General features: G+C 74.8%; 55 protein-coding genes (2 of these 55 running past the window's edge). 17 read left to right on the top strand and 38 right to left on the bottom strand.

The window, feature by feature from the left end; translation table 11 throughout:
• The 4 genes from C229_RS0121960 to mraZ form a co-directional block, all read right to left on the bottom strand.
• Nucleotides 1-1,560 carry the 5' portion of a peptidoglycan D,D-transpeptidase FtsI family protein gene (locus C229_RS0121960; protein ID WP_476692100.1) on the bottom strand. 135 nt of this gene lie to the left of the window's left edge, so 1,560 of the gene's 1,695 nt are visible here — the first part of the coding sequence; it begins with the start codon at nt 1,558-1,560; the stop codon falls past the left edge of the window.
• Between the two features lie 406 nt (nt 1,561-1,966).
• A complete protein-coding gene (gene ftsL, locus C229_RS33095; protein WP_018657265.1) occupies nt 1,967-2,791 on the bottom strand; it encodes a cell division protein FtsL in 825 nt (274 codons plus the stop codon).
• A complete protein-coding gene (rsmH, locus tag C229_RS0121970) occupies nt 2,788-3,780 on the bottom strand; it encodes a 16S rRNA (cytosine(1402)-N(4))-methyltransferase RsmH (RefSeq protein WP_018657266.1) in 993 nt (330 codons plus the stop codon). Before rsmH ends, ftsL begins: the two co-directional genes overlap by 4 nt.
• 244 nt (nt 3,781-4,024) lie before the next feature.
• Nucleotides 4,025-4,456, bottom strand: a complete 432-nt coding sequence (mraZ, locus tag C229_RS0121975) for a division/cell wall cluster transcriptional repressor MraZ (protein WP_018657267.1) — start codon at nt 4,454-4,456, stop codon at nt 4,025-4,027.
• Nucleotides 4,457-4,884: 428 nt separating this feature from the next.
• Between mraZ and C229_RS0121980 the strand changes: the two genes are divergently transcribed.
• The 3 genes from C229_RS0121980 to C229_RS31410 are packed head-to-tail and all read left to right on the top strand — an operon-like array spanning nt 4,885 to nt 9,599.
• Nucleotides 4,885-5,892 carry an AAA family ATPase gene (locus C229_RS0121980; protein ID WP_081639986.1) on the top strand — a complete coding sequence of 336 codons (1,008 nt, stop codon included), beginning with the start codon at nt 4,885-4,887 and terminating at the stop codon, nt 5,890-5,892.
• Between the two features lie 10 nt (nt 5,893-5,902).
• Nucleotides 5,903-7,120: a DUF58 domain-containing protein gene (locus C229_RS0121985; RefSeq protein ID WP_018657269.1), complete on the top strand. Its 1,218-nt coding sequence runs from the start codon at nt 5,903-5,905 to the stop codon at nt 7,118-7,120.
• Nucleotides 7,121-7,136: 16 nt separating this feature from the next.
• Nucleotides 7,137-9,599, top strand: coding sequence for a transglutaminase TgpA family protein (locus C229_RS31410; protein WP_155884973.1), 2,463 nt, complete (start codon nt 7,137-7,139; stop codon nt 9,597-9,599).
• Nucleotides 9,600-9,783: 184 nt separating this feature from the next.
• Here the strand turns inward: C229_RS31410 and C229_RS0121995 are convergent, their stop codons facing one another.
• The 9 genes from C229_RS0121995 to C229_RS0122035 all read right to left on the bottom strand — a co-directional run bounded on the left by C229_RS0121995 (nt 9,784) and on the right by C229_RS0122035 (nt 16,953).
• Nucleotides 9,784-10,197: a DUF3040 domain-containing protein gene (locus tag C229_RS0121995; protein ID WP_033424679.1), complete on the bottom strand. Its 414-nt coding sequence runs from the start codon at nt 10,195-10,197 to the stop codon at nt 9,784-9,786.
• A 159-nt stretch (nt 10,198-10,356) separates the two neighbouring features.
• A complete protein-coding gene (locus C229_RS0122000; protein WP_018657272.1) occupies nt 10,357-11,622 on the bottom strand; it encodes a DNA polymerase IV in 1,266 nt (421 codons plus the stop codon).
• Nucleotides 11,619-12,392: a methyltransferase domain-containing protein gene (locus C229_RS0122005; RefSeq protein WP_155884974.1), complete on the bottom strand. Its 774-nt coding sequence runs from the start codon at nt 12,390-12,392 to the stop codon at nt 11,619-11,621. Before C229_RS0122005 ends, C229_RS0122000 begins: the two co-directional genes overlap by 4 nt.
• 57 nt (nt 12,393-12,449) lie before the next feature.
• A complete protein-coding gene (nusB, locus tag C229_RS0122010; protein WP_018657274.1) occupies nt 12,450-12,866 on the bottom strand; it encodes a transcription antitermination factor NusB in 417 nt (138 codons plus the stop codon).
• A gap of 124 nt (nt 12,867-12,990) precedes the next feature.
• Nucleotides 12,991-13,548, bottom strand: a complete 558-nt coding sequence (efp, locus tag C229_RS0122015) for an elongation factor P (RefSeq protein WP_018657275.1) — start codon at nt 13,546-13,548, stop codon at nt 12,991-12,993.
• A gap of 34 nt (nt 13,549-13,582) precedes the next feature.
• Entirely contained in the window at nt 13,583-14,656 is a 1,074-nt protein-coding gene (locus tag C229_RS0122020; protein WP_018657276.1) for a M24 family metallopeptidase, read from the bottom strand.
• Between the two features lie 52 nt (nt 14,657-14,708).
• On the bottom strand, nt 14,709-15,755 hold the full coding sequence (locus C229_RS0122025; protein ID WP_018657277.1) for an LLM class F420-dependent oxidoreductase: 1,047 nt from the start codon (nt 15,753-15,755) through the stop codon (nt 14,709-14,711).
• Between the two features lie 56 nt (nt 15,756-15,811).
• The gene (locus C229_RS0122030; RefSeq protein WP_018657278.1) at nt 15,812-16,477 is read right to left on the bottom strand and encodes an enoyl-CoA hydratase-related protein; all 666 of its coding nucleotides are present in this window, start codon (nt 16,475-16,477) and stop codon (nt 15,812-15,814) included.
• Between the two features lie 35 nt (nt 16,478-16,512).
• Complete coding sequence (locus C229_RS0122035) at nt 16,513-16,953, bottom strand: PaaI family thioesterase (RefSeq protein WP_018657279.1); 441 nt, start codon at nt 16,951-16,953, stop codon at nt 16,513-16,515.
• Between the two features lie 99 nt (nt 16,954-17,052).
• On the opposite strand from C229_RS0122035, the gene C229_RS0122040 reads away from it, so the two are divergent.
• Complete coding sequence (locus C229_RS0122040) at nt 17,053-17,619, top strand: TetR/AcrR family transcriptional regulator (RefSeq protein WP_018657280.1); 567 nt, start codon at nt 17,053-17,055, stop codon at nt 17,617-17,619.
• 39 nt (nt 17,620-17,658) lie between these two features.
• Entirely contained in the window at nt 17,659-18,540 is an 882-nt protein-coding gene (locus C229_RS0122045) for an NmrA family NAD(P)-binding protein (RefSeq protein ID WP_026314046.1), read from the top strand.
• An 87-nt stretch (nt 18,541-18,627) separates the two neighbouring features.
• Here C229_RS0122045 and aroQ read toward each other — a convergent pair whose 3' ends face one another.
• From aroQ to C229_RS31420, 15 genes are all read right to left on the bottom strand, one after another.
• Nucleotides 18,628-19,095 (bottom strand): type II 3-dehydroquinate dehydratase, encoded by a 468-nt coding sequence (aroQ, locus tag C229_RS0122050; RefSeq protein WP_205624531.1) that lies wholly within the window; start codon nt 19,093-19,095, stop codon nt 18,628-18,630.
• A 111-nt stretch (nt 19,096-19,206) separates the two neighbouring features.
• Nucleotides 19,207-20,277, bottom strand: coding sequence for a 3-dehydroquinate synthase (gene aroB, locus C229_RS0122055; protein WP_026314047.1), 1,071 nt, complete (start codon nt 20,275-20,277; stop codon nt 19,207-19,209).
• Nucleotides 20,278-20,596: 319 nt separating this feature from the next.
• Nucleotides 20,597-21,106, bottom strand: a complete 510-nt coding sequence (locus C229_RS0122060) for a shikimate kinase (protein WP_026314048.1) — start codon at nt 21,104-21,106, stop codon at nt 20,597-20,599.
• Nucleotides 21,107-21,117: 11 nt separating this feature from the next.
• Complete coding sequence (gene aroC, locus C229_RS0122065; RefSeq protein WP_018657285.1) at nt 21,118-22,296, bottom strand: chorismate synthase; 1,179 nt, start codon at nt 22,294-22,296, stop codon at nt 21,118-21,120.
• Between the two features lie 71 nt (nt 22,297-22,367).
• Nucleotides 22,368-22,730: a monovalent cation/H(+) antiporter subunit G gene (mnhG, locus tag C229_RS0122070; RefSeq protein ID WP_018657286.1), complete on the bottom strand. Its 363-nt coding sequence runs from the start codon at nt 22,728-22,730 to the stop codon at nt 22,368-22,370.
• The gene (locus C229_RS0122075) at nt 22,727-23,005 is read right to left on the bottom strand and encodes an MrpF/PhaF family protein (protein ID WP_018657287.1); all 279 of its coding nucleotides are present in this window, start codon (nt 23,003-23,005) and stop codon (nt 22,727-22,729) included. Before C229_RS0122075 ends, mnhG begins: the two co-directional genes overlap by 4 nt.
• Nucleotides 23,002-23,565 carry a Na+/H+ antiporter subunit E gene (locus tag C229_RS0122080; RefSeq protein WP_033424641.1) on the bottom strand — a complete coding sequence of 188 codons (564 nt, stop codon included), beginning with the start codon at nt 23,563-23,565 and terminating at the stop codon, nt 23,002-23,004. The genes C229_RS0122075 and C229_RS0122080 overlap by 4 nt, the downstream gene beginning before the upstream one ends.
• Nucleotides 23,565-25,136, bottom strand: a complete 1,572-nt coding sequence (locus C229_RS0122085; RefSeq protein WP_018657289.1) for a Na+/H+ antiporter subunit D — start codon at nt 25,134-25,136, stop codon at nt 23,565-23,567. The genes C229_RS0122080 and C229_RS0122085 overlap by 1 nt, the downstream gene beginning before the upstream one ends.
• Nucleotides 25,133-26,314, bottom strand: coding sequence for a Na(+)/H(+) antiporter subunit C (locus C229_RS35845; RefSeq protein WP_051109043.1), 1,182 nt, complete (start codon nt 26,312-26,314; stop codon nt 25,133-25,135). Before C229_RS35845 ends, C229_RS0122085 begins: the two co-directional genes overlap by 4 nt.
• Complete coding sequence (locus C229_RS0122095; protein WP_018657290.1) at nt 26,311-29,160, bottom strand: Na+/H+ antiporter subunit A; 2,850 nt, start codon at nt 29,158-29,160, stop codon at nt 26,311-26,313. Before C229_RS0122095 ends, C229_RS35845 begins: the two co-directional genes overlap by 4 nt.
• 109 nt (nt 29,161-29,269) lie before the next feature.
• A complete protein-coding gene (locus C229_RS0122100) occupies nt 29,270-29,830 on the bottom strand; it encodes a prepilin peptidase (protein ID WP_018657291.1) in 561 nt (186 codons plus the stop codon).
• Nucleotides 29,831-29,840: 10 nt separating this feature from the next.
• Nucleotides 29,841-30,536, bottom strand: a complete 696-nt coding sequence (locus C229_RS0122105) for an SseB family protein (RefSeq protein WP_018657292.1) — start codon at nt 30,534-30,536, stop codon at nt 29,841-29,843.
• A gap of 46 nt (nt 30,537-30,582) precedes the next feature.
• Nucleotides 30,583-31,746 (bottom strand): pyridoxal phosphate-dependent aminotransferase, encoded by a 1,164-nt coding sequence (locus C229_RS0122110; protein ID WP_026314049.1) that lies wholly within the window; start codon nt 31,744-31,746, stop codon nt 30,583-30,585.
• Between the two features lie 31 nt (nt 31,747-31,777).
• Nucleotides 31,778-32,383: a response regulator transcription factor gene (locus tag C229_RS0122115; protein ID WP_018657294.1), complete on the bottom strand. Its 606-nt coding sequence runs from the start codon at nt 32,381-32,383 to the stop codon at nt 31,778-31,780.
• Nucleotides 32,380-33,567 carry a sensor histidine kinase gene (locus C229_RS31420; RefSeq protein WP_018657295.1) on the bottom strand — a complete coding sequence of 396 codons (1,188 nt, stop codon included), beginning with the start codon at nt 33,565-33,567 and terminating at the stop codon, nt 32,380-32,382. Before C229_RS31420 ends, C229_RS0122115 begins: the two co-directional genes overlap by 4 nt.
• Nucleotides 33,568-33,777: 210 nt before the next feature.
• Here C229_RS31420 and C229_RS0122125 point away from each other — a divergent pair, with 210 nt between their 5' ends.
• Nucleotides 33,778-34,131 carry a hypothetical protein gene (locus C229_RS0122125; RefSeq protein WP_033424642.1) on the top strand — a complete coding sequence of 118 codons (354 nt, stop codon included), beginning with the start codon at nt 33,778-33,780 and terminating at the stop codon, nt 34,129-34,131.
• A gap of 4 nt (nt 34,132-34,135) precedes the next feature.
• On the opposite strand, the gene C229_RS0122130 is transcribed toward C229_RS0122125, so the two are convergent.
• The 4 genes from C229_RS0122130 to C229_RS0122145 all read right to left on the bottom strand — a co-directional run bounded on the left by C229_RS0122130 (nt 34,136) and on the right by C229_RS0122145 (nt 39,299).
• Nucleotides 34,136-35,392, bottom strand: coding sequence for a WD40 repeat domain-containing protein (locus C229_RS0122130; protein WP_018657297.1), 1,257 nt, complete (start codon nt 35,390-35,392; stop codon nt 34,136-34,138).
• Between the two features lie 47 nt (nt 35,393-35,439).
• On the bottom strand, nt 35,440-36,681 hold the full coding sequence (locus C229_RS0122135) for a WD40 repeat domain-containing protein (protein ID WP_018657298.1): 1,242 nt from the start codon (nt 36,679-36,681) through the stop codon (nt 35,440-35,442).
• A 10-nt stretch (nt 36,682-36,691) separates the two neighbouring features.
• Nucleotides 36,692-38,074 carry an AMP-binding protein gene (locus tag C229_RS0122140; RefSeq protein ID WP_018657299.1) on the bottom strand — a complete coding sequence of 461 codons (1,383 nt, stop codon included), beginning with the start codon at nt 38,072-38,074 and terminating at the stop codon, nt 36,692-36,694.
• An 82-nt stretch (nt 38,075-38,156) separates the two neighbouring features.
• Nucleotides 38,157-39,299 (bottom strand): CaiB/BaiF CoA transferase family protein, encoded by a 1,143-nt coding sequence (locus tag C229_RS0122145; RefSeq protein ID WP_018657300.1) that lies wholly within the window; start codon nt 39,297-39,299, stop codon nt 38,157-38,159.
• A gap of 43 nt (nt 39,300-39,342) precedes the next feature.
• Between C229_RS0122145 and C229_RS0122150 the strand changes: the two genes are divergently transcribed.
• From C229_RS0122150 to C229_RS0122170, 5 genes are all read left to right on the top strand, one after another.
• Nucleotides 39,343-39,921, top strand: a complete 579-nt coding sequence (locus C229_RS0122150; protein WP_018657301.1) for a uridine kinase family protein — start codon at nt 39,343-39,345, stop codon at nt 39,919-39,921.
• A gap of 91 nt (nt 39,922-40,012) precedes the next feature.
• Nucleotides 40,013-41,074 (top strand): beta propeller repeat protein, encoded by a 1,062-nt coding sequence (locus C229_RS0122155; protein ID WP_018657302.1) that lies wholly within the window; start codon nt 40,013-40,015, stop codon nt 41,072-41,074.
• Between the two features lie 102 nt (nt 41,075-41,176).
• Nucleotides 41,177-41,551 carry an FKBP-type peptidyl-prolyl cis-trans isomerase gene (locus C229_RS0122160; protein ID WP_018657303.1) on the top strand — a complete coding sequence of 125 codons (375 nt, stop codon included), beginning with the start codon at nt 41,177-41,179 and terminating at the stop codon, nt 41,549-41,551.
• A 96-nt stretch (nt 41,552-41,647) separates the two neighbouring features.
• Nucleotides 41,648-42,637, top strand: coding sequence for an ATP-binding cassette domain-containing protein (locus tag C229_RS0122165; RefSeq protein ID WP_018657304.1), 990 nt, complete (start codon nt 41,648-41,650; stop codon nt 42,635-42,637).
• Complete coding sequence (locus C229_RS0122170) at nt 42,634-43,467, top strand: ABC transporter permease (protein ID WP_018657305.1); 834 nt, start codon at nt 42,634-42,636, stop codon at nt 43,465-43,467. The genes C229_RS0122165 and C229_RS0122170 overlap by 4 nt, the downstream gene beginning before the upstream one ends.
• Before the next feature lie 2 nt (nt 43,468-43,469).
• On the opposite strand, the gene C229_RS0122175 is transcribed toward C229_RS0122170, so the two are convergent.
• The 3 genes from C229_RS0122175 to C229_RS0122185 form a co-directional block, all read right to left on the bottom strand.
• Nucleotides 43,470-44,303 (bottom strand): polysaccharide deacetylase family protein, encoded by an 834-nt coding sequence (locus tag C229_RS0122175; RefSeq protein WP_240487370.1) that lies wholly within the window; start codon nt 44,301-44,303, stop codon nt 43,470-43,472.
• A 177-nt stretch (nt 44,304-44,480) separates the two neighbouring features.
• Entirely contained in the window at nt 44,481-45,959 is a 1,479-nt protein-coding gene (locus C229_RS0122180; protein WP_018657307.1) for a uracil-xanthine permease family protein, read from the bottom strand.
• A gap of 142 nt (nt 45,960-46,101) precedes the next feature.
• Nucleotides 46,102-47,766, bottom strand: coding sequence for a PucR family transcriptional regulator (locus C229_RS0122185; protein ID WP_033424643.1), 1,665 nt, complete (start codon nt 47,764-47,766; stop codon nt 46,102-46,104).
• 183 nt (nt 47,767-47,949) lie between these two features.
• Here C229_RS0122185 and C229_RS0122190 point away from each other — a divergent pair, with 183 nt between their 5' ends.
• Together C229_RS0122190 and C229_RS0122195 are read left to right on the top strand one after the other, a co-directional pair.
• Nucleotides 47,950-48,855, top strand: coding sequence for an oxamate carbamoyltransferase subunit AllH family protein (locus tag C229_RS0122190; RefSeq protein ID WP_018657309.1), 906 nt, complete (start codon nt 47,950-47,952; stop codon nt 48,853-48,855).
• Between the two features lie 63 nt (nt 48,856-48,918).
• The gene (locus tag C229_RS0122195) at nt 48,919-50,127 is read left to right on the top strand and encodes a DUF6986 family protein (protein WP_018657310.1); all 1,209 of its coding nucleotides are present in this window, start codon (nt 48,919-48,921) and stop codon (nt 50,125-50,127) included.
• 6 nt (nt 50,128-50,133) lie between these two features.
• On the opposite strand, the gene C229_RS0122200 is transcribed toward C229_RS0122195, so the two are convergent.
• The 3 genes from C229_RS0122200 to C229_RS0122210 all read right to left on the bottom strand — a co-directional run bounded on the left by C229_RS0122200 (nt 50,134) and on the right by C229_RS0122210 (nt 52,751).
• Nucleotides 50,134-50,610 carry a nitroreductase family deazaflavin-dependent oxidoreductase gene (locus tag C229_RS0122200; RefSeq protein WP_018657311.1) on the bottom strand — a complete coding sequence of 159 codons (477 nt, stop codon included), beginning with the start codon at nt 50,608-50,610 and terminating at the stop codon, nt 50,134-50,136.
• 411 nt (nt 50,611-51,021) lie between these two features.
• Nucleotides 51,022-51,633: a nucleotidyltransferase family protein gene (locus C229_RS31425; RefSeq protein ID WP_051109055.1), complete on the bottom strand. Its 612-nt coding sequence runs from the start codon at nt 51,631-51,633 to the stop codon at nt 51,022-51,024.
• Nucleotides 51,630-52,751 carry an XdhC family protein gene (locus tag C229_RS0122210; RefSeq protein ID WP_018657313.1) on the bottom strand — a complete coding sequence of 374 codons (1,122 nt, stop codon included), beginning with the start codon at nt 52,749-52,751 and terminating at the stop codon, nt 51,630-51,632. Before C229_RS0122210 ends, C229_RS31425 begins: the two co-directional genes overlap by 4 nt.
• A 121-nt stretch (nt 52,752-52,872) precedes the next feature.
• Between C229_RS0122210 and C229_RS0122215 the strand changes: the two genes are divergently transcribed.
• The 4 genes in view from C229_RS0122215 to C229_RS0122230 are tightly spaced (at most 40 nt apart) and all read left to right on the top strand, a layout consistent with a single transcriptional unit that may run on beyond the window.
• Entirely contained in the window at nt 52,873-54,096 is a 1,224-nt protein-coding gene (locus C229_RS0122215; RefSeq protein ID WP_018657314.1) for a sulfite oxidase, read from the top strand.
• 14 nt (nt 54,097-54,110) lie between these two features.
• On the top strand, nt 54,111-55,514 hold the full coding sequence (locus tag C229_RS0122220) for a selenium-binding protein SBP56-related protein (protein WP_018657315.1): 1,404 nt from the start codon (nt 54,111-54,113) through the stop codon (nt 55,512-55,514).
• Nucleotides 55,511-56,146 carry a hypothetical protein gene (locus C229_RS0122225; protein WP_018657316.1) on the top strand — a complete coding sequence of 212 codons (636 nt, stop codon included), beginning with the start codon at nt 55,511-55,513 and terminating at the stop codon, nt 56,144-56,146. The genes C229_RS0122220 and C229_RS0122225 overlap by 4 nt, the downstream gene beginning before the upstream one ends.
• 40 nt (nt 56,147-56,186) lie before the next feature.
• Nucleotides 56,187-56,440, top strand: the start of a protein-coding gene (locus C229_RS0122230; protein ID WP_026314056.1) for a D-alanyl-D-alanine carboxypeptidase family protein. The gene runs 661 nt beyond the window's last position; only the first 254 of its 915 coding nucleotides appear in the window; the start codon lies at nt 56,187-56,189; its stop codon lies beyond the right edge, outside the window.

Below are 56,440 nucleotides of genomic sequence, written 5' to 3' on the forward strand. Positions count from 1 at the left end.
CGGCTTCTGGAGCACGACCTGCACGACGAGCTGTGGATCGTCGGCGGGCGCGAACCCCGCGAACGACGCGGTGAAGCCGCCGCCCTTGTACCGGCCCGTGCGCGGGTTGACGATCTCGGCGGTGCCGGTCTTGCCCGCGACCCGGTAGTTCGGGATCTGGGCGAGCGGCGCCGTGCCCTCCTTCGTCGTGACGCCCTCCAGCATGTCACGGATCTGCCGGGCGGTCTCGGCACTGATCACCTGGCGTTTGGCGGGCGCCTTGGCGGCGGTGAAGGCGCCGTTCTCGTCGACGCTGCCCGCGACGAGGTTCGGCGCGACGCGGACGCCGCCGTTGGCGATCGTCGCGTAGACGCTGGCCATCTGGACGGCGTTGACCGACATCGTCTGGCCGAACGAGATCGGGTACCGGTCGGTGCCGCTCCACTTGGACGGCGGCGCCAGCACGCCCGCCGTCTCGGCGGGCAGGCCGATGCCGGTGGTGGCGCCGAAGCCGAAGTCGCGCATGGTGTCGTAGAGCTGCTGGGACGAGATGCGCTCGCTGGCCCGGATCGTGCCGACGTTGCTGGACTTGGCGAGCACGCCCGCGAAAGTGAGGTCCCACGGCTCGTGCGGATGGGAGTCGCCGAACGTGACCCCGTACCGCTTGATCCGGTCCGGGACGCGCAGGAACGGCGTCTCGGGCGTGACGCCGCCCTTCTCCATCACCGCCGCCGCCGTGACGACCTTGCCGGTGCTGCCCGGTTCGTACGCCTCCTGCACGATCGGCGTCCCCCACGACTTGGACTTGCCGTAGTCGTTGGGGTTGTAGCCGGGCGCGGACGCCAGCGCGAGCAGCGCGCCGCTGCGCGGGTCCATCACGATGACGCTGCCGCTGCGGGCGCCGGACTTCTTCACCTGCTGCTCGATGGCCTGCTGCGCCTTGAACTGGATGTCGCGCAGCAGCGTCAGCCGCACCCCCTTGCCGGGGACCGACGGCTTGCGCTGCGACTCGCCCATCGGGATGTGCTGGCCCTTGGTGCTGATCTCGACGCGCTGCCAGCCGTCCCGCCCGGCCAGCTCGCCGTTCATGGAGCTCTCCAGCCCGGCGGCGCCCTTCCCCTCGGCGTTCACGAAACCTATGACGCCGGCGGCGAGCGAGTCGTTCGGGTACTCGCGGCGGTACTCGGGGCTCATGCCGATGCCGACGAGCTTCATGCCCATGATGAGGCGGGCCTGGTCGGGCCGGACACCGCGCGCCAGGACCTCGTACCGGCTGCCCGGCCTGCTGATCCGCTCCTGGACGAAGCGCGGGTCGAGGCCGAGCATCGGCGACAGCGCGCGGACGATCGCGTCCCGCTTCTCCGGCTTGATGATCTTGGGGTCGGCGTAGATGGCGCGGGCCTCGACCGTCATGGCCAGGGGGTTGTCGTTCGCGTCGGTGATGTCGCCGCGCACGGCGGGCAGCTTGATCTCCTGGAGCCGCTGGTCGCGGGCCTTGGCCGTGTACTGCTGCGACTCGATCGTCTGGAGCTGCACGAGACGCCCGGCGAACAGCGACAGCACGAACGCGATGACGAGCAGCGTGCCGTTGAGCCGCTTGAGCGGGTCGCGGCGGTGGAACGCGACCTTCGGCCGGGGCGGACGCGGCGGACGGCGCGGCGGGCCGCCGCCGCGCGCGGGGTCGCGGCGCGGCGGGGCGCCCTGGCCGGTGCGTCCGGCCGCGCCGCGCGGTGCGGCGGAGCCGGGCGCGGGCCGGGACGGCCGGGGGGTGCCGGTGCGCTGCTGCGGGACCGGGCGTCCGGGACGGCGCGGCGCGCCGCCGCCCGGCGCGCGGTTCGGGGTGCCGCGTCCGGGGACGCGGGCCGGGCCGCCGTCGCCGCCCGCCGGGCCGCGGGAACGGCCGGGCCGCCCGCGTCCTCCGGCGGGGGGCCCGCCCGGCCGCCGGCTCACGCGACGTCTCCGGCCGCTGCCCGGGTGACGTCCGTCGTCACGGGTTCCCGGCCTCCGTCCCCGCGCCGCCGGGCGCCGTGGGGACGCCGCCGCCGGGCACGACCGCGCCGGGGACGCCGAGCACGGCCGCCGCGGCGGCGCTCGCCGCCGCGGCGTTGGCCACGGGACGGGCGGTGCCGCCGACCCGCGCGCCGGTCAGGTTGTCGAGGTAGGGGATGACCGGGGGCCGCTCCATGCCGAGCGCCTCGGCCTTGCGGGCCAGCGACGCGGGCGACTCCTCGCGCGCGATCTCCTCCTGGAGGCCCTGCTTCTGCTGGGCGAGGATCTTGTTGCTCTGCTGGAGGCGCGTCAGCGTGAAGGCGTCCTCGGCGAGGACGGTGTTGAGCAGCAGCAGGCTGACCAGCGCGCCGCTGAGCAGCCCGACGATGAGCAGCACGAACGGCGCGCGCGGCGGCGTGGCCGTCCGGACGGCGGCGCCGCTCGACGGGCGCGCGGTGCCGCGCGCGCGGGCGGGGCGCGCGGGCCGGGTGCGGACCGAGCCGGGCGCGCCCGAACGCGGCTTGGGCGGCGCCTTGGGCTGCGTGGGCTTGGCGGGCTGCGGCGCGCGCCCGGCCTTGGCGGGCTTGCCCTGCTTGGTGGTCTTGGTGGTCATGGTCGTCCGCATGCCCTTGACCGGCTTGGCCGCCTTGCCGCGCCGCGCCGCCGAACCCGGCTCGGCCGCCGGTTCGGGCCGCCGGGCGGGCGTCCGCCCGGCGGCGGCCGCGGCGCGCCGGGCCGCGCGGGCGCGTTCGGCGCGGTCGGCGCGGTTGCGCTCGGCACGGGGCCGCTCGCCCGGCGGACCGGGGACGCGTGTGGTGGTCATGGAGCCTCCCGGACCCGCTCGGCGGCGCGCAAGCGCACCGACCCCGCACGCGGGTTGGTCGTGGTCTCGGCTTCGGTCGGCAGCTCGGCCCCGCGCGTCAGCAGCCGGAAGCGCGGCTGGTGCCCGGGCAGCGGGACGGGCAGCCCCGGCGGTGTCGTGTCGGCCGCCTGCGCGGCCAGGACCCGCTTGGTGATGCGGTCTTCGAGGGAGTGGTAGCTGAGCACGACGACGCGTCCGCCGACGGGCAGCGCGCCGAGCGCGGCGGGCAGCGCGGCCCGCCACGTCTCCAGCTCGCCGTTCACCTCGATGCGCAGCGCCTGGAACGTGCGCTTGGCCGGATTGCCGCCGGTGCGGCGCGTCGCGGCCGGGATCGCGGTGCGGACGAGGTCGGCGAGGACCGCCGTCGACTCCAGCGGGGCGCGCTCGCGCTCGCGGACGATCGCGGCGGCGACGCGCTGGGCGAACCGCTCCTCGCCGTACTCGCGCAGGATGCGCGCCAGCTCGGCGGGCGGATAGGTGTTGACGACGTCGGCGGCGGTGGCGCCCCGGGTACGGTCCATCCGCATGTCGAGCGGCGCGTCGTAGGAGTAGGCGAAGCCGCGGTCGGCCTCGTCGAGCTGCGGGGACGACACACCGAGGTCGAACAGGACGCTGTCGGCGCCGGGCAGTCCGAGCCGGCCGAGAACGTCGGGGATCTCGTCGTAGACGGCGTGCACGAGCGTGACGCGGTCGCCGAAGGGGGCGAGCCGGGCGGCGGAGCGCTCCAGCGCGACGGTGTCGCGGTCGAGGCCGATCAGCCGCAGCGTGGGGTGCGCGGTGAGCATGGCCTCCGCGTGGCCGCCCATGCCGAGGGTGGCGTCGATGTGCACCGGCGCGCGGCCGGTGACGCGCTCGACGGCGGGCGCGGCGAGTTCCAGGACGCGGCCGAGCAGGACCGGTACGTGACCGGGCTCTGCCGCGTGGTCGCCGTCGTGGTCGCCCACGGTCATGTTCCCACCCCCTCGTGCTGCCACTTCGCTCGCGGACTGTGTGGCATCGCCGGTTCCGCGCACCCCCGGGGGCGGACCGGCGGCCTCGCCCGGCCAGGTCCCCATCCGCTGCCCGCTGAGGAAGTCGCCGCCGAGGCGGCTGTCGTCTTCTGGCGCCGGGGAAGCTGCGCCAGAGGACGCGGAGAGCGGCTGGAGACCTGGCCGAACGTCGGCCTGCGCCGGTCTCAGCGGACCGGCGGTCTCGTCAGAGGATCCCGGGCAGCACCTCCTCCGACACGTCGGCGAACGCCTGCTCCTCGGCTTCCAGGTAGGTCTCCCAGGCCGAGGTGTCCCAGATCTCCAGGCGCGTGTTGGCACCGATGACGGTGCACTCGCGGGTCAGGCCCGCGTACGCGCGCAGCGGAGGGGGGATGGTGACGCGTCCCTGCTTGTCGGGGACCTCGTCGGAGGCACTGGCGAAGAAGACGCGGCTGTAGGCGCGCACGGCGCGCTCGGTGACCGGCGCGGTGCGCAGAGCCTCGGTGATGCGCTGGAACTCCGCCACGGGGAAGACGTACAGGCAGCGCTCCTGGCCCTTCGTGATCACCAATCCCCCCGACAGCTCCTCGCGGTACTTCGCCGGCAGGAACAGCCTTCCCTTGTCGTCGAGGCGCGGAGTGTGGGTGCCGAGGAACATCGGCCCACCTCCCGCGCCATGTGGGTCGCAAAGATGCGCTTGTGCTCCCCACGGCGCCCCACTCTACTCCACTCTTCCCCACCGTCAACCAGGAAAACACGGCGGGCGCGACAAGATCGTCGAGAAAGACGCAGGTCAGGCGGGGTGGTGCGCGGTGGGGCGGCGCGGCGCCCGGCGCCCGGCCCGGCGGCGGTCACGTCGCCGCGACGTCCGGGGGCGGCATCTAGAAAGCCCCGAAACGGTGCCACGTGGAGCAAAGTGGGGCACTCGAACGGGCATGCTGGACGTTTCGGTAGAGCAGAATGGGCACCGGTTCCAACGGGACGACACGGCGCCCCGCTCCACGACGTACTGTTCGGGGCGGACGAGACGGTGCCGCACCGGCGCGCGGCGGGCGGACCGCGCGGCTCGGCGAGGGAGGGTTGCCAGTGGCAGTAGGGACGCACGGCGGCGAGGCGTTCATGGAGACCGGACCGGTGGCGTCCGCCGGGCTCGACGGCCTCACCGAGGTCGCCGGGCGCATCCGCGGCGCGATCGAGTCCGTCGTGGAGGGCAAGGGCGCGGCGGTGCGCCTCGCGCTCACCGTGCTGCTGGCCGAAGGGCACCTCCTCATCGAGGACGTCCCGGGCGTCGGCAAGACGATGCTGGCCAAGGCGCTCGCCCGCTCGGTCGACTGCTCGGTGCGGCGCGTCCAGTTCACGCCCGACCTGCTGCCCAGCGACATCACCGGCGTCAGCGCCTACAACCAGGAGCTGCGCGAGTTCGAGTTCAAGCCCGGCCCGGTGTTCGCGAACATCGTCGTCGGCGACGAGATCAACCGCGCCTCCCCCAAGACGCAGTCGGCGCTGCTGGAGTGCATGGAGGAGCACCAGGTCACGGTGGACGGCGTGACCTACGCGCTGGAGTCGCCCTTCATGGTCATCGCCACGCAGAACCCCGTGGAGATGGAGGGGACCTACCCGCTGCCCGAGGCGCAGCGCGACCGGTTCACCGCCCGCGTCTCGATGGGCTACCCCGACCCGGCCGCCGAGCTGGAGATGCTCGACGTGCACGGGCAGCGCTCCCCGCTCGACAAGCTCGCCCCGGTCGCCACCGCCGCCGACGTGCGGCGCCTCGTCGAGGTCGTCCGGATGCAGCACGTGGCGCCCGCCGTCCGGCAGTACGCGATCGACCTGGTCACCGCGACCCGCGAGCACCCCGACCTGCGGCTCGGCGCCTCCCCCCGCGCCACGCTGCACCTCGTCCGCGCCGCCCGCGCCTACGCCGCGCTGGACGGCCGCGACTACGTGCTGCCCGACGACCTCCAGGACCTCGCCGTCCCGGTCCTCGCGCACCGGCTGCTGCCGACCGCCGAGGCGCAGGTGGAGCGCCGCCGCCCCGAGCAGGTCGTCGCGGACCTGGTCGCGCGGCTGTCGGTCCCCGCGCCGAGGAAGTGACGCGCCCGACGTGAGAAGAGCGCTGGCCGGGCTGACGACCCGCGGACGGTCCTTCGTGGCGGCCGGGGCCACCGCGATCGTGTGCGCGTTCGTGCTCGGGGAACGCGACCTGCTGCGGGCGGGCGTCCTGGTCCTGGTGCTCCCCCTGCTGTCCACGCTCGCGGTGTCGCGGACGCGGTACCGGCTGGCGTGCGCGCGGCGGCTGCGGCCCGCCCGGCTGCCCGCCGGGCAGGAGTCCCGCGTCGACCTGCGGCTGGAGAACGTGTCCCGGCTGCCCAGCGGGCTGCTCATGGTCGAGGACCAGGTCCCCTACGCGCTCGGCGGTCAGGCGCGCTTCGTGCTCGACCGCATCGAGCCGCGCGGCCACCGGCGGCTCAGCTACCGCCTCCGCTCCGACGTGCGCGGCCGGTACCGGGTCGGGCCGCTGGTGGTGCGGCTGACCGACCCGTTCGGCATGGTGGAGCTGGTCCGCTCGTTCAGCCTGTCCGACACGCTGACCGTGACGCCGGTCGTCGTGCCGCTGCCGCCGGGACGGCCGGTGGGCGGGCGCGCCGGGGAGGGCGAGACGGTCGCGCGGACGCTGGCGATGGCCGGCGACGACGACGTCGCGCCGCGCGAGTACCGGCACGGCGACGACCTGCGCCGCGTCCACTGGCGCTCGACGGCGCGGCGCGGCGAGCTGATGGTGCGGCGCGAGGAGCAGCACACCCGCGACTCGGCGGCCGTCTTCCTGGACACGCGCCGGTCGGCGTACTGGGGCGACGGCGCCGCGTCCTCGTTCGAGCAGGCGGTGTCGGCGGCGGCGTCGGCGGGCGTGCACCTGGCCCGGTCCGGGATGCCGGTGTCGCTGGTGACCGACGCCGGTGAGCGCGTCCCGGCGACCGCGTCCGGCGGCACGTTCGAGGGCCTGCTGCTGGAGGCCCTGGCCGTGGTGACCCGCTCGGACGAGCGGTCGCTGACGCCGGGCCTGGCGGCGCTGCGCACGGGCGGCGGCACCGTCGTCGGGGTGTTCGGCGAGCTGACCGAGGCCGACGTGCGGTCGATGCCGGCGGTCCGGCGCGGCGACGGCGCCCACGTCGCGGTCGTCGTGGCCCGGCCGGACCGCCGCTCCCCCGCCGTCCGCGCGCTGCGCGCGGCGGGCTGGCAGGTCCTGCCGATCACGACGGCCGCCGACCTCACCGCCGCGTGGGGCGCGGTCGCGGGCCTCCAGGCGGGTTACGGCGCATGACGGACGGGAGCGGCGGATGAGACCCCAGATGACGATCATGGCGGTGCTGGCGACGCTCGCCGGGACCGCCGGGCTGTATCCGCTGTTCACGTCGCGGTCGTGGTTCTGGTACGGCCTCGGCGCGGTGCTGTGCGTGGCCGCCGGGAGCGCGGCCGTCCGGTACTTCCGGCTGCCCGCCGTCGTCGGCGTCGCGGGCGGGCTCGGCGCGCTGCTGCTGTACCTGACCGTGCTGTTCACGCCGGGGCAGGCGCTGCTCGGCGTCGTCCCGACGCCCGGCTCGCTGCGGGCGCTCGGGGCGGTGGCCAACGCCGGATGGCAGGGCGTCAACCAGTACGCGGCGCCGGTGCCGCCGGTCAAGGGCATCCTCATGCTGACGGCGGCGGGCGTCGGGCTCGTCGCGGTCCTGGTCGACCTGCTGGCGGTGTGGCTGCGGCGCGCGGCTCCGGCGGGGCTGCCGCTGCTGGCGATGTACAGCGTCCCGGCGGCCGTCCGCGACGACAGCGTGAGCTGGCTGGCGTTCGGCGTCGGCGCGCTCGGCTACCTGATGCTGCTCACCTCCGACGCGCGCGAGCAGGTCGGCGGCTGGGGACGGGCCGTCGAACCGGCGCGCCGCACCGAGGACGTGCCCTACGCGGGCGAGACCGCCGACGCGGCGCCGCGCGTGCGGTCGGCGGCGCTGGCCGCGAGCGGGCGGCGGATCGGCGCGGGCGCCGTCGCGGTCGCGCTCGTCGTGCCGCTCGTCGTCCCCGGGCTGCGGCCCGGCGGCTGGTTCGGCCTCGGCGACGGCGACGGCAACGGCGGGTCGCGGACGGTGACGACGCCCGACCCGCTCGTCAGCCTCAAGCGGGAGCTGACCCGGCAGGACGACTCGGTCGTCCTCACCTACCGGACCCGCGAGGAGGACCCCGACTACCTGCGCCTGTACGCGCTGGACCGCTTCGACGGCGACCGCTGGACCTACAACGCGCTGGAGAGCACCGGCCGCGACCGGCTCACGTCGGGACGGCTGCCCGCGCCGCCGGGCCTGGCGGACGGGGTGCCGACGCGCGACGTCCGCACCGTCGTGGACGTGCGGCCCGAGGTGCGCCGGATGACGTTCCTGCCCGTGCCGTACGCGCCGACACGGGTGTCGGTGAAGGGCGAGTGGCGGGTGCATCCGCCGTCGCTGATGGTGTACTCGCTGCGCGACTCGGCGGGCGGCCGCTCCTACACGGTGGACAGCCGCCGGGCGCTTCCGACGGCCCGGGACCTGGCCGGCGGCGGGTCGTCGCCGCCCGACGTCGTCGCGCACTACACGTCCTACCCGCGCAGCGTGCCGCCCGCCGTCCGGCGGCTGGCCGACCAGGTGACGCGGGGCGCCACGTCGGCGTACGCGCAGGCGGTGGCGCTGCAACGCTGGTTCACCGAGACGGGCGGGTTCGTCTACGACCTGAGCGCGCCGTCGCCGCAGCACGGCAGCGACCTGGTGGCGTTCCTGCTCAACAGCAAGCGCGGCTACTGCGAGCAGTTCGCGGCGTCGATGGCGCTGATGGCCCGCATCCTCGGCATCCCGGCGCGCGTCGCGATGGGGTACACGGCGGGAACGCGCACCACCGGCGACCGGTGGACGGTCCGGTCCCGCGACGCGCACGCCTGGCCGGAGCTGTACTTCCCCGGCACCGGCTGGGTGCGGTTCGAGCCGACGCCCGCCGGCGCGACCGGGCAGGGCACGGCGGTGACGCCGCCGTACTCGACGCAGGCCCAGGCCCAGGCGCCCGAGACGCCCGAGACGCGGGGCGGCGAGGACGACCCGGCCGCGGAGGAGGAGGCGGAGGCGTCCCCCTCGGCGGCACCGGCGCAGCGCGACGACCTGCCCGGCGACACGTCCGCGCCCGAGACGCGGGAGGACGGCGCCCCCTACGGCTGGATGCTCGCCGGGGCGCTGGTGGTGCTGCTGCTGGCCGCGCCGATGGTCGCGCGGGCGCTGCTGCGCCGCCGCCGCTGGGCGGCCGTGGACCCGTCGTCGTCCGGCTCGGGCGGCCCGCGTTCCCGGAGGACGGCGGCGGAGCCCGTCCCGGCGGACGCCGCGCACGCGGCCTGGCGCGAGATGCGCGCCGACGCCCTCGACCACGGGCTGGCCTGGCCGTCCAGCGACACGCCCCGCGCCGCCGCGCGACGCCTCACCGAGTCCCTGCACTTGGACGAGGCGTCCGCGCAGGCGCTCGGCCGCATCGCGATGGCCGAGGAACGCGCCCGCTACGCGCGCGCCGCCGTCCGCGTGCCGCCGTCGGTGCTGCGCGGCGACGTGCACACCGTCCGCGCGGCGTTCTCGCAGAACGTCACCCGCCGCGCCCGCTGGCGGGCGCGGCTGCTCCCGCCGACGACCGTCACGGCCACCACGTCCGCCGCCCGCGCCTACGGCGACCGCGCCGCCGACGCGGCGGCCCGCGCCCGCGAGGCGATCACCGCCCGAGTCACCGCACTCCGCGACCGCGACTGAGCCTCGCGGCGCACCGGACGGTGACGCGCGTCGCAGGCGCGGATATTCGCCCCGCGCTCGCGGACGGCGCCGGGAAGTGAGAGAGCGGCCCGCCTCCCCGGGGAGGCGGGCCGCTCTCTCAACGTGCGAGGCCGGATGTGGACACGCCGGGGTCAGGTGGGGCGGTGGCCGCCGGGTGCGGGGGTCACTGCTCTTCGTTGCGGCGGCGCCAGCGCTCTTCCATGCGGTCCATGAAGCCGGAGCGGGAGCGCTTGGGCTGGGAGCCGCGCGCGGGCGGCCCGGAGCCCTCCTGCGCGCCGCCGGACGTGTTGCCCACGCCCGTCATGCGCTTCCAGCTCGTCAGGGCCCAGACGCAGCAGACGACCATCAGCACGAAGCCGGTGACGCTGATGGCGATCGTGACGGTGCCGGCGTTCACCACCAGGCCCGCCATCAGGGCGCAGACGCCGACGACGAACCCCAGCGCGGCCTTGACGATGCGGCGCTTGAAGTGCGCCTGCGGCGTCGTGCGGACCGTCTGGGCGAACTTCGGATCCTCGGCGTACAACGCCTGCTCGATCTGGTCGAGCATGCGCTGCTCGTGATCAGAGAGCGGCACGGCGCCTCCCATCGACAGCCCCGCGGCGGGGAATCCGGTGCAGGACGTTGGCCTCAACGGTGATATGCCCAGAATACGAGCCCGGACCAGTGTATGAAAGCAAACGGCCGACCACGGACCCTGTGCCGGGCATCTCACCTACTCCAAGCTTCATTACGGTCATTCTCCAGTGTCCCCCGTGTCGCGTGCGGAACGCGAGGTGTCCCTGCGGACGAGCGCCGCGGGCCGCACCGCGCCGCGCCCGAACCGGTGCGCGACCTGGTCGACCGCGCGTTCGGCCGCGTGCCAGCCGTCCTCGGACTCGCCGAGGGCGAGCTGGCGGGGAGCCGTACCGGCCGGGACCAGGTTCTCCACCCGAACCCCGACCAAGCGGAGACGTACCCCTTCCAGGCCCGACCCCTCATACAGTTCCGACGCTGTGACATAGATCACACGAGCGAGGTCGGTGGGGTCACCGAGCGTGCGCGAACGGGTGATCGTGGAGAAGTCGGCGCGGCGCAGCTTCACGCTCACCGTCCGGCCCTCGTGGCCGCCGTCGCGCAGCCGCGCCCCGACCTTCTCGGCGAGCCGCAGCAGCTCCCGCCGGATCACCTCGGGGTCGTCCACGTCGGTCGCGAACGTCTCCTCGGCGCCGATGCTCTTGTCGCGCGCGTCCGGCACGACGGACCGCTCGTCGCGCCCCCACGCCAGAGCGTGCAGGTGCGCGCCGTGCGCCCGGCCCAGCTCGCGCTGGAGCAGCGCGAGGTCGGTGCGGGCGATCTGCCCCACGGTGCGCAGCCCGAGGCGGAGCAGGTTCTGCTCGGTCCGCTCCCCCACGCCCCACAGCGCCGCGACGGGCAGCGCGTGCAGGAACTCCAGCACGCCGTCCGCCGGGACGACGAGCAGCCCGTCCGGCTTGCACCGCGTCGAGGCGAGCTTGGCGACGAACTTGGTGTTCGCGACGCCCACCGAGCACGTCAGGCCCTGCTGTTCAGCGACCTGCGCCCGGATCGCGGCGGCGATGGCGGCGGGCCGCCCGATCCGGCGCAGCGCCCCGGCGACGTCGAGGAACGCCTCGTCCAGCGACAGCGGCTCCACCAGCGGCGTCACCGACCGGAAGATCTCGAACACGGCCGCCGACGCCGCCGCGTACTTGGCGTGCCGGGGCGGCAGCACGACCGCCTGCGGGCACAGCCGCCGCGCCCGCGTCATCGGCATGGCCGAGTGGACCCCGAACCGGCGCGCCTCGTAGGACGCGGCCGACACGACGCCGCGCCCGCCGACCCCGCCGACGATCACGGGGCGGCCGCGCAGCTCGGGCCGTTCCAGCAGCTCCACGCTCACGAAGAACGCGTCCATGTCGACGTGCAGGATCGAGCACCCGGTGTCGTCGGCGGGCGGTCCCGGCGGCGGCCCGGGCCGGTGGAGCTGCTGCTTGCGGCTCACCGGCGGTCGGCGACCAGGTGAAGCTGGGAGGCCAGTTCGCGCAGCACGGGGTGGACGGCCGCCGCCGACTCCAGCGCGATCAGCGCCTCGGCGGTGTCGGCGTCCTCCAGGGCGGCGCCGGGCAGCAGGTCGGCGAAGATGCGCACGCCGTGCAGTTCGCCGACGCTCAGCCCGGTGGCGGCGACCAGGTCGGTGAGGGACGCCCGGGTGAAGCGGCGCGGCAGCCGGTCCTGCGGGCCGTAGCGCCCGGCGGGGTCGGCCAGGACGTGCCGCGCGTCGTCGAAGTGCCCGGCCAGCGCCCGCTGCACGACCGCGCCGACCTGGCCGGTGACCAGGACGCTCAGCGACCCGCCGGGCCGCAGCGTGCCGGTGAGGGCCGTCATGGTGGCGGCGGGGTCGTCCACGTACTCCAGGACGTTGTGGCACAGGACGAGGTCGGCGCTCTGCGCGCCGAGCAGGTCGGGCACGTCGGCGGCGTCGCCCTGCACGCCCCGGACGGTGACGCCCGCCTCGGCGGCGCGCCGCTCCAGCGCGGCGAGCGCGTCGGGGCTGGCGTCGACGACGGTGACGCGGTGCCCGAGGCCGGCGAGCGGCACGGCGAATCCGCCGGTGCCGCCGCCGACGTCGAGCACGTCGCTGGGCCCCTGCGGGGCGATGCGGTCCAGGACGGTGCGCAGCGCGTCCCACAGAACGGCGCTGCGCACGCCTCCGCCCCCGCGGACGCGTCGGTTCTGCTGGGCGGCCACGGCCATCCCCCTCGTCTCAGCCATCGCTCAACCTTAGCCGGAGCGGCGGGGACGGACGCCGTCAGTGCGGGGGCCGGTGGATCAGAGGGACAGCGACGGCTTGAGCTGCTGGAGGCGGGACAGCAGGCCGTTGACGAACCGGGGGGACTCGTCGGTGGACAGCTCGGTGGCGAGGGCGACGGCCTGGCTGACGGCGACGCCGTCGGGCACGTCGTCGACCCAGAGCAGCTCGTAGGCGCCCATCCGCAGGATGTTGCGGTCGACGGCGGGCATCCGCTCCAGCGTCCAGCCGGTCGCGTAGGTGGCGATCAGCTCGTCGATGCGCTCGCCGTTCTCCTCCACGCCCCGGATCAGCCGGACGGAGTGGTCGTACTCGGCCAGTTCGTCCTGGTTGGGCCGCCCGCGCTGCGCGAGGACCGCCGAGGGCGCCTCCTCGCGCAGCTCGGCGGCGAACAGGATGTCCAGCGCCAGTTTGCGAGCCTTGGTCCTAGCGCTCATTGCCTCGCCTCCGCTCGGCGGCTCGCAGCCCTTGTCCGTACCGGCTTCCCTCGTCGCGTGCTCACTCCTTCGTCGCTCCGCGCGCTCCTCAGTCCAGCCGGCACGGGGCTGATCGCGGCGGCCATCAGCCGCGGCCGAGGTACTCGCCGGAGCGGGTGTCGACCTTGACCTTCTCGCCGGTGGTGATGAACAGCGGCACCTGGACCTGGGCGCCGGTCTCCAGCGTGGCGGGCTTGCTGCCGCCGGTGGAGCGGTCGCCCTGGAGGCCGGGCTCGGTCTCGGTGATCTCCAGCACGACGGCGGCGGGCAGCTCGACGTACAGCGGGTTCTCGTTGTTGAAGGCGATCACCGCGGTCTGCTCGGGGAGCAGGTAGTTCGCGGCGGAGCCGACGACGGCCTCGGGGATGTTGGGCTGGTCGTAGGTCTCGGTGTCCATGAAGACGAACGAGTCGCCCTCGCGGTAGAGGAACTGCATGTCGCGCTTGTCGACGGTCGCGATCTCGACCTTGGTGCCGGCGTTGAACGTCTTGTCGACGACCTTGCCCGACAGCACGTTCTTGAGCTTGGTGCGGACGAAGGCGCCGCCCTTGCCGGGCTTGACGTGCTGGAACTCAAGGACGGTCCAGAGCTGACCTTCCATGTTCAGCGTCATGCCGTTCTTCAGGTCGTTGGTGGTCGCCACTAGCGTCCTTCTCCTCGTGAAGGGGCCGCCCGCATCAGAGCACGAGCAGATCCTTGGTGGTCTGGGTGAGCACCTCCGGCCCGGCGTCGCGGGCGACGAGCGTGTCCTCGATGCGGACGCCGCCCCGCCCGGCCAGGTACACGCCCGGCTCGGCCGTGACCGGAACTCGATCCATCAGCTTACCGGTCTTGTCGTAGCCGAGGAGCGGCGCCTCGTGGACCTCCAGGCCGATGCCGTGGCCGAGCCCGTGCGGGAAGTCGTCGCCGTGGCCCGCCTCGTTGATCAGGTCGCGGGCGGCGGCGTCGACGTCGCTGGTCTCGGCGCCGGGGACGGCCGCGCGGACGGCGGCGGCCTGCGCCCGCCGCACCAGTTCGTACACCTCGCGCTGCCAGGCGGCGGGCTCACCGATGGCGACGGTGCGCGTCATGTCGGCGTTGTAGCCGCGGTACATCGCGCCGAAGTCCATGGTGACGAGGTCTCCGGCGGCCAGCGGCCGGGCGCCGGGGTGGTGGTGCGGGACGGCGCCGTTGGGCCCGGACGCGACGATCGACGGGAACGCGATCCCGTCCGCGCCGAGGTCGATCATGTGCCGTTCGAGGTCGATCGCGACGTCGCGTTCGGTGATGCCGGGCCGCAGCAGCGGCAGCACCCGCTCGAACGCCTGGTCGGTGAGGGCGCAGGCGTGGGCGATCAGCGCGATCTCGCCCTCGTCCTTGACGTAGCGCAGTTCCTCGACGGTGTGCCCGAGCGGGACGAACGCGATCCCGGCGTCGAGCGCGGCGAGTTCGGCGTGCTTCTCGACGGTGAGCGCGTGCGGCTCGAACCCGAGCCGCGGCGTCCGGGCGTCGGCGGCGAGCGTCACCAGCGCCTCGGCGGCGCGGCGCTCGACGATCGTCTCCAGCCCGATGTCGCCCGTCATCCCGGCGTACCGGGCGTCGGTGGCCAGCACCGCCGGGCCGGACGCGCGGACGAGCAGCGCGGCGTTGGAGCTGTCCAGGCCGGTCAGGTACCGGACGTTGACCAGGCGCGTGACCAGCAGCGCGTCGGCGTCGCGGGCGGCGACGAGGTCGGCCAGCCGGGCGAGCCGCGACGTGTGTTCATCCCCCATGGACGCGACATTACGGCATGCCCGCGCCCCGGCCGGGGCGCGGGCGGGGCGCTCACACCTCGGCGGCCATCGCCTTGACCTTCTCGATCAGCGCGAGACGGCTCTTGTGGTCGCCGGCGACCGGCGTCACGTTGAGGGTGGTGATGCCGGACTCCTTCATCGCGGCCAGGCGCTCGCGGACGTGCCCCTCCGGGCCGATGAGCGACATCTTCTCCAGCAGCTCGTGCGGGACCTTGGCGGCCGCCTCGTCCTTCTTCCCGGCGAGGTAGAGGTCCTGGATCTCCTCGGCCTCCTTCTCCCAGCCGTAGCGGCGGCAGAGGTTGTTGTAGAAGTTCTTGCCCTTGGCGCCCATGCCGCCGATGTAGAGGGCGGCCATCGGGCGGCCGAACTCCAGGAAGCCGTCGACGTCGTCGCCGATGGCCAGGGCGGCCTGGCCGACGACGTCCAGTTCACCGAGCGCCGGGTCGCGCTTGGCCCTGCCCGCCGCCAGTGACGCGCCCCAGACGTCGGCGGCCTTCTCGGGCAGGTAGAAGATCGGCTCCCAGCCGTTGGCGATCTCGGCGGTCAGCTCGACGTTCTTCGGCCCGATCGCGGCGACGAGGACGGGGATGTCCTGCCGGACGGGGTGGTTGATGAGCTTGAGCGGCTTGCCGAGGCCGGTGCCCTCGCCCTCGGGGAGCGGCATCGCGTAGTACTTGCCCTCGTGCTGGAGGCGTTCGCGCCGCCACACCTTGCGGCAGATCTCGATGACCTCGCGGGTGCGGCCGAGCGGCGCGGTGTAGGGGACGCCGTGGAAGCCCTCGATGACCTGCGGGCCGGACGCGCCGATGCCGAGCGTGAACCGTCCCTCGGAGACGAAGTCGAGCCCGGCGGCGGTCATCGCGAGCAGCGTGGGGGTCCGCGAGTAGATCGGCAGGATGCCGGACGCGATCTCCAGCCGCTCGGTCTTGGCCGCGATGTAGCCGAGCTGGCTGACGGCGTCGAAGCTGTACGCCTCGGCGACGTAGACGATGTCGAGGCCGGCCTTCTCGTAGTCGGCCAGTTCCGCGACGGTCTCCTTGAAGCCGCCCGCGTAGTTGAGTGCCATCCCGATGCGCATCCGGGGCATCCCCTCTCGAAAACCGAATTGGATTCAGTACTAACGTACCGCTGACGTCAGGACAGCACCGGGCCGCGCAGGGCCTCCAGCACCGGCCGGTACAGATCACCGCGGATCTTGCCGACGACCCGGCCGTCCTTGCCGGCCAGCGACGCGGCCAGCTCGATCGCCGCGGGCAGCACCTCGGCCTCGGGCGCCGTGCGGTGCACGATCGCGGCGTCCAGCGCCTGCTGCGCGGTGTACCGGCGTCCCGTCAGCATCGCCTCGTGCGCGACCGCCGGGGCCAGCCGGCCGTGGATCAGCGCGTTCATCCCGGGCGTGAAGCTCATGCCCAGGTCGACCTCGGGCAGGCAGAAGTAGCCGCGGTCCTCGCGCATCACCGCGAAGTCGTGGCACAGCGCGAGCATCCCGCCGCCCGCGAACGCGTGCCCGTTGACGGCCGCCACCGTCGGCGCCGACAGCTCCAGCAGCCGCGCGTAGACCAGGTGGACCTCGCGCAGGTAGTCCTCGAACTTCTCCCGGTTGGCGCCGAGCCAGTCCAGGTCGAGGCCGTTGGAGTAGAACTTGCCGGTGCCGGTGGTGACGAGCGCGGCCGCGCCGTCGTACTTCTCGATCTCGTCCAGCGCCACCCCGATGCGGTCGAGGTTGTCGGGGTGGAAGCGGTTCTCGCCCTCGTCCATGTGCAGGACGAACACGTCGCCCTCGCGGCGCAGGTCGATCATCTCGGGTGCTCCTTCGTCCGGTTTTCTACCGAACCCTAGCCAGCGGGCGGAAAGACCATGCAGGTGGTCGTGCCGTGCGCGACGAGCTTGCCGTCGGCGTTCACGACGTGTCCCTCGCCGGTGGCGACGCGGCGGCCGAGGTGGAGCACGGTGCCCTCGCAGCGCAGCGTGCCGCCGTCCAGCGGGACGGGCCGGACGAAGTTCACCTTCAGCTCCAGCGTCGTGTAGGCCGCGCCCTCGGGCAGCGAGGTGTGCACGGCGCAGCCCATGGCCGAGTCGAGCAGCGTGGACAGGATGCCGCCGTGCACGGTGCCGAGGGGGTTGGAGAACTTCGGGCTCGGGTCGAGCACGAAGACGACGCGGCCGGGTTCGAGGGTCTCCGCGGTCATGCCGAGCAGGCTGCCGATGCCGATGCCCTCGGCGGTGCCCCGGTTGATCGCGTCCTTGAGCTGGTGCAGCCCCGCCGTGTCCCCCACTGTGCCCCTCTCCCTTATGACGACCGTCATATGCCAGGGTCGCTATGACGATCGTCATGGTCAAGCCGGGCACCCTATGATGAATGTCATAATCGAGGCATGGTGACCGACAGCCGTGAACGCATGGTGCGCAGCGCCGCCTATCTGTTCCGCGAGCGCGGGTACTCCGGGACGGGGTTCCGCGACGTCATCGCGCACAGCGGCGCGCCGCGCGGGTCGATCTACCACCACTTCCCCGGCGGCAAGGCCGAGCTGGCCGAGGAGGCCGTCCGCTACGCCGGGGAGTTCCTGAACGCGGGCATCCAGGCGGCGGTGGAGGCCGGGGACGCGACGGCGGCCGTGGAGGCGTTCGTCGGCTGGTGGCGGCACGTGCTGGTGCGCAGCGAGTTCCGCGCGGGCTGCCCCGTCACCGCCGTCACCGTCGAGGCCCACGACGACGCGCCGCAGCTCGCGTCGGCCGCCGCCCGCGCCTTCGACCTCTGGGAGGACACCCTCGCCACCGGGCTCGGCAACGCCGGGGTGGCCGACGACCGGGCCGCGCGGCTCGCGCGGCTGATCGTCGCCGCCGTTGAGGGCGCGACGATCCTGTGCCGGGCGCACCGGGACGTGCGCCCGCTCGATGAGGTGGTCGCGGAACTGAAAAGTCTTGTCGCGGCGTCCGTGTGAGGACGTTCGCCGACCTGATGGCTGCCTAGCGTGCTCGGCATGAGCATCGTCGTCACCACACCCACCGGACATGTCGGCTCGCGCGTCACGGAACTTCTCGTGCAGGCGGGGGCGAAGCCCCGCGTGCTCGTCCGCGACGCCGGGCGGCTCGACGCGGGGATCGCCCCGCTCGTCGACGCCCGCGAGGGCGACATGACCGACAACGCCTACGTGCGGGCCGCGCTCGCCGGAACCGGCACCGTGTTCTGGCTCGACCCCACCCCGCACACCCACCCCGACCCGATCGAGACGTCGCTGCGCACCGCCGACGGCCTGATCGGCGCGATCGAGGCGGGCGACGTGGACCGCGTGGTCTTCCTCAGCTCGATGGGCGCGGAGGTCCGTAAGGGCGTCGGGCACATCGACGCGCTCGGCGCCATCGAGGAGCGCCTGAACGCGACCGGCGCGGACGTCACGATCCTGCGCTGCGGCAACTTCTTCACCAACCTGCTGGGTTCCCTGGACGACCTGCGCTCCGGCGTGCTCACCACGTCGGGCGTCCCGGACAAGCCGATCCCGTGGGTCGCGCCCCGCGACATCGGCGAGGTCGCGGCGGCCCGGCTGCTGAACCCGTCGTGGACGGGCAGGCACGTGCAGGGCGTCCACGGCCCCGAGGACCTGACCTGGGAGCAGGTCGCCGCGATCTCCGGCGAGGCCATCGGCCGCGACGTGCGCCTCCAGGTCGTGACGGACGACGACGTCCGCGCCTCCCTCCGCGCGGCGGGCCTCCCCGAGGGCGCGGTCGAGGGCATCGTCGGCATGACCGCAGGCACCCGCACGATCACCTTCGACCCACCCCGCACCACCCTCTCCACCACCCCGACCCCCCTCACAGCCTGGGCCCGGTCACACCTGCGCCCGGCGGTCGCGGACGGCGCCTGACACTCCCGGTCCAGGTCACGGGAGGACCGCACGTGCGGGCCGAGGGCCGTGACGCACCCGCGCGGCCGTCTGACGGGGCGTGTTCGGTCAGGGGGTGGCGTGGGTGCGGTTCTGGACGGTGAGCATTTCGGCCACCGCCTGGATGGCGAGGACGTAGGACATCAGGCCGAAGCCCGCGATGGTGCCCGTGGCGACGGACGCGACGACCGACGTGTGGCGGAACTCCTCGCGGGCGGCCGGGTTGGAGATGTGCACCTCGACCAGGGGGGCCGTGCGCTGGGCGAGGGCGTCGCGCAGCGCGTAGGAGTAGTGCGTGAACGCCGCCGGGTTCAGGACGATGGGAAGCTGCTCGTCGGCCGCCTCGTGGACCCAGCGGACGAGTTCGGCCTCGTCGTCGGTCTGGCGGACCTCGGCCGTGAGGTCGAGGCGGCGGGCCGTGTCGCGGCACAGCGCCTCCAGATCGTCGAAGGTCGCGGCGCCGTAGACGTCCGGCTCCCGCGTGCCCAGCCGCCGCAGGTTCGGTCCGTTCAGCACCAGCAGTCGTCGCGCGCTCACCCTGTCACCCTTCCGTTCTCGCGGCCCGCCCGCTGCGGCGGCCCGCTCGTCGCTCCCATCGTGGCCCGCCTACCCGGCGATGCCTCGTCCTCACACCGGAATCGTCGGCGATCAGTGGGTGATCTGGTCGTACGCGGCGCGCAGCAGCTCCTCGGGGGGCCCCTCCAGGCGGCCTGGGGACGCGACGGCGTCCAGGACGACGAAGCGCAGCGTCGCCCCCCGGGACTTCTTGTCGATCGTCATCGCGTCGCGCAGGACGGGCCACGCCTCGGCCGTGTACGACGTGGGCAGGCCGACCGAGGTGAGGATGTCGCGGTGGCGCTGCACGGACTTCTCGTCCAGGCGGCCCGCCAGCGACGACAGCTCGGCCGCGTAGACCATGCCGATCGCGACGGCGTGGCCGTGGCGGAAGCGGTACTCCTCGGCCTTCTCGATCGCGTGGGCGAGGGTGTGGCCGTAGTTGAGGATCTCGCGCAGGCCCGCCTCCTTGAGGTCGGACGCGACCACGTCCGCCTTGACCCGGACGGCGCGCTCCACCAGTTCGAGGGTGTGCGGGCCGTCCGGGCGGGCGGCGCCCTCGGGGTCGGACTCGACGCGGTCGAGGATGACCGGGTCGGCGATGAAGCCCGCCTTGACGACCTCGGCGAGGCCGGAGATGTAGTCCTGGCGGGGGACGGTCGTCAGCGTCGCGAGGTCGCACAGGACTCCGGCCGGGGGGTGGAACGCGCCGACCAGGTTCTTGCCCTCGGGGATGTTGACGCCGGTCTTGCCGCCGACGGCCGCGTCGACCATGCCGAGCAGCGTCGTCGGCACCAGCACCGCGCGGACGCCGCGCAGGTAGGACGCCGCGGCGAACCCGGCGAGGTCGGTGGTGGCGCCGCCGCCGACGCCGACGACGACGTCCGTCCGGGTCATCCCGAGCCGCGCGAACGCCGACCACAGGCCCGCGAGGACGGTGGCCTCCTTGGCGGCCTCCCCGTCCGGCACCGGCACCGCGTGCACGACGTGCCCGGCCCGCTCCAGCGCCCCGCACACCGGCCGCGCGATCTCCGGCAGCCCCTCGGCGTGCACGACCGCGACCGTCCGCGCCGCGGCGCCGACGAGCCCCGGCAGCTCGGCGAGCACGCCGGTGCCGATCACGACGTCATAAGGCTCGGCCCCGCCGACGTGTACCCGCTTCACCGCGACCCCTCCACATCCACGCTCGTACTCCGCCGCGCCGGTACGAGCCCTACGGCCCTCCCGCACGCGGCCTTCCCACCCGCGCCGCCCGGCCGCGCCGGGCCGCGACACCGGTCACCACCCGGCGCACGACCCCGGCCAGGCGCCCATCATCCCAGCACGTCCGCATCCCCGCGCCCGCCCGGACCCCGCATCCGCCCCACTCGGCCGCACCGCCTGGGCCCCGGCCCTCACCGACGACCCGGCCGCACGGTCTCGCGGATGCCGCGTCCCGCGCGGAGCCGCACGCCCACGGCGTCCGGCGGTGCGCGAGTGCCGGTCAGCGCAGGGTTTCCGCGATCTCGGCGGCGATGTCGGCCGGAGTGCGGCCGTCGGTGGCGACGTGGTGGGTGCCGAGGCGCTCGTAGATGGGGAGGCGTTCCTCCAGCAGCTTGCGCAGGGTGCTGCGGGGGTTCAGGACGAGCAGCGGGCGCGCCGAGTTGAGGCCGACCCGCTGCACCGCCTCGGCCAGGCCGACCTTGAGGTAGACGACGGTGTGGCCCGCCGCCAGCAGCTCCTGGGTGTCGGCGGCCAGGATCGCGCCGCCGCCGAGCGCCACGACGCCCGGGTGCGTGGTCAGCGCCGACGCGACGGCCTCGCGCTCCAGGGCGCGGAAGGCCTCCTCGCCGTCGTCGACGAAGATCTCGCCGATGGGCTTGCCCGCGGCGGTCTCGGCGTCGGCGTCGGTGTCGCGGAACGCGACGCCGAGCAGTTCGGCGAGCGCCGCGCCGACCGTGGACTTGCCGGAACCGGGCGGGCCGATGAGGACCGCCACGGGCCTGGTCGTCACAGCGGGGCCTTTCACTTGATCGCGAGCGAGGACAGGTAGCCCCGCAGGTTGCGCGCGGTCTCCTCGGCGGTGTCGCCGCCGAACTTCTCCAGCGCGGCGTCGGCCAGCACGAGCGCGACCATCGCCTCGGCGACGACGCCCGCCGCCGGGACGGCCGTGACGTCGCTGCGCTGGTTGATGGCCTTGGCGGGCCCGCCGGTGGCGACGTCGATGGTGTCGAGGCGGCGCGGCACCGTGGAGATCGGCTTCATCGCGGCGCGGACGCGCAGCACCTCGCCGGTCGTCATGCCGCCCTCGACGCCGCCCGCGCGGTTGGTGCGGCGGCGGACGCCGTCGGGGGTGGCGTCGATCTCGTCGTGGGCGCGGGAGCCGGGACGGCGGGCGGTGGTGAAGCCGTCGCCCAGCTCGACGCCCTTGATGGCCTGGATGCCCATGAGGATGCCCGCGAGCCGCGAGTCGAGACGGCGGTCCCAGTGGACGTGGCTGCCGAGCCCCGGCGGGAGCCCGTAGGCGAGCACCTCCACGACGCCGCCGAGGGTGTCGCCGGCCTTCTTCAGCTCGTCCACGTGGGCGACCATGAGCGCGGACGCCTCGGCGTCGAAGCAGCGGACCGGGCTCGCGTCGACGGCGGCGAGGTCGCCGGGGCCGGGCAGCGCGTCCTCGGGGGCCTCGACCTCGCCGAGCGCGATCACGTGGCTGAGCACGTGGACGCCGAGCGCCTGCTCCAGGAACGCCCTGGCGACGGTGCCGAGCGCGACGCGCGCCGCCGTCTCCCGCGCGGACGCCCGCTCCAGCACGGGCCGGGCGTCGTCGAACCCGTACTTCTGCATGCCGACGAGGTCGGCGTGCCCCGGGCGCGGCTGGGTGAGCGGCGCGTTGCGGGCCTGGGCGGCGAGCACGTCGGCGTCGACGGGGTCGGCCGACATGACCGTCTCCCACTTGGGCCACTCGGTGTTGCCGACCTGGATCGCGACGGGCCCGCCCAGCGTCACGCCGTGCCGGACCCCGCCGAGGATCGTCACCTGGTCCTGCTCGAACTTCATGCGGGCGCCCCGCCCATGCCCGAGCCGCCGGCGGCGCAGATCCTCGGCGATGTCCGCCGAGGTCACGCGCACGCCGGCCGGAAGACCCTCAACGATCGCGGTGAGGGCCGGGCCATGGGACTCCCCCGCGGTCAACCAGCGCAGCATGCCCCCGATCCTATTGACTCCGGACCACCCCCCGGACCGGGCGTCCACGGGCTGAGAAGGCGGCGGGCGGGTCAGTCGTCGTAGACGCGGGTGGCGGTGGGTTCCAGGGCGTTGTTGAGTTCGTCGACGTAGAGGCGGTCGGAAGGGACCTGGCCGGTGCGGTAGGCGGCGCGGCCGACGAGGTGCGCGGCGACGGGGATGGTGGTGATCTGGAGGAGGGCGATGAGGAGGAGCGTGGTGATGACCTCCGCCTGCGGGAAGCGGACGCCGACCGCGACGAGCACCAGCAGCAGGCCCACGACCTGCGTCTTCGTCGCGGCGTGCATGCGGGTCAGCAGATCGGGGAGCATCAGCAGGCCGAACGTCGCGCCCAGCGACGCGAGCGTGCCGATGATCAGGCAGATGGACAGGATCACGGTCAGCACGGGGTTCACCGGCCGCCCTCCACATCGTCGTCGCGGTACACCATGAACCGGGCGATCGCCGCCGAGCCGGTGAACGCCACCAGCGACAGCACCAGCAGCGACGCCAGCACCCAGATCTCGCCCGTCGCGATCGCGTTGACGCCGAGTCCCGCCACGATGATCGCGACGAGGACGTCCAAGGCCACCGCCCGGTCCAGCATCGACGGGCCCTTGATCAGCCGGATCAGCGCCATCAGCGCCGACAGGGACAGCCCCACCGACACGACGATCAGCACGACGGTCACTTCGGCTCCTCCGTCAGGCAGCGCAGGTCCTCCCGGGTGCCGAACGCCCGCACCACCCGGGCCTCGTTGTCCAGCACCAGCCGCCGCGCCTTCTCCACGCCCGCGTCGTCGGACGTGCCGAGGACGTGGACGTACAGCGTGCCGGTGCTGCGCCGCACGTCCACGACGAGCGCGCCCGGCATCGCCGACAGCGCGATCGACGTCGCCGTGAGGATGAAGTCGGAGTGGGTGCGCAGGTTCACCGCGACGACCGAGTTGCCGGTGCGCATCTCCCCGGTGTTCATCGCCTGCCAGGTCAGCGGCCCGGCGCTGACCAGCAGGTCCCAGGTGAACCGGACGATGAACCGCAGGAAGCCGAGCGGCCGGATGCGCAGCCCGGGGTCCAGCGGCGGGAACGGGAACACGATCACCAGCAGCAGCGACACCAGCACGCCCGACACCAGGTTCGCGACCGAGAACCGGTCCCACATGAGCAGCCACAGCAGGGTCAGCCAGGCGACCAGCGGGAGCTGGACGAGCCGTCCGCCCACCTGCACGCTGTACGGCGGCCGTTCGGGCATCACGCACCCCCCGGGTCCTGCGGCCGGACGGCCGCGACGTAGTCGTCCGGCGCGACCAGCTCGTCGGCCGCGCGGCCCGCCAGCGCCACCAGCGGGCCGCCCCAGACCGTGAAGGCGAGGCTCACCGCGACCATGCCGATCGTGGCGCCGACCATCCCGGCGGGCAGCCTCGGTGACGCGGGCGGCGGCTCCTCCTCGGCGGCCTCGGCGTCCTCCTCCGCGTCCTCGGCGCGTTCCTCGGCGGGCGGCGCGTGCGGCGCCCGCCAGAACGCCTGGTTCCAGACCTTCACCAGCGAGTAGAGGGTGAGGAGGCTGGTGACGACGGCGGCGCCGACGAGGACCAGGGTGAGGACGCCGCCGTCCTCCAGTCCCGCGCGCAGCAGCCCGAGTTTGCCGAGGAAGCCCGACAGCGGCGGGATGCCGCCGAGGTTCATCGCGGGGATGAAGAACAGCACGCCGATCAGCGGGGCCGTGCGGGCCAGGCCGCCGAGCCGTTCCAGGGACGCGCTGCCGCCGCGTCTCTCGATGAGCCCGGACGCCAGGAACAGCGCCGTCTGGATCGTGATGTGGTGCAGCACGTAGAAGACGGTCGCGGCGATGGCGGCGACCGACCCCACGGCGACGCCGAAGACCATGTAGCCGATGTGGGAGACGAGCGTGAAGGACAGCAGGCGTTTGATGTCGACCTGCACCATCGCCCCGAGCACGCCGACGATCATGCTGGCGAACGCGATGACGAGCAGCGGGACGCGCAGGTGCCCGCCGGGGAACAGCAGCGTCTCGGCGCGCAGCACGCCGTAGATGCCGACCTTGGTGAGCAGGCCCGCGAACACGGCGGTGACGGGGGCGGGCGCCGTCGGGTAGGAGTCGGGCAGCCACATCGACAGCGGGAACACCGCCGCCTTGACGCCGAACGCGGTCAGCAGCATGACCTCGGCGAGGCGGGCGACGCCGTCGGGCAGGTCGGCGATGCGCTCGGCGAGCTGCGCCATGTTGAGCGTGCCGGTGGCCGCGTACAGGACGGCGATGGCGATGAGGAACAGCATCGACGACAGCAGCGCCACGATGATGTACGTCGTCCCGGCGCGGAGCCGGGCGGGGGTGCCGCCGAGCGTGATGAGGACGTAGCTGGCCAGCAGCATGATCTCGAAGCCGACGAACAGGTTGAACAGGTCACCGGCGAGGTAGCTGTCGATGACGCCGGCGAACATCAGCAGGTACGTCGGGTGGAACACCGACAGCGGCGTGACGGGGCCCTGGTCGGCCATGTCCTGCCCGATGGCGTAGATCATGACGCCGAGCCCGACCGCGACCGACACCACGAGCATCATGGCCGACAGCCGGTCGGCGACGAGCGTGATCCCGATCGGCGCGGGCCACGCCCCGAGCTGCGCCGTCTGCGGCCCGTACCGGTCGGCCTGGATCAGCAGCACGACGGCGATGACGAGCACGGCGCTGAGCACGGACACGCTGATGAACCGCTGCAACGCCGGATGCCGCGGCCCCAGAATGATCTTGATCCCGGCCGCCAGCATCGGCAGCACCACGGGAATCGGCAGCAGCTCGTTCATCGCCCGTCCTCGCTCGGCCCACCGTCACCCGACGATCCCCCGGCCCCACCCGCGTCATCGCCGGTCCCCGCGCGCCCGCGCTTCCCCTCGCCCGCTTCCCCGGCAGGGCCGCCCGCACCCTCGCCGGTCCCCTCACTCTCGACGCCCGCATCGTCGCCCGCGCCCTCGGCACGACCACCCGCCTCGCCGGTCTCCGCGCCCTCGGCACCACCAGCCGCGCCCGGGTCGGTCGCCGTGCTCTCGGCGCCCGCGTCATCGCTCGCGCCCTCGGCACCGCCAGCCGTGCCCTCGTCGGTCACCGTGCTCTCGGCGGCCGCTTCATCGCTCGCGCCCTCGGCACGACCTGCCGCGCCCTTGTCCGTCGCCGCGCTCTCGGCGGCCGCGTCGTCGTTCGGGTTCTCGGCGGGGTGGACGGGGGGTCTGGCGGGGTGGGCGGTGTGGTCGTCGGCGCGGTCGGTCATCGTGCCCTCGACGGTGCCCTCCGGGGACTCGGTGACGATGCGGGAGGCGGGCGGGGGCTCGTCGGCGGACGGGTCGTAGCGTTCGGCGGGGGGTGTGCGGTCGGCGACGTGGGCGCCGCCGGTGGTGTCGGGCGAGGCGGGGGCGCCGTCGCCGTCGCGGACGGCGTCCGGGGCGACGGGGGCGTTGTTGGTGTCGGGGGCGTCCTCGGTGCGGGCCGGGTCGTCGAGGGCGCGGCGGCGGCGCTCCTCGCGGATGTCGGCGCGCAGGTCGCGGCGGGCGCGGCGGATGCGGCGGCGCTGCTGACGCGACCAGGCGCGGAACTCGCGGCGCTGCGCGCGGACCTGCGAGCGCAGCTCGTGGTCGCCGCGGGTGACGCGGCGGTCCTCGATGTCGTCGCGGACCTCGTCGTCGCCGGTGAACCGGCCGCCCCGGTAGGCGATCGACAGCACGAACGCCGCCGACGCCAGCGCGATGACGATCGCGGTGAGGATCATCGCCTGCGGCAGCGGGTCGTTCATCGGCCGGTCGGACACGCCGTCCGACGTGATCGGCGACCGCCCCGCCGGGCCGCCCACCGACAGGATCAGCAGGTTGACGCCGTTACCGAGCACGAACGTCCCGACGACGAGGCGGGTGAGGCTGCGCTCCAGCAGCATGACGATGCCGCAGGCGATGATGAGGCCGCCGGTCAGCGCGAGCACGATCGAGACGGTCATGACTCGGCACGCTCCCGGTCCACCTCGGCGCCGAGCGAGGTCAGGATGTCGAGGATGAGACCCACCACGATCAGGTAGACGCCGATGTCGAACAGCAGCGAGGTGGTGAAGTGGACGTGCCCGAGCACCGGCAGGTGCGGGTCGAGCGTCGCCGACTGGAACACCGCGTCGCCCCACACCAGGCCGCCGAGCGCCGTCCCCGTCGACAGGACGAGCCCGACGCCGAGCAGCAGCCCGATGTTGACCGGCGCCGCCTCGGCCAGTTCGTAGGGGCCGCCCGCCAGGTACCGGATGACGAGCGCGAGGCCCGCCACGATGCCGCCCGCGAACCCGCCGCCGGGTGAGGAGTGCGCGACGAACAGCAGGTAGATCGACAGCAGCAGCACGGTGTGGAACACCAGCCGCGCGACGACCTCGAAGATGATGGAGCGGCGTTCGGCGGCGAGGGTGGCGCCCCCGGCGATCCAGGTGCGTTCGCGGCGCCGTCCGGTGGGCGCGGTGCGGTCGGCGGGCTCGACCGAGTCGAGGCCCCGGACGGCCCACACGTCCACGTCGCCGGACACGTTGCGGGCGCGCGGCGGCATCGCGAAGCGGCGCCGCGCGAACACCAGGCTGGTGATGCCGAGCGCGGCCAGCGCCACGACCGAGCTCTCGCCGAGGGTGTCCCAGGCGCGCAGGTCCACCAGCGTCACCGCGACGATGTTGGAGCCGCCCGCCTCCTCGGCCGCCGCCGGGTAGCCGACGGAGATCGGCGTCGCGGTGCGCGCCTGCCCGGCGACGATCGCCGCCGCGGCGGCGGTCAGCCCGGCGAACGCGCCGACGAGCACGTGCATCGTGCGCCGCGCGCGGGGCCGGGTCCGCTGGAACCCGACCGGCAGCGTCCGCAGCACGAGGACGAACACGATGAGGCTGGCCGTCTCGACGAGGAACTGGGTGAGCGCGATGTCGGGGGCGCCCTGGAGCATGAACAGCGTCGCGACGCCGTATCCGGACGCGCTCGCCAGCACGACCGTCTCGCCCCGGTTCCCGGCGCGGACGGCGGCGATGGCGGTGACGACGGTCAGCAGCGCGACGAACCCCTGCGGCGCGCCGTCCCAGAGCCGCCACGGCCCGGCGTCGTCCCACGGCCGGGAGGAGGCGAGCGCGACGGCGGCCGACGCCGAGCCGAACAGCGTGATCGTCAGCAGGTAGCCGGGCAGCGAACCGCGCTGCACGGTGCCGGTGATCTGCAACGCGGCGTCGTTGAGCCCGCTCATGATCGCCCGGTAGACGGCGGCGGGCTCGAACGCGACGAGCAGGTGCGCGAGGCGCAGCAGCGGGCGGCGCAGCAGGAACAGCACGACGCCGAGCCCGATCGAGGTGGCGCTGAGCGCCAGCGGCATCCCGAAACCGTGCCAGGGCGCCAGGTGGTACTCGGCGGTGCCGGGGTACGCCTCGACCTCGCGGCCGAGCGGCTTGTCGAGCACGCTGACGAACACGCCGAGCACGACGCCGGCGACAGCCAGCAGCGCGGGCGGCAGGAGCAGCGCGACGCCGGGCGCGTGCAGTTCCCGGCGCTCGACGGCGGGCTTGCCCGCGAACGCGCCCCACAGGAACCGCAGGCTGTAGGCGGCGGTGAGCCCCGATCCGACGACGAGCGCGGCCAGCAGCAGGCCGCGTCCCTCGACGAACGCCTCGTAGCCCGCCTCCTTGCCCGCGAAGCCGAGCGTGGTCGGGAGTCCCGCCATGGACGCGGCGGCGAGGATCGCGATGCCGTACAGGACGGGCGTGAGCCGCCCGAGGCCGGTCAGCTCGCGCAGGTCGCGGGTGCCGGTGGCGTGGTCGATGATGCCGACGACCATGAACAGCGCGGCCTTGAACAGGGCGTGCGCGAGCAGGATCGTGACGCCGGCGAGCGCCGCCGTCGGCTCCCCCGACCCGACCAGGACGGTCATGAAGCCGAGCTGGCTGACCGTCCCGTAGGCGAGCAGCAGTTTCAGGTCGTTCTCGCGCAGCGCGCGCCACCCCGCGAACACCATCGTGGCGGCGCCGAGGACGAGGACGACCGGCTGCCAGACCGGGTCCTCCCAGAACGCCGGGGTGAGCCGCAGCAGCAGGTAGATCCCGGCCTTGACCATCGCGGCGGCGTGCAGGAACGCGCTGACGGGCGTCGGCGCGGCCATCGCGCCGGGCAGCCACAGCCCGAACGGCATGATCGCGGACTTGGACAGCGCGCCGACCAGCACCAGGACGAGCGCGACGCTGATCGCGACCGACCCCTCGGGCGGGTCCGCGACCAGCTCGGAGAGCCGGAACGTCCCGGCGGCCTGGCCGAGCATGATGAGGCCGACGAGCATCGCCAGCCCGCCGAACGTCGTGATGACGATCGCCTGCGTGGCCGCGCCCCGGGCGGCGCGGCGTTCGGCGTCGAAGCCGATGAGCAGGTAGGAGAAGACGGTCGTCAGCTCCCAGAACACGTACAGCAGGATGATGTCGTCGGCGAGGACGAGCCCGACCATCGAGGCGGCGAACGCGAGCAGGTATCCGGCGAACCCGACGAGCCCCGGCGTTCCCCGGTCGAAGTACCGGCCGCAGTAGGCGACGATGAGCGCCCCGACGCCGCCCACGATGAGCAGCATCATCCACGCGAGCGCGTCGGCGCGGAAGGCGATCTCCAGGTCGAACGCGGGCACCCAGGAGAACGTCTCCGCGCGCGGATCGTCCCCGGCGAACCAGGGCGGCAGCGCCCAGACGGCGGCGGCGGCCGGGACGAGCGCCAGCGGGTAGAAGGCGTTGCGCCCGAGCCACCGCACCAGCACGGGCGCCAGGACGGCGGCCAGGCAGTGCGCGGCGAACAGCAGCAGCATGAGGTCCCTGGGAGCGTCGGGGATGACCGGAGATCACGATAGGCGTTTCCTGCCGTTTCAGCGCGCAGCCGCGCCGTACGACGGGAGTGATCTGCCGCTCAGCCGCAGATCAGGCGTGCAGGAGCACCGCCGCGAACGTGCCGAGGACGAGGAAGGGACCGTACGGGAGGGCGTCCTTGCGGGACGCGCGGCGGGCGGCCAGGAGGACGACGGCGACGAGCCCCCCGGCGGCGAACGTGACGAGCGCGCCGGTCCAGAACGCGGCCAGGCCGTACCAGCCGAGGTACAGCCCGAGGACGCCCGCGAGCTTGACGTCCCCGAAGCCGAGCGCGTCGGGGAGCACGAACCACTGGACGAAGAAGAGCAGCCCGAACGCGGCCGCCCCGGCGAGGGCGTGCGCGAGGCGGGCGCCGTCGCCGTCGGCGAGGGCGGCGACGGCGAGCAGCGCGCCCGCGACGCCGTAGGACGGCAGCGTGATCGCGTCCGGGAGCCGGTGCAGGGCCAGGTCGACGACGGTCAGCACGACACCGGCCACCGCCAGGTACAGGACGGCGGGCAGTTCGGGGACCGCGCCGACGCGCGCGCCCAGCACGGCCGCCGCGAGCGCGCAGCCCGCGAGGACGGTCCACGGCCGCCGCCGCAGCGGCTCCGCCCAGTCGGGGGGTGTCACCCGGGCGACCCTACCGGCGCAGCACGCTCAGCTCGACGCCGCCGACGATGCGGCCGCGCAGGAGTTCGGCGAGGCGGTCGGAGACGCGCTGCGCGGTGGCGCGCTCGTCGTGCCCGGGGGCGACGGAGAAGCGGATCGCCAGCTCGGTCGTCGCGCCGCCGCCGACGCGGACGCCCGCGACGCCCGGTTCGGCGCCGAACGCGGCCTCGACGGCGGCGAGGACGTCGGGGTCCTCGTGGGGCGGCGGGATCGGCCGGCCCTCCGCGAGCAGGTGCAGGCGCAGCCCCTCGACCGCGAACGGGACGGGGCCCGCGACGTCGATGACGAGCGCGTCGGCCTTCTCGTCCAGCGCGGCCAGGCACGCCTGCCGGGCGTGCACGGCGACGGGCCGCGCGTCCGGACGCCAGGCGAGCAGCGCGGCGGTGGAGGTGAACCCGAGGACGCCGCGCCGCCCGTCCTCGCCGGTCAGCGTGGGCACGGCCATGTCGCTGGACTTCTCCCGCCGCAGTTCGCCGGGCGCGACGTCCTCCTCCTCGGTGAGGACGGCGACGACCGGCACCAGCAGCCGCGCGTCGTGCAGTTCGCGCAGCACGGCGTGCTCGCCGGAGCGGCCCGCGGCGTACCCGGCGAGCGCGTCGGCCAGCCGCGGGTCGGCGGCGCCGTCGTCGTCGGGGAACTGGGGTTCGGGGATGGTCAGACCGGACACGTGGGCAGGCTACTGCCTTCTGCCACGCTGTGTTGAATTGTCGCGCTCAGCGCAGCCGGGTGAGGCGTTCGACGGCCTCGTCGATGACGTCGTCGCGTTTGCAGAAGGCGAAGCGGACGAAGTGCGCGCCGTCGGCGGGGCGCTGGTAGAAGACCTGCGTCGGGACGGCGACGACGCCCGCCTTCTCCGGGAGGGCGCGGGCGAGGTCGACGCCGTCGGTGTAGCCGAGGGGGCGGATGTCGGCCTGGACGAAGTAGGTGCCCTGGGGCCGGTGCACGGTGAACCCGGCCGCTTCGAGGCCGCCGACGAGACGGTCGCGTTTGCGCTCCAGCGAGGCGCGCAGGTCCTCGACCCAGGCGAGTTCGCGGCGCAGGCCGTGGGCGGCGGCGTGCTGCCAGGGGCCGCCGGTGGCGTAGGTGAGGAACTGCTTGACGGTCTGCACGGCGCGGACGTGCCGCTCGGGGCCGGTGACCCAGCCGGTCTTCCAGCCGGTGACCGAGAACGTCTTGCCCACCGACGACACCGCGACGGTCCGCTCCCGCATGCCGGGCAGCGTCGCGAGCGGGACGTGCTCGGCGCCGTCGAACGTCAGGTACTCGTAGACCTCGTCGGTGACGGCGACGAGGTCGTGGTCGCGGCAGACGGCGGCGATCTCGGCCAGTTCGGCGCGGGTGAAGACGGTGCCGCACGGGTTGTGCGGCGAGTTCACCAGGATCAGCCGCGTGCGCGGGGTGACGGCGGCGCGCAGTTCGGCCGGGTCGAAGGTGAACCGGCCGCCGTCGGGGCGCAGCAGGACGGGCCGCAGCGCCGCGCCCGCGAGCGCGACCGTGGCGGCGTAGGAGTCGTAGGTGGGCTCGAACGCGATGACCTCGTCGCCGGGCCCGGCCAGGGCGAGGACGGCGGCGGCGATGCCCTCGGTGGCGCCGACCGTGACGTACACCTCGCCGTCCGGGTCGTAGTCCAGCCCGTACCGTTCGCGTTTCTGCGCGGCGACGGCGGCGCGCAGCTCGGGCAGGCCGGGGCCGGGCGGGTACTGGTTGCCGCCGCCCATGATGGCCGCGACGGCCGCCTCCAGCATCGCGGGCGGCCCGTCGGTGTCGGGGAACCCCTGGCCGAGGTTGATCGCCCCGGTGCGGGCGGCCAGCGCGGACATCTCGGCGAAGATCGTCGTCCCGAATCCCCGCATGCGTTCGACCAACGGCTCCGTCACGCCGTTCACCCTACGCGGCGGCGCCGCGCGTTCAGATCCAGCCCATGTCGCGGGCGGCGCGGACGGCGGCGAGCCGGTTGCCGCCGCCGAGCTTGGCCATCGCGGTCGACAGGTAGTTGCGGACGGTGCCGTCCGACAGGTGCAGGCGGGCGGCGACGTCGGCGGTCTCGGCGCCGTCGGCGAGCAGCCGCAGGATCTCGCGCTCGCGCGCGGTGAGCGGGTTGTCGCCCGCCGAGATGGCGCTCGCGGCCAGGTCGGCGTCGAGCACGCGGCCGCCCGCGTGGACGGTCCGGATCGCGGCGGCCAGGCGTTCGGTGGGGGCGTCCTTGGCGAGGAAGCCGCGCACCCCGGCGGCCATCGCGCGGCGCAGGTAGCCGGGGCGGCCGAAGCTCGTCAGCATGCAGACCGCGCAGCGGGCGCCGGACGCGGCGAGCCGTTCGGCGACGGTGAGGCCGTCGGCGCCGGGCATGTCGATGTCGAGGACGAGCACGTCGGGGTCGAGGCGGGCGACGGCGGCGGCGACCTCGTCGCCGCGGCCGACCTCGCCGACGACGGTCAGGTCGTCCTCCAGGCTCAGCAGGGCCGCGACGGCGCCGCGGATGAGGTGTTCGTCGTCCGCGAGCAGCACCGTGATCATGTGGCGTCCGCCACGACGGCGCGGAGCAGGAACCGGTCGCGGCCGTGCGGGGCGGCGTCCAGCGTGCCGCCGACGACGGCGAGGCGTTCGCGCAGCCCGTCCAGGCCCGAGCCCGGGGGCTCCGCCGAGGCGGTGACGCCGTCGTTGTCCATCTCCAGGATCACCGACGCACCGTACCGGCCGACGCGGATCGCGCAGGCGCTCGCCCGGCTGTGCTTGATCACGTTCGTGGTGCCCTCGCGGATCGCCCACGCCAGCGCGGTCGCGACGTCGGGCGGCAGGTCCCGGGGCGGGACGTCGGCGGCGCACCGCACCCCGGCGGCCTCCAGGACGGCGCGCGCCCCGGCCAGCTCGGCGTCCAGCTCGACGGCCCGGTAGCCGCGCACGGCGGCGCGGACCTCGCGCAGCGCCTCGCGGGCGGCGGTGCGCACGTCGGCCATCTCGGCGCGGGCCCGGTCGGGGTCGCGTTCGGTCATCCGCATGGCCAGCTCGCTCTTGACGGCGATGAGCGACAGGCTGTGCCCGAGCAGGTCGTGCAGGTCGCGGGAGAAGCGCAGCCGCTCCTCGGTGACGGCGACGGTCGCCAGCGCCTCGCGGGCGGCGTGCGCCTCCTGGTGCAGCGTCCAGGTGCGGCGCTGGTACAGGTTGATGTACGTGGTGAACGCGCAGACGGCGAAGAAGACCGCGAACAGCAGGGGCGGCGCGAACCAGCGCAGGGGCGGCGGGTCCGGATTCCAGCGCAGCGCGAGCGAGGCCAGCAGCGCCAGGTACGCGGCCGTCACCGCGCACAGCGCCACGACGCGTCCGCGCGGCAGCGGCGTCAGCGCCACCGCCGACACCCAGAACACCGCCGGGACCGACCACACCGGCTGGCTGAGGACGAGCAGCGACAGCGCGGCGGCCAGGGCGCCGCCGGTCAGGAACTCGCGGCGGGTCAGCCCCGGGCCGAGCCCCGCCCGCACGAGCCGCGTGTACATCCACATCATCAGCCCGAGCCCGACGGCGGCGGCGAACGCGACCGGCGCGTCCAGGCGGCCCTCGGCGGTGTCGGTGACGAGGATCAGCAGGCACGGGCCGAGGAACCCGATCGCCGCCCACAGGTACGAACGGTGGGTGACGTGCCGGTACTTCTCGTAGCGGCGCGCGTCCCGCTCGGCGATGTCCGCCGTGGTCGCGATGTCCAAGCTGCCCCCTCGCCCGCAGCGTAGCGCCGGGCCGTGACCACCTTCGCCGGTCGGCGCCCGGCGCCGGTAGACGCAGGTGTCACACGGTCCGCATGACGAACGTCATCCGCGCCGGGCGGGCGACGCGCGGCCTTCGGCAAATCCCCACGGCCCCGGCGTCACTGTGGGTAGCCTGGCGGCGACTCGACCGGGAAGGGGGCCCGTTCGGCGATGGAGCGAGGTCGCGTACCGCCGGGCGACCGGGAACCGCCCGACGCGCCGATGCTGACGTTCCGGCAGGACCCGGCGGCCGTGTGCGGGTTCGTCGCGGCGCAGGCCGCGCGGCACGGCGTCTTCGGCAACCAGGCCGCCGCGCTGATCATCGCCGCCGGAGAGGTCGCCGCCGCCCTCGGCGGGACCGAGGGCCACGCGACCGTCCGCGTCTGGCGCCGTCCCACCGCCCTCGTCTGCCGCTTCCAGGCCCCGCGCGGCACCGCTCCCGGCACCGAGGGAATCCGCACCCACGGCAGCGTGGCGCTGTCGTGCGCCGGGGCCGTGACGACGCTGCGGCTCGCGCTGCCCTGACCGCTCAGCGCAACGGCAGGCGGACCAGGACGTCGCCGTCGCGGCCCGCGAGTTCCCCGGCCGCCGCGTGCAGGCGCTCGGGCACGAAGCCCGGGACGGTGGCGGTGCGCTCGCCCGTCCAGGCGTCCCAGATCTCCAGGCCGCCGGGCGCGGCGGCGTACAGGCGGCGGCCGTCGGAGAAGAAGGCGCCGCGCGGGCCGGGGAACGCGAGGATCTCGGCGCCGGTGCCGGCGTCGAAGACGCGGGCGCCGTCCAGCAGGGCGAGTTCGTCGCCGCCGATGCCCGCGACGGCGACCAGGTCGTCACCGATCCAGCAGACCGGGTGGTCCCACAGGTAGGCGCGGTGGCAGAGCGAGCGGGCGGACGGGCCGTCCTCGGGCTCGTCGGTGTTCCCGTCCAGCCAGCGGCGCAGGTCCCAGACGCGGACGGCGCCGACCGGCGACCACGCCCACGCGTCCGACACGATGTGCCGTCCGCCGGGTGAGGCGTGCAGCGCGCCGTGGAACAGCATGCCGTCGCCGCCCGGCACGACCTGGGCGCCGGTGAGCGCGTCGCTGACCGCGAGCGCGTTCCACCGGGTGCGGTGCGCGACGACCGTACGGCCGCCGTGCTCGGTGAACGCCAGCGAGAACGGGACCGTGTTCTCCCAGTAGTCGCCGCCGTCCAGCCGGAGCGTGACCTCGCCGGTGGCGAGGGCGAGGACGGCGCCGTACCGGCCGTAGTCGTGCACGATCGCGGCGGCGTCGCCGCGCGGCGCGACGTGCAGGCGCGGGGTCAGCTCCTTGTCGATGAAGGGCTTGAAGCCGGGCTCGGGCGGCAGCGGGTCGGCGGCGATCTCCGCGACGACGCCCGTCCCGGCGTCCCACCGGACGATCGCGCCGTCGCGGGTCAGGACGAGCCAGGCCGGGTTCTCCCCGTCGGGGAGCGGCGCGAGGTCGAGCGCGCCGCGCAGCGCCTCGGGCAGCGGGGTGCGGACGAGCGGGCCGGGCGCGGGCTCGGGACGTTCCGCGATGCCGGGTTCGCCGCGCCAGCCGACGTGGGTGCCGTTCTCCTCGTCCACCCGCACGGCGCAACCCGCGCAGACCACCAGGAACTCGGGCGCCTGGTCGGCGGTGTCGCAGGCGGTGCAGCACAGGTCGTACTCCAGGGCACGGCCGCGCAGCACGCGGACGAACTCGCTCTCGTCGCCGGGGCCGAGGAGGTGGCGGCAGAGGCGGCCGGTGGCGGCCTCCGCGACATGCCCGCACACGTGAACGTCCACGGCGGCAACCCTAGACGAGCGGGGACCGCGCCACCCTGCCCACCGCGTTACAGGTATAGGCGGACGAGGTCGTCGCCGTCGCGGCCCGCGAGCTCCCCGGCGGCGGCGTGCAGGCGCTCGGGGACGAACCCGGGGACGGTCGCGGTGCGCTCGCCGGTGGAGAGGTCCCAGATCTCCAGCCCGCCGGGCGCGGCGGCGTACAGGCGGCGGCCGTCGGAGAAGAAGGCGCCCCGGGGCCCGGCGAACGTCAGGACCTCGGCGCCGGTCGCGGCCTCGAAGACGCGGGCGCCGTCCATCAGGGACGCGGCGGACTCCCCGATGCCCGGGACGGCCACGAGACCGTCGCCCACCCAGCACAGGGTGTGGTCCCACACGCCGGAGCGGACGCACAGCGCGTCGCCGGGCGGACCGTCGGAGCCGGTCAGCCAGCGGCGCAGGTTCCAGGAGAAGACGGCGCCGATCGGCTCGTGCCGCCGGGTCAGGGCCGCGACGCGCCGCCCGTCCGGGGAGACGTGCAGCGCGCCGTAGAACAGGAGGCCGTCCTCGTCCGTCCGGATCTCGGCGCCGGTGTGCGCGTCGCTGACCGTGAGCGCGTCCCACAGCGTGCGGTGCACGACGACGGTACGGCCCTCGTGCTCGGCGAACGCGACCGCGAACGGCACCGTGTCCTCCCGGTACGCGCCGCCGTCCAGCCGGAGCGTGACCGCGCCGGTCGCGAGGTCGAGGACGGCGCCGTACCGGCCGTGGTCGCGCGCGACCGCCGCGACGTCGCCGCGCGGCGCCACGTGCAGCCGGGGCACGACCGGGCGGGCGGACGCGCCCGGCTCGACGCAGGGCTCGGGCGGCAGCGGATCGGCGGCGATCCGCGCGGTCGCGCCGGTCCCGGCGTCCCACCGGACGAGCGCGCCGTCGCGGGTCAGCACCAGCCACGCCGACGCGTCACCGGCGGGCAGCGGCGCGAGGTCGAGCGCGCCGCGCAGCGCCTCGGGCAGCGGGGTGCGGACGAGAGGGCCGGGCGCGGGCCCGGGGCGCTCCGCGACGCCCGGGGTACCGTGCCAGCCGACGTGGAAGCCGTTCACGCCGTCGTCCACGCGCCCGGCGCAGCCGACGCACACGACGAGGTCCGGCGGATCGCCCGCGTCGAGGCAGGCGGTGCAGCTCAGGTCGTACTCCACGCGCCGCCCGCGCAGCACGCGGACGAAGTCGTGGTCGTGGTCCTCACCGAGCAGGTGACGGCACAGGCGCGCGTCGGCGGCCTCCGCGATGTGCCCGCAGGCGTGAACGTCCACGCCGCAGACCCTAGACGAGCCGGGACTTGACCACCTTGCCCATGGCGTTGCGCGGCAGCGTCTCGCGCAGCAGCACGGTGCGGGGGCGCTTGTGCGCCGACAGGCGGGCGGCGACGAAGTCGGTGAGCGCGGCGGGCGTCACGCCGTCCGCGACGACGAACGCGGTGACCTGCTCGCCGAGGTCGGGGTGCGGGGTGCCGACGACGGCGGCCTCGCGGACGGCGGGGTGGGCGAGCAGCGCGTCCTCGACCTCGCCCGCGCCGATGCGGTAGCCGCCGCTCTTGATGAGGTCGGTGGAGGCGCGGCCGACGATGCGGTGGACGCCGTCGGGGCGGACGGCGGCGATGTCGCCGGTGCGGAACCAGCCGTCGGCGGTGAAGGCGGCGGCGGTGGCGTCCGGGCGGCCGAGGTAGCCGTCGAAGAGGGTCGGGGCCCGGAGCTGGAGTTCGCCGGGGGTCTCGCCGTCGGCGGGGACGGGGGTGCCGTCCTCGGCGGCGAGGCGGGTGCGGACGCCGGGCAGCGGCGTGCCGACGTGCCCGGGAACGCGCTCCCCCGCCGCGCGGGCGCTGACGGTGATGAGCGTCTCGGTCATCCCGTACCGCTCGACGGGCCGGTGCCCGGTGCGCGCGGCGAGCCGCTCGAACACCGGCGCCGGGAGCGGCGCGCTGCCCGACACCAGCAGCCGCGCGCCGCGCAGCCCGGCGGCGGCCGAGGCGTCCTGGCCCACCCGGGACCAGACGGTCGGGACGCCGAAGTACAGCGACCCGCCGTGCTCGCGCGCCGCCCGCGCGTACGCCTCCGGCCTGGGCCGCACGGTGTGCACGAGCGGCGATCCGGCGCGCAGCGCCCCGAGGACGCCGAGCACGAGCCCGTGCACGTGGAACAGCGGCAGGCCGTGCACGACGACGTCCCCGGCCGTCCACTCCCACGCCTCGGCGAGCGCGTCGAGCCCGGCGGCGACGGCCCGCCGCGACAGCAGGACGCCCTTCGGCGCGCCGGTGGTGCCGCTGGTGTAGAGGATGAGCGCCGTCGCGTCCGGCGGCGGCTCGCCGGACGCGACGTCCCCGTGCCCGAGCCCGTCGACGGGCAGGCGCTCGGGTCCGTCGCCGGGGAGCGCGGCGCCGCGCCCGAGGAGCAGTTCCGCGCCCGAGTCGCCGAGGATGTGCGCGCGTTCGTCCGGCCCCGAGTCGGGCGGCACCGGCACGACCGGAACGCCCGCGAGCAGCCCGCCGACCACGGCGACCACCGTCGAGGCGGACGCCTCGGCGTGCACGGCCACCACCCGCGCACCGGCCACCCGCGCGGCGACCGCGCCCGCCCGGGCGAACAGTTCCGCGCGCGCGAGCCGTTCCTCGCCCACGCGAACGTCCGCGCCGTCACCGAGCAGTGTCATCGCGCCGCCACCGTCCGAGCCCGTCGCACGCGGACCTCTTCCGCAGGCGAGCGAGGGTCCCTCCGCAGGGAGCCGGGCGGCGTCATCGGTCCTCCTCCAGCCAGGCGAGCACGGCGTCGGTGTCCTGGCCGAGCCGGGGCGGTGGACGGTGCGCGCGGGGCGGGGCGCCGTCGAAGCGCAGCGGCGGGCCGGGCAGCTCGATGACCCCGAGGTCGGGGTGGTCGACGGTGACGACGAGCCCCTGGGAGCGGGTCTGCGGGTGCTCGTACACCTCGTCGATGGTGCGGATGGCGCCCGCCGGGATGCCCGCGTCCTCCAGCCGGGCGAGCCAGGTGGCGCGGTCGTCGGCGGCGAGGGCCTTCTCGATCGCGGCCGTCAGCTCCGCGCGGCGCGGGGCGCGGTCGCGGACGGTGGCGTACCGGGGATCGTCGGGGTCGAGGCCGACGAGCGGCGCGAACCGGCGCCAGAGGGCGTCGTTGGCGACACCGATCTGGACGGCGCCGTCGGCGCAGCGGAAGGTGCCGTAGGGGGCGATGGACGGGTGGTCGTTGCCCGCCGACTCGGGGACCTCGCGCGCGACCGTCCAGCGGGTGCCCTGGAACATGTGCGCGCCGACGACCGAGGCCAGCAGCGACGTGCGCACCACCGCGCCGCGCCCGGTGCGCTCGCGCTCGTAGAGGGCGGCCAGGACGCCCGCGACGCCGTTCTGCGCGGCGAGGATGTCGGCGATCGACAGGCCGACCTTGCTCGGCTCCCCGGGCGGGCCGGTGACGCTCATCAGCCCCGCCTCGGCCTGCACGATCGCGTCGTAGCCGGGACGGCCGCCGTCCGGGCCGTCGTGCCCGAACCCGGTGATCGACAGGATCACCAGGCGCGGGTTCAGCGCGTGCAGCCGCTCGACGGGGAAGCCGAGCCGGTCCAGCACGCCGGTGCGGAAGTTCTCCACGAGCACGTCGACGCGCTCGATCAGCCGGGTCAGCACCGCCGCGCCCCGCTCGGACTTCAGGTCGAGCGCCACGGATTCCTTGTTCCGGTTGCACGACAGGTAGTAGGTGCTGACGCCGTCGCGGAACGGCGGTCCCCAGCCGCGCGTCTCGTCGCCGCCGTCCGGCCGCTCCACCTTGATGACGCGGGCGCCGAGGTCGGCGAGCGTCATCGTGGCGTGCGGGCCGGCGACGACCCGGCTGAGGTCGGCGACGACGATCCCGTCGAGCGGTCCGGGCACGGCGGCTCCCTCCTGGGCTGGGCCACAGGGAAGTATGCCGGGCATGGACGACGCCGTGCTCACCTACCCCGCCCTGGCCGCCCGCGTCCGCGCGCTGCCGCCGTCGCTGGGGCCGGTGCGGCTCGTCGCGGTGGACGGCCGCGCGGGCTCGGGCAAGTCGACGTTCGCGGCGCGGCTCGCGGCGGCGCTCGGCGGGGCGCCGGTCGTCGGGTCGGACGACTTCCCGGTGCCGTGGGACGCCGGGGTGCTGTCCTGGCGCGATCCGCTGGCCGCCGTGCTGGCGCCGCTGGCGGAGGGCCGCCCGGCCCTGTGGCGGCGCTACGCCTGGCGCGAGGGCGCGTACGGGCCGCCGGAGGAGATCCCGGCGGGTCCGGTGCTGCTCGTGGAGGGCGTCGGCGCCGCGCATCCGGCCGCGCCCGCCGCGCTGCGCGTCCTCGTGGCCGCCCCGGACGACGTGCGCCGCGCCCGCACGCTGCGCCGGGACGGCCCGGAGCACGCCGCCGCCCACGCGGCGTGGGCGCGCCGCGAGGCCGCGTACTTCACCGGCCCCGGCGCCCCGGTCCCCGATCTGCGCGTCGACGGCACCGGCCTCACCGGCGAGGTGCTGCGCGTTCTCCCCTGACCGGTTGAGGCCACCCGGGCGCGCTGGACCCGCACAACTGTGCCACTGAATACTGGGATTTTCCCAGTCCCTGCCGGAGGAGTTCCGTCCCATGCGAACCGCGCTGCGCACCACCCGCACGTTGCTCGCCGCCACCGCCGTCACTCTCGCGGTCGGTCTCGTCCCCGGCCAGGCCGCCGCCGCGCCCCCGCCCGGCACCTGGACCGCCGTCCCCTACCCCGCGCTCGCCCAGCCCGGCGCCCGCCTGCACGGCATCACCGCGCCCGGCCCGCGCACCGGATTCGCCGTCGGCACCGAGGACGGCGAGTCCGAGCCCGTCGCGCTGCGCCGCGTCGGCGCCACCTGGACGCGGCAGGCGCTCCCCGCCACGGCCCCGCCGAACCTCGTCGACGTCGACGCCCGCTCCCCCGCCGACGCCTGGGCCGTCGGCCAGTCCCCCGACCCCGCGACGCCCCGCGCGCTGCACTGGAACGGCCTGCGCTGGAAGACCGACCCGCTTCCGCTGCCCACCCCGATCGCCGTGTCGGTCGACTCGTCCGGGCGGCCCTGGGTCGCCGGGACCAAGGGCGGCGAGGGCGACGGGTCGGCCGTCTACCGCCGCACCGGCGCGGGCTGGGTCAAGAGCCTCGACCTGCCGCCCGGCGAGCTGCTCGACGCGATCTCGGCGCGCACCCCGCGCGACGTGTGGGCGGCCGGGAGCGGCGGCGGCACGCTCGCGCTGCACCACTACGACGGCACCGCGTGGCGGGCCGTGTCCTATCCGGCGTCGTGGCCGCAGTGGGTGCTCCAGATCGAGCAGGTCGCCGCCGACGACGTCTGGTTCTACGTCCTGCCCATGGACCCCATGTTCAGCGGCCCGAACCTCGTCCACTGGGACGGCACCGCCTTCACCGCGCACCGCGTCCCGCGCGGCGCGGGCGGCGTCACCGCCGCGATCTCCGACCCCGGCTTCCTCGGCGACCTCGCCGCCGACGGGCGCGGCGGCGTGTGGGTCAGCCGCAACGACGACGGGCGGCTGCACCACTTCGACGGCGCCGCGTGGACGTCCGTGCCCAACCCCGCGCCCGGCCAGGTGTACGACCTCGCCCGCGTCCGGGGCACCCGCCAGGTCTGGGGCGCGGGCACGTCCCCCTCGATCCTGCGCTTCCGCTGAGCGGCCGGGGACGGGTCGCGGCGACGGGGGCCGCCGCGGCCCGTCCCCCCGCTACGCTGAACGTCGTCCGAATGCTCGAACGACCAGCATGGAGCCTGCCACATGGCGCTTGAACGCCCCGAGATCGAGTTCCCCGAGGGGCAGCCGCCCCAGTACCTCGACATCACCGACATCACCGTCGGCGACGGCGCGGAGGCCACCAAGGGATCGACCGTCTCCGTGCAGTACGTGGGCGTGAGCTTCTCCACCGGCGAGGAGTTCGACGCGTCCTGGAACCGCGGCCAGCCGTTCGACTTCCCGCTCGGCGGCGGCCGCGTCATCAAGGGCTGGGACATGGGCGTCGAGGGCATGAAGGTCGGCGGCCGGCGCAAGCTGGTCATCCCGCCGCACCTGGCCTACGGCGACCGCAGCCCGTCGCCCGCGATCAAGCCGGGCGAGACGCTGATCTTCGTGGTGGACCTGCTCGACGTGCGCTGACGCACCGGTCCAACGGCGGGCAATCGGGGGGTGAAATCCTCCCCCGGTTGCCCGCCGCGTCGTTTCCGGGACCGGACCGCTCGGTATCGAGCAGACATGATCCAGGCGCGCGGGCTGACCAAGCGGTACGGCGACACCACCGCCGTGGAGGCCGCCGACTTCACCGTCCGGCCCGGGCACGTCACCGGCTTCCTCGGCCCCAACGGCGCGGGGAAGTCCACCACGATGCGGATGATCCTCGGCCTGGACCGGCCGACGTCCGGCACGGTCACCGTCAACGGCAAGCGGTACAGCGAGCTGGGCGCGCCGCTGCGCGAGGTCGGCGCGCTGCTGGAGGCGCGCGCGATGCACCCCGGCCGGTCCGCGCGCAACCATCTGCGCTGGCTCGCGCAGAGCAACGGCATCGGCGACGAGCGCGTCGACGAGGTGCTCGCGCTGGTCGGGCTCGAATCCGTCGCGGCCAAGGCCACCGGCGGGTTCTCGCTCGGCATGGGGCAGCGGCTCGGCATCGCCGCCGCGCTCCTGGGCGACCCGCCCATCCTGATGTTCGACGAGCCCGTCAACGGCCTCGACCCCGAGGGCATCCTCTGGATTCGCACGCTGATGCGCCAGCTCGCGGCCGAGGGCCGCACCGTGTTCGTCTCCAGCCATCTCATGTCGGAGATGGCGCTCACCGCCGACCACCTCGTCGTCATCGGCCGGGGCCGCATCCTGGCCGACACCGGCATGCGCGAGTTCGTCGACTCCAGCGCCACCAGCCACGTGCGGGTCCGCTCCCCGCGCGCCGACGAGCTGCGCGCCGTCCTCGAAGCCGAGGGCGCCCGCGTCGAGCCGGAGGGGCCGGTGCTGCGCGTCGACGGGCTCGGCCTGGAGCGCATCGGCGACCTGGCCGTCGCGGGCGGCCTGGCGCTGCACGAGCTGACGGCCGTCCAGCCGTCGCTGGAAGAGGCGTTCATGCGGCTCACCGGCGACACCGTCGAGTACCACGCGGGCGCGCCGCAGGCGCCGCCGCCTCCCGAACCCGGGGACGGCCCGCCGCCCGCGCCGCCGCTCCCGCCCGACGACCTGGGAAGGAACCCGTCATGACCGGTGCCACACCGGCCGCCGCGCAGGACCGCGACGGGCCCCGTACCGCGCCGCCCGCCTCGTTCAAGGACGTGCTGACCGCCGAGTGGACGAAGATCCGCACGGTGCCGTCCACGTTCTGGACGCTGCTCGCGGGCTCGCTCGTCGTCGTCGGGTTCTCGGCGCTGTGGGCGCTGGCCTTCGCCAGCACCTACGAGCAGATGAGCGAGGCCGACCGAACGTCGATCGTGCCGACCGCCCCGATGCAGATCGCGTTCTACTTCGGCATGGTCATCTTCGGGGTGCTGGGGGTGCTCGCCGTCACCGGCGAGTACGGCACCGGCATGATCCGCACGTCGCTGACGGCGACGCCGCGCCGCCCGCTGTTCCTGGCGGCCAAGGCCCTCGTCGTCGCGGGCGTCGTGCTCGTCGTCGGGCTCGTGGTGTCGTTCCTGTCGTTCTTCCTGTCCCAGCCGATCCTCAACACGCAGGACCTCGGCGGGTCGCTCGGCGACGAGGGCGTGTTCCGCGCCGTCGCGGGCGGCGGCGTCTACCTGGCGCTCATCGCGGTCATGGCCCTGGCGATCGGCGTCATCGTCCGGCACACGGCGGGCGCGATCGTCACCGTGTTCGTCATCCTGTTCGTCCTCGGCATCGTCGGCGGCTTCCTGCCCGGCGAGTGGGGCACGACGCTCAACAAGTACCTGCCGTCCAACGCCGGTGGCGCGATCCTCGTCCCGGTCGAGCAGGCGGGCACGCTGCCGCCGTGGGGCGGCCTCGGCATGTTCGCGCTCTACACGGCCGTCGCGTGCGCCGTCGCGATGCTGCTGTTCCAGTCGCGCGACGCCTGAGTTCAGGGCTTGGCGGGCGCCGGGTCGGGAGCGTTCCCGCCGAGCGAGCGCGGCAGGTAGTTCTCCACGGCGGCGGGCCGGTAGCCCTGCTCCCTGATCCAGCCGAGGATCGTCCTGAACTGCTCGGCCAGGCCCTTGCGGTAGTGCATGAGGACGATGTCGCCGGGCTTGAAGCCCTTGCCGCCGTCGCCGCGCGCGAACCCGTTGAACCCGACGCCCGGCCCGGACGTGCCGTTGTAGAACTCCGCCGACCACAGCAGGATCGACTTGATGCCGCACTCCCCCGCCATCTTGCGGGTCGTCTCGTTGTAGCTGCCGAACGGCGGCCGGAACATCGTCGGGCGGCGGCCGTAGGCGGTCTCGATCGTGGCGGACGCGTCGCAGATCTGCTTCTTCTGCGCCTCGGGCGCGAGCTGCGCCATGTTCGGGTGCCCGACGGTGTGGTTCTCCATCTGCGAGCCCGCGTTGCGCAGCGCCCAGAAGTACTGGCCCTGCCCCTTGACGTACGTCGTGGTGAGGAACGTCAGGATCGGGACCTTCTCCGCCCGGACGAGCCGCACGAACTCCGGGTCGTACTCGTAGCCGTCGTCGATCGTGAGGAACACGACCTTGTCCTGCGTCTCGATGCGCGACAGCACGGCGGGCAGCCCGTCCGGCGCGGGTTTGGGCACCGTGTAGGAGCCGGGCTTCGGCGTCTCCCAGCGGCGGTCGCCGAGCGTCCCGGCGAGGACCGTCCGCGTGCTCGGCCCCTTGTCGGCGGCCGGTGCCACGACGACGGGCCATCCGGCGGCCACGACCCCCGCCGCCACCGCCACGGCCGTGGCGGTCACCGGCATCTTCCCTCGCATCGGCGCCGTTCCCCTGTTCTGTCGCGGTCGTTCGCACCCTCACCACGGCAGACGCGCGGAACCGGCGTCCGGTTCGCCTGATCGGGGGGATGTACGAGACATATTCGACCACGACGGGCGGCGGGGCGCGCGGACGCCGCGCCCGCGCGCCCCGCCGGAATGCGTTCAGGAACGCGAGCCCGGAGTGCCCGGATCGTCCCCGGCGGGCGGACGCACCGGTCCCCCGGCCTCGTCCTGCTCGGGGGCGATGATGCCGCCGCCGGTGTCGGCGGGCGCGCGGCGTCCGCCGACGGCGTTCAGCACGTGGTAGAAGACCAGCGCCGCGATCGTGCCGAACGCGATGCCGCCGAGCGGGAAGTCGTCCGTCACGTGGAGCGTGACGTTGCCGATCGCGAGGATGACCGCCGCCGACACCGGGACGAGGTTGACCGGGTCACCGAAGTCGATCCGGTTCTCCACCCAGATCTTCGCGCCGAGCAGCCCGATCATCCCGTACAGCACGACGGTGATGCCGCCGAGCACGCCGCCGGGCGTCGCCGCGACGAGCGCGCCGAACTTGGGGATCAGCCCGAACCCGATCGCGACGAGCGCCGCGACGTAGTACGCGGCCGTGGAGTAGACGCGCGTCGCCGCCATGACGCCGATGTTCTCGGCGTAGGTGGTCGTCGGGGAGCCGCCGACGCCGGTGGCGAGCATCGTCGCGGCGCCGTCGGCGGCCAGGGCGCGGCCCATGTAGGGGTCCAGGTCCTCGTCGGTCATCGCGGCGACGGCCTTGACGTGCCCGGTGTTCTCCGCGATGAGCGCGATGACCGGCGGCAGCGCCAGCAGGATCGACGCCGTGGTGAAGCTCGGCGCGTGCAGGCTCGGGAAGCCGAACCAGGCGGCGTCCGCGACGCCGGACAGGTCGACGCGGTCGTGCGTGAACGCCGTCGCCACGCAGTACGGGCCCTCCTGCGCGCACGACTGCCCGGCGGCGTCGCGCAGGTTCTGCCCCGGCAGCACCGAGGTGATCGGCCCGGAGAGCAGGTCGAGCAGCCAGGACAGGACGAACCCGAACACCAGCGCCAGCAGGATCGAGATCCGCGCCCAGAAGCCGCGCAGCAGCACCGTGCACAGCACCGCGAAGCACAGCGTCAGCAGCCCGACCCACTGGTCCTGCGGCCAGTAGGTCCCGGCCACGACGGGCGCCAGGTTGAAGCCGATCAGCATGACGACGGCGCCGGTCACCACCGGCGGGAACATCCGGTGGACGACGTGCGCGCCGAGGAAGTGCACGACGAGCCCGACGGCGAGCAGCACCGCGCCCGCGACGAGGATCGCGCCGGTCACGGCGGCGCTGTCACCGCCGCCCGCGCGGATCGCCGCGACGGCGCCGACGAACGAGGCGCTGGAGCCCAGGTAGCTCGGGACCTTGCCGCCCACGACGAGCAGGAACAGGATCGTCGCGACCCCGGACATCATGATCGCCAGGTTGGGGTCGAGCCCCATGAGGATCGGGAAGACGAACGTCGCCCCGAACATCGCCACGACGTGCTGCACGCCGATGCCCGCCGTGCGCGGCCAGCTCAGCCGTTCGTCCGGACGGACGACCTGGCCGGGCGGCGGGGTCCTCCCGTCGCCGTGCAGCTTCCAGCCGAGCGCCATGGGCCGGTCCCTTCCCTCGCGGCCCCGGCGGGGCCCGTGCTCCGGACAGTGTTGATCTACCCGCCCGGCGCGTCCAGGTGACATCGCTCACGCGACGTCTCCGCTGGTCACCGGCGAGCCCGGAGCACCCTACGCCCGCCGCTCAGATGCCGCGCATCCGCAGGACGTGCAGCGCGAGGGTGAGGTTGAGGCGCAGGTGCGCGTCCTGCGTGAAGGGGCCGAGCATCCGTTCGAGTTTCCCGATGCGGTAGCGCAGCGTGTTGTAGTGGAAGTGCAGGCGACGGGCCGTCTCGGCGACGTTGAGGTTGGTCTCCAGCAGCACCTGGAGGGTGCGGCGCAGGTCGACCGCCTCGGGTTCGGCGTCGCCCGCGAGCCCGCCGAGCGTCTCAGCGACGAACGCGTGCAGTTCGGCCGGGTCGGAGACGAGACTGAGCAGCCGGTAGACGCCGAGCCGGTCGAAGTGCTCGCGGGCGCCGTCGCCGTGGAGCTGGCGGCCGACCCGGACGGCCTTGACGGCCTGCTCGTAGGCGCCCGGCAGCGCGGCGGGGCCAGTGACGGTGCGGCTGATGCCGGTGGAGAACGTGCGGCGGATCGCCGGGTTCTCCGCGAACAGCGCGGCGGCCTCGCGGGCCAGCGCCTCGACGGCGCCGGGCGCGTCACCGACGACCGCGACGATCTCGTGCGCGAAGCTCGCGACGGCCGCGCCCGGGTCGTGTAGGCGGGCCGCCGCGCCCCACGCCGCCGCCAGCCGCTCCTGCGCGAAGCGCTCGTCGGCGCCGCGTCCGGGCGGGGGTTTGGGAGCGTCGGGGCGGCGGGCGTCCAGTTCCGCGACGAGCACCGCGACGGGCCGGTCCAGGTCCCAGCCGAAGCCCGCGCAGTGCGCGACGATGCGGTCGTCGCCGCCCGCCCGGCCCGCCAGGACGTCGCGCAGGAAGTCGGCCCGGTACTTGCTCTCGACCGCCGCGACGGCCTGCTGCTTGGTGACGACGAGCGCGGCGACCGTCGCGGCCCGCTCCAGGATGCCGAGGTCGGTCTCGCGGGGCTCGCCGTGCGGGCTGAGCGCGATGATGCGGCCGTGGTCGAACCCGCCCGCGACGACCGGGACGACGAGGTGCCGCCCGGCGGCGTGCGGGGCCAGGTCGGCGGTGCGGGAGGCGTCGAACGCGCGGATGGCGGCGACGGCCTCGGCCGGTCCGGCCTCGGCCAGCGGGCGCCGGTCGCCGTCGAACACCACGACGGCGACGTCCAGCAGCGAGGCGACCTCGTCCGCGAGCTCCCGCACGCCGCCGCCGCACAGCACGATCTGCACGAGCGCGCGGTGCACCTCCTCGGTGCGGGCGAGGACGGCGGCCTGCCGGTTGAGGATGTCGGTGAGGACCTGGTTGAGGATGTCGTCGAAGCCGACGTCGTCGGGCAGCAGGATGAGCGGGAGCCCGTGCCGGTCGGCCCGCTCGACCATCTCGGCGGGGATCGCGTCCAGGTAGCGGCCGGGTTTGACGGCCAGGGCGGCCAGCCCGCGCCGGTCCAGGTCGGTGACCAGGTCACCGAGCGGCTGGTCCGAGCCGCGCAGCGGGTAGCCGGTGGTGAGCAGCAGTTCGTTGGGCTTGACCCAGGACAGGATGTCGGGGACGTCCATGACGTTGAGCCGCTGGACGACGCGGCCGAGGCCGGAGCGCCCGGCGATGAGGCGGGCGCGGGCCAGGGTGGAGACGCCGAGGACGTCTCCGACCGGCAGGCCGTGGGTGAGGGTGCCGGTACTCGCGAGCCGGAGGGCCGGTGGGCCCGGCTCCACGGGTGTGGAGGTCATAACGGGGGGTCACCTCGCTTCTGGAGCTACATCGCCGGGTGAGGCGACATCGCTACCGTTACCTGATCAAGACTGACAAGTCAGGCCATTCTTGACAAGCATCCTTGGCAGGTTTCTCCATACGACCCGGCGGCGGCCCGGATTACCGTCCAGCGGGTACCCCCTCGCCTCCGGGAGGCCCGCGTGACCCCCCTCGTCCGTGATAGCGCCCCGCTGCGACCGCCGCCCGGCGGCCCGCTGCCGGCCGCCGGGTCGGCGAGCCGCACGCTGCGACCGCTGCTGGAGGGACCGCGCCGCCCGGCCCGGGTCCTCGCGCTGTTCCCCTCCGCCCTCTACCTGGAGCTGCGCGGCGCGAGCGAACCGCGCACCGTGGCGGTCGTCACGTCCGACGCCGTCCGGCTGCCCAACGCGATCGTGCTCGGCGTCCCCGCCCGGGACCGGCCGCTGCGCGGCGTCCGCGAGTCCGCCGACGCGTGGATCGGTGAGGGCCGCGTCGAGGCGGGCGGGCTGCTCGTCCGGGCGCGCCGCTGGTGGGACCCGCGGCCCGCGCTCGGCGTCGTCGCGTCGCCCGGCGGGCTGCGCGCCTTCGCCGACGAGCTGTCCGCCGCGCCGCCGGGCGGTCTGGCCGGTCACCCCGACCCCGCGCTGCTCGGCGCGTGCTGCGCGGACGGCGACCTGGCGGGCGCCGTGGAGACCGCCGAACGGCTCGTCGGGCTCGGCCCCGGCCTCACCCCCAGCGGCGACGACATCCTGGCGGGCCTGCTCGCGGCGCTGCGCCTGATCGGCGGCGCGCTGCCCGGCGGCGACCGCGCCGTCTGGCTGGCGGGCTGGCTCGGCGCGGCCGTCACCGCCGACGTCGGCACCCGCACCACCCCGCTGTCGGCGACGCTGCTGCACTGCGCGGCGCGCGGCGACGCGGGCGCCGAGGTCGGCGCGGCGCTGCGGGCCGTCGCGGGCCTGGAGCCGCCCGGTCCCGCCGTCCGCCGCCTGCTGTCGGTCGGGCACACCTCCGGCTCGGACCTGGCCTGCGGCGTCCTGCTCGGCGCGCACGCGGCCCTCGCGCTGGCGGGGAACCTGACGGCGGTGTGACGCCGTTCTGCCCCGATCGGGTGTCCGATGAGGGGTGGTCTGGGGGATCATGGCGGAGTGAATGTGAGCGTCTCCACGATCGAGGACCTGTCCGAACGGATCGCCGCCGTCCGTGCCGAGCACGCCGAGCGGTTCCCCGGCCCGGCGACCGGACGGCAGCCGGTGCACACCGTCTACGTTCCCGCCGACCGCTTCTCGCGCACGACGCCCGCCGAGTTCGGCGGGGAGGCGCTGCGCCTGTTCAACACCCACACGCCCGGCGCCGGATCGTTCGGCACCGCGTTCGGGCTGGAACCGGAGATCGCCGCACTGGTGCGCGAGCGGGTCGCCGCCAAGCTCGCGTCCGAGCCCGTCGAGGACGTCCGCATCGACTTCGAGGACGGCTACGGCGTCCGGCCCGACGCCGAGGAGGACGGGCACGTCGCCCAGGTCGTCGAGGCGGTCGCCACCTCCTACGAGGCCCGCGAGCTGCCGCACTACTGGGGCGTGCGGGTCAAGTCGTTCGCGGACGGCGCGCACGACCGCTCGATGCGCACGCTCGACGGCTTCCTCACCGCGCTGCGCGACCGGCTCGGCCGGCTGCCCGGCGGGTTCACGATCACGTTCCCGAAGGTCGTCTCGGCGGCGCACGTGGAGCTGTTCGTCGAGTACCTGGAGCGGCTGGAGGAGTCGCTCGGCCTGCCGCCGGGCATCCTGCGGTTCGAGGTGCAGGTCGAGACCCCGCAGGTGATCATCGACACCGAGGGGCGGACGGGGCTGCGCGACGTCGTCGAGGCCGGGAAGGGCCGCGTCACCGCCGCGCACTTCGGCGTGTTCGACTACACGGCCGCGCTCGGCCTGCCGCCGCAGGAGCAGCGGCTCGACCACCCCGCCTGCGACTTCGCCCGGGACGTCATGCAGGTGACGCTGGCGGGCACCGGCATCCGGCTGTCGGACGGCTCGACCAACGTCATCCCCCGCAACGACGGGCCGGACGAGGTCAACGCCGCGTGGGCGGTGCACGCCGCGCACGTCCGGCACTCGCTGCGGCACGGCTTCTACCAGGGCTGGGACCTGCACCCGGCGCACCTGCCGAGCCGGTACGCGGCCGTGTACGGGTTCCACCTGGACGGCGTGGACGAGGTCATCGGCCGCGTCCGCGCCTGGCGCGAGCAGTCGGCGGGCCCCGACGGCGTGCTGGACGAGCCCGCCACCGTCAGGGCCCTCACCGACCGGCTGCGCCGCGCCGTGGACTGCGGCGCGCTGGACGAGAGCGCGCTGCCCAAGGAGTGAGCGCGGCTACTCCGGCGCGCACACCACGACGGGGATGCGGCGGTCCGTCCACTTCTGGTAGTCGGCGTACTCGGGGTAGAGGTCGACGAGCCGCCGCCACAGGTCGGCGCGCTCGTCGCCCTCGGCCTCGTACGCCCGCATCGGGGCGACCTTGTCGCCGAAGCGGACCCGGACGCGCGGCTGCCGGAGCAGGTTGAGGTACCACTGCGGGTGCTGCGGCGTGCCGCCCCGCGAGGCGACGAGCACGACGCGGTCGCCGTCGGGCATCGCGATCAGCGCGACGGTCCGGGGCCGTCCCGACTTGCGGCCGATCGTGGTCAGCAGCGCCACCGGCACGCCGCGCGGGAACGCGCTGCCGAACCGGAACCGGGCGCCGAACCGCCCGCCGGTGCCGGTGTAGAGCGCGGCGTGCGCCTTGGTGAGCGTCTTCATCGCGGGCGCGAACAGCGCCGAGTCGAAGAAGCGGGGACGGCCGTCGGGCATGCGTGCCTCCGTGGAACCGTGGGGGGACGGAACGGCGGCCAGTCTTCCATGATCATTGCATCCGGGCGGCCGTTTCCGGGCACGCGCGCGCCCGAGCTTCGCAGGGCGGCACGACCTCCGGCGCGCCGGCCCCCTAGCGCTCGTCCGACGGCGCCCACCCACCCGGAACCTCCGAGGTCAAGGACCCGGCGGCGCTACGCGACGTGCGCGGAAGGCGGCCAGGTCGGCAGGTTGTCGGGGTCGGCAGGCTCGACGGCGTGACGGCGACGGGCGCGGTAGGCGCTCAGGTCGGGCGGATGTCGAGGTCGGCAGGCTCGACGGCGTTACGGCGACGGGCGCGGTAAGCGGCCAAGTCGACCGGGTGTCGAGGTCGGCGGGCTCGACGGCGTTACGGCGGCGTGCGGGAGGCGGTCAAGTCGGCCGGGTGTCGAGGTCGGCGGGGTCGGCGGCGTTACGACGACGGGCGCGGTAGGCGGTCAGGTCGGCTGCGGTGTCCAGGTCGGCGGGGTCCGCGACGTCCTCGCACGGGACGTGCGTCACGAGGTGCGGGTGGCGCCGGAGGAAGGTGCGGGCGCCGTGGTCGCCTGTCGCGGCGGCGGACGCCGCCGCGAAGTGCGGGCGGGTGAGCAGGACGGGGTTGCGCGGGGCTCCGCCGTAGGTCGCGACGGCGATCCCGGCGCCCGCGCGCCAGGCGGCGATCAGGCGGGCCACCGCCGCCGGGGTGACGTCCGGCTGGTCCACCAGGGCGACGACCACGGCCTCCGTCTCGTCCGGGACGGCCGCCAGGCCCGCGCGCAGCGACGAGCCCATCCCGGTCTCCCACGCCGGGTTCGGGACGTCGGTCGTGCCCGCGACCAGCACCGGCACGGCGCCCGTGACGACCAGCACCGGCGCGCAGCCGCCCGCCGCGAGGGTCGCGGCGGCGCGGTCGGCCAGCCGCTCGCCGCCGATCTCCAGCAGCGCCTTGGGCGTGCCCAGGCGGCGGCCCGCCCCGGCCGCGAGCAGCAGGCCCGCCGGGGTCATCCGGCCGGTTCCCGGTGGATGCGGCCGGACGTCCGGGTCAGCGGGCGGCCCGAGCCGCCCCAGCGCCACTGCACCAGCTCCGCCGCGATCGACACCGCCGTCTCCTCGGGGGTGCGGGCGCCGAGGTCGAGCCCGATCGGCGACCGCAGCCGCGCCAGCTCCGCTTCGCTCACGCCCGCCGCGAGCAGCCGGGCGCGGCGGTCGTCGTGGGTGCGGCGCGAGCCCATCGCGCCGATGTACCCGGCGGGGGTGCGCAGCGCCGCCTCCAGCAGCGGCACGTCGAACTTCGGGTCGTGGGTGAGGACGGCGATGGCGGTGCGCTCGTCCACGGCGGTGCGCGCCAGGTACTTGTGCGGCCACTCGACCACGACCTCGTCGGCGTCGGGGAACCGCTTGCGCGTCGCGAACACCGGCCGCGCGTCGCACACGGTCACGTGGTGGCCGAGGAACGTGCCGACGCGGGCGACCGCCGCCGCGAAGTCGATGGCGCCGAACACCAGCAGCCGGGGCGGCGGCGCGAACGTTTGCACGAACACCGCGAGGTCGTCGCCCCGGCGCTCGCCCTCGGGGCCGTAGCGGCGGGTGCCGGTGACGCCCTGCGCGAGCATGCCGCGCGCGTCGTCGTCGACGGCGGCGTCCAGCCGGGCGGCGTACGTCTCGCCGGGCGCCAGGCTCCCCTCGGCGCGGCCGGGCCACACGACGCGGCGGGCGCCGAGGCGTCCCGGCCCGCCGACGACGGTGGCCACCGCGACCGGCTCGTGCGCCTCGATCGACGCCGCCACGCGGGGGAACGCCGGGAACGTTCCCGCGTCGACCGGCTCGACCAGGATGTCCAGGACGCCGCCGCAGGTCAGGCCGACCGAGAACGCGTCGTCGTCGCTCACCCCGTAGCGCCGCAGGACGGGCCGTCCGGACGCGACGACCTCGCGGGCCAGCTCGTACACCGCGCCCTCGACGCAGCCGCCGGACACGCTGCCCGCGACCTCGCCGCCGGGCGCCACCGCCATCGCGGCCCCGGCCGGGCGCGGGGCGCTGCGGAACGTGTCGACCACGGTGGCGAGACCGAACCGCTCCCCGGACGCGAACCAGGGGACGATCTCGCCGAGCACGTCACGCACGTGCGCTCCTCTCGTGCCGCGACGGGCGGGCCGCCGACCTGTCCCAATCTACCGGCGCGCAATCCGGTTAATTCAGTAGGGAAAGTTGACTTCACGCCGCGCGGCCAGCAGCATCGTCCCCATGGACTCCGGACCCGCCGCCGCGCCCGCCGCCGCACTGTCCCGCCGCCGCCTGTTCCGGCTGTCCGCCGGCGCCGGGCTCGCCCTCCCCGTCCTCGCCACCGTCCCCGCCGGGACCGCGCACGCCGCCGGTCCCATCGTCAAGCCGCTGCCGCCCGACCTGCTCACGCCGCGCGGCACCAACGCCGAGACGCGCTGGGACGCCATGCGCGGCCAGGGCTACTTCACCCCCAACGACCGGTTCTTCGTCCGCAACCACACCTCGACGCCGCGCATCGACGCCTCCACCTGGCGCCTGCGGCTGTGGGGCACCGGGCTGCGCGGCGCGCCCGACGAGGCGCGGGCCGTCGAGATCACCTACGAGCAGCTCCGGCGGCTGCCCGCCGTCACGATCGCGGCGGCCATCGAGTGCACCGGCAACGGCCGCAGCCTCTACACCACCCAGCAGGGCCAGACGGTATCGGGCACCGCGTGGGGCCTTGGCGCCATCGGCGTCGCCCGCTGGACCGGCGTCCGCCTCTCGACGCTCCTGGAACGTGCCGGGCTCACCCGCGACGCCGTGGACGTCCTCCCGCGCGGCCTCGACGACCCGTTCACCGACGGCGGCGCCGACCAGGGCCGCGTGCGGCGCCCGCTGCCCGTCGCCAAGGCCCTGTCGGACGTCATCGTCGCCTACGCCATGAACGGCGTCCCGCTGCCGCCCGACCACGGCTTCCCCGCGCGGCTCGTCGTCCCGGGCTGGGTCGGCATCGCGTCGATCAAGTGGCTCGGTGACATCGAGGTGTCGCGCACCCCGCTCTCCTCCCCGTGGGACACGCGCTACTACCGGCTGTTCGGCGAGGGCTACCCCGAGACCGGTTCGGCGCCGCTCACCCGGATGAACGTCAAGAGCGCGTTCGAGCTGGCCTGGAACGCCGAGCTGGACGCCCGGACGCAGGTCCTGCACGGCCGTTCCTGGTCGGGCAACGGTCCCGTGCGGCGCGTCTCGGTCAGCACCGACGGCGGACGGCACTGGCGGCCCGCCGCCGTCCGGCTAGACGACGCGTTCCACCCACGCGGCTGGGTGCGCTGGACGGTCCCGTGGAGACCGCCCGGCCCCGGCCGCCACGAGCTGCTGGCCCGCGCGACCGACCTGGCCGGGACCACCCAGCCCGACGTCGCCCGGCACAACACGCTCGGCTACCTGTTCGGCGCCGTCGCGCGCCACCCGGTCACGGTGAAGTGAGGAGCCACCCCCGAATGGCACTGTGGAAGCCCGACCCGACGTTCTACCCGTCCCCGCGCGACGCCGCCGGCGCCCCGCCGGAGAAGCTCGCCTACGTCGCCGCGTTCGACCGCGCGGCGGAGAAGCCGGACGCGATCGCCGTCCTGGACGTCGATCCCGAGTCCGCGACGTACGGGGAGGTCACCGGCTGGACGGACATGCCCTACACCGGCGACGAGCTGCACCACTTCGGGTGGAACGCGTGCAGCAGCGCGCTGTGCCCGTACGCGCCGCACCCGCACGTCGAGCGGCGGCACCTGATCGTGCCGGGGCTGCGCTCGTCGCGGATCTACGTGCTGGACACCAAGGCCGACGCCGCCTCGCCCAAGGTCGTCAAGGTGATCGAGCCGGAGGAGCTGGCGGCCCGGTCGGGGTACTCGCGCCCGCACACCGTCCACTGCGGGCCCGAGGGGCTGTACGTGACGGCGCTCGGCGGCGCGGACGGCGCCGAGGGGCCCGGCGGCATCGCGCTGCTCGACCACACGTCGTTCGACGTCCTCGGGCAGTGGGAGGTGGACCGGGGGCCGCAGTTCTTCGCCTACGACGCCTGGTGGCACATCGCGCACGACGTCCTGGTCAGCTCCGAGTGGGGCACCCCGTCGATGATCGAGGACGGGGTCGTCGCGGACCTGCTGCTCGGGCGCCGGTACGGGCACGCGCTGCACTTCTGGGACCTGCGCAAGCGCAAGCACGTGCAGACCGTCGACCTCGGCGACGAGCACCAGATGTCCCTGGAGCTGCGGCCCGCGCACGACCCGCGCAAGCAGTACGGGTTCGCGGGCGTCGTCGTCAACGTCGAGGACCTGTCGGCGTCGGTGTGGCTGTGGCACCGCGACGGCGAGGAGTGGGCCGCGACGAAGGTCATCACGATCCCGGCCGAGGTGCCCGACGACCCGGTGCGGCTCCCGCCCGTCATCGAGCCGTTCGGCGCGGTCCCGCCGCTGGTCACCGACATCGACCTGTCGGTGGACGACCAGTGGCTGTACGTCTCCTGCTGGGGCACCGGCGAACTCAAGCGCTACGACGTGTCCGACCCGTTCCACCCGGTCGAGGCCGGTTCGGTGCGGATCGGCGGGATCGTCGACCGGACGCCGCACCCGGCGGCGCCGGACGTCCCGCTGGCGGGCGGCCCGCAGATGGTCGAGGTGAGCCGCGACGGCCGCCGCGTCTACGTGACGAACTCGCTGTACGGGGCGTGGGACGACCAGTTCTACCCCGACGGCGTCGGCGCGTGGATGGCCAAGCTCGACGCCACGCCGGAGTCGTTCACGTTCGACGAGCGGTTCTTCCCGCACGGCGACGCCTTCCGGGGCCTGCGCGTGCACCAGACGCGGCTCCAGGGCGGCGACGCCTCGTCGGACTCCTACTGCTACCCGTGAACGACGGCTCGCTCGCGGCGCTCGTCGCGCTCGGGGCGTTCCACGGGCTGAACCCGGGCATGGGCTGGCTGTTCGCCGTCGCCCGCGGGCTCCAGGAGCGCTCGCGCGGCCTGCTGCTGCGGTCGCTGCCCGCGATCGCGCTCGGGCACGCGCTGTCGGTGGGCGTCGTCGCCGTCCTCGTCGCGGTCACCCGGTCGGTGGTCGCGACGCGGGCGGTGGCGATCGGCGGCGGGGTGCTGCTCGTCGGGTTCGGGCTGTGGCGGCTGCTGTCCAAGCGGCACTTCCGCTGGGCGGGCATGCGGATCTCGCTGTGGCAGCTCACCTGGTGGTCGTTCCTCATGTCGTCGGTGCACGGCGCCGGGCTGATGCTGCTGCCGGTGCTGGCGTCCGGCGGCGCGGCGCCCGCCGGGCACGACCACGGCCTGACGGCGGGCGCGGGCAGCGCGCTCAGCGCCGGGATCTTCGTGACGGGCGTGCACACGCTCGCCATGCTGGCCGTCGCGGGGGTGATCGCGATCCTCGTCTACGAGGTCGTCGGGCTGGCGATCCTGCGCACCGCGTGGTTCAACCTGGACCGGGTGTGGGCGGTGGCGCTGGTCGGGGCGGGGGCGGCGACACTCCTCACGGCGTAGTCACTTGACGCGTCCGGGCGGCTACGGGGAGTCTCGGAGCATGATGCTCCGCGGAACCCCTGGGCGCGCCGTGCTGGTGTCGGCGCTGACGGCGTCGCTCGTGACCGTCCCGGCGTCCCCCGCCCCGGCGGCGGCCCCGGCTCCGGCGGTCGGCGCGAAGTCCGCCTACCTGTGGGACGCCACGGCGAATCGCGCGCACTGGGCGAAGGCGCCGCACGTCCGCCGCCCGATCGCGAGCCTGACCAAGATGATGACGGCCGAGATCGTCCTCGGCGAGGGCGGCCTCGACCGCGT

The sequence above is a fragment of the Actinomadura flavalba DSM 45200 genome (assembly GCF_000374305.1).
Taxonomy (GTDB): Bacteria; Actinomycetota; Actinomycetes; order Streptosporangiales; family Streptosporangiaceae; genus Spirillospora; species Spirillospora flavalba.

Excerpts from the sequence above, each read along its gene's own strand:
- C229_RS0122020 (WP_018657276.1), bottom strand. The coding sequence starts at position 14,656 with ATGGGGGATGAACACACGTCGCGGCTCGCCCGGCTGGCCGACCTCGTC.
- nusB (WP_018657274.1), bottom strand. The coding sequence starts at position 12,866 with ATGAGCGCTAGGACCAAGGCTCGCAAACTGGCGCTGGACATCCTGTTC.
- C229_RS0122030 (WP_018657278.1), bottom strand. The coding sequence starts at position 16,477 with ATGATCGACCTGCGCCGCGAGGGCGACGTGTTCGTCCTGCACATGGAC.
- C229_RS0122180 (WP_018657307.1), bottom strand. The coding sequence starts at position 45,959 with ATGGCGCTCGGCTGGAAGCTGCACGGCGACGGGAGGACCCCGCCGCCC.
- C229_RS0122025 (WP_018657277.1), bottom strand. The coding sequence starts at position 15,755 with ATGCGCATCGGGATGGCACTCAACTACGCGGGCGGCTTCAAGGAGACC.
- C229_RS0122185 (WP_033424643.1), bottom strand. The coding sequence starts at position 47,766 with ATGACCTCCACACCCGTGGAGCCGGGCCCACCGGCCCTCCGGCTCGCG.
- C229_RS0122155 (WP_018657302.1), top strand. The coding sequence starts at position 40,013 with ATGCGAACCGCGCTGCGCACCACCCGCACGTTGCTCGCCGCCACCGCC.
- C229_RS0122215 (WP_018657314.1), top strand. The coding sequence starts at position 52,873 with ATGGACTCCGGACCCGCCGCCGCGCCCGCCGCCGCACTGTCCCGCCGC.
- C229_RS0122200 (WP_018657311.1), bottom strand. The coding sequence starts at position 50,610 with ATGCCCGACGGCCGTCCCCGCTTCTTCGACTCGGCGCTGTTCGCGCCC.
- C229_RS0122040 (WP_018657280.1), top strand. The coding sequence starts at position 17,053 with ATGGTGACCGACAGCCGTGAACGCATGGTGCGCAGCGCCGCCTATCTG.
- C229_RS0122175 (WP_240487370.1), bottom strand. The coding sequence starts at position 44,303 with ATGCCGGTGACCGCCACGGCCGTGGCGGTGGCGGCGGGGGTCGTGGCC.
- C229_RS0122150 (WP_018657301.1), top strand. The coding sequence starts at position 39,343 with ATGGACGACGCCGTGCTCACCTACCCCGCCCTGGCCGCCCGCGTCCGC.
- C229_RS0122115 (WP_018657294.1), bottom strand. The coding sequence starts at position 32,383 with ATGATCACGGTGCTGCTCGCGGACGACGAACACCTCATCCGCGGCGCC.
- C229_RS31425 (WP_051109055.1), bottom strand. The coding sequence starts at position 51,633 with ATGACCCCGGCGGGCCTGCTGCTCGCGGCCGGGGCGGGCCGCCGCCTG.
- C229_RS31410 (WP_155884973.1), top strand. The coding sequence starts at position 7,137 with ATGAGACCCCAGATGACGATCATGGCGGTGCTGGCGACGCTCGCCGGG.
- mraZ (WP_018657267.1), bottom strand. The coding sequence starts at position 4,456 with ATGTTCCTCGGCACCCACACTCCGCGCCTCGACGACAAGGGAAGGCTG.
- C229_RS0122165 (WP_018657304.1), top strand. The coding sequence starts at position 41,648 with ATGATCCAGGCGCGCGGGCTGACCAAGCGGTACGGCGACACCACCGCC.
- C229_RS0122160 (WP_018657303.1), top strand. The coding sequence starts at position 41,177 with ATGGCGCTTGAACGCCCCGAGATCGAGTTCCCCGAGGGGCAGCCGCCC.
- C229_RS0122045 (WP_026314046.1), top strand. The coding sequence starts at position 17,659 with ATGAGCATCGTCGTCACCACACCCACCGGACATGTCGGCTCGCGCGTC.
- C229_RS0122080 (WP_033424641.1), bottom strand. The coding sequence starts at position 23,565 with ATGCCCGAACGGCCGCCGTACAGCGTGCAGGTGGGCGGACGGCTCGTC.
- ftsL (WP_018657265.1), bottom strand. The coding sequence starts at position 2,791 with ATGACCACCACACGCGTCCCCGGTCCGCCGGGCGAGCGGCCCCGTGCC.
- C229_RS0122140 (WP_018657299.1), bottom strand. The coding sequence starts at position 38,074 with ATGACACTGCTCGGTGACGGCGCGGACGTTCGCGTGGGCGAGGAACGG.
- C229_RS0122005 (WP_155884974.1), bottom strand. The coding sequence starts at position 12,392 with ATGGCTGAGACGAGGGGGATGGCCGTGGCCGCCCAGCAGAACCGACGC.
- rsmH (WP_018657266.1), bottom strand. The coding sequence starts at position 3,780 with ATGACCGTGGGCGACCACGACGGCGACCACGCGGCAGAGCCCGGTCAC.
- C229_RS0122095 (WP_018657290.1), bottom strand. The coding sequence starts at position 29,160 with ATGCTGCTGCTGTTCGCCGCGCACTGCCTGGCCGCCGTCCTGGCGCCC.
- C229_RS35845 (WP_051109043.1), bottom strand. The coding sequence starts at position 26,314 with ATGACCGTCTCGATCGTGCTCGCGCTGACCGGCGGCCTCATCATCGCC.
- aroC (WP_018657285.1), bottom strand. The coding sequence starts at position 22,296 with ATGCTGCGCTGGTTGACCGCGGGGGAGTCCCATGGCCCGGCCCTCACC.
- C229_RS0122085 (WP_018657289.1), bottom strand. The coding sequence starts at position 25,136 with ATGAACGAGCTGCTGCCGATTCCCGTGGTGCTGCCGATGCTGGCGGCC.
- C229_RS0122220 (WP_018657315.1), top strand. The coding sequence starts at position 54,111 with ATGGCACTGTGGAAGCCCGACCCGACGTTCTACCCGTCCCCGCGCGAC.
- C229_RS0122170 (WP_018657305.1), top strand. The coding sequence starts at position 42,634 with ATGACCGGTGCCACACCGGCCGCCGCGCAGGACCGCGACGGGCCCCGT.
- C229_RS0122125 (WP_033424642.1), top strand. The coding sequence starts at position 33,778 with ATGGAGCGAGGTCGCGTACCGCCGGGCGACCGGGAACCGCCCGACGCG.